At 42.3% G+C, this 42,821-nt stretch carries 31 protein-coding genes, 1 other RNA gene and 1 pseudogene; 9 read left to right on the top strand and 24 right to left on the bottom strand.

From position 1 onward, the window contains the following. Window positions 1-363: pseudogene (locus Q1W14_RS02130) on the bottom strand (anti-sigma factor); the annotation flags it as partial. 310 nt (window positions 364-673) lie between these two features. Between Q1W14_RS02130 and ndk the strand changes: the two are divergent. After that, complete coding sequence (gene ndk / locus Q1W14_RS02125; RefSeq protein WP_300698831.1) at window positions 674-1,135, top strand: nucleoside-diphosphate kinase; 462 nt, start codon at window positions 674-676, stop codon at window positions 1,133-1,135. A 62-nt stretch (window positions 1,136-1,197) separates the two neighbouring features. Here ndk and Q1W14_RS02120 read toward each other — a convergent pair whose 3' ends face one another. The 3 genes from Q1W14_RS02120 to ssrA form a co-directional block, all read right to left on the bottom strand. Beyond that, complete coding sequence (locus Q1W14_RS02120; RefSeq protein ID WP_300698829.1) at window positions 1,198-1,758, bottom strand: RNA polymerase sigma-70 factor; 561 nt, start codon at window positions 1,756-1,758, stop codon at window positions 1,198-1,200. A 116-nt stretch (window positions 1,759-1,874) separates the two neighbouring features. Next, on the bottom strand, window positions 1,875-2,297 hold the full coding sequence (locus tag Q1W14_RS02115) for a GNAT family N-acetyltransferase (RefSeq protein WP_300698826.1): 423 nt from the start codon (window positions 2,295-2,297) through the stop codon (window positions 1,875-1,877). A 652-nt stretch (window positions 2,298-2,949) separates the two neighbouring features. Next, window positions 2,950-3,347, bottom strand: a transfer-messenger RNA (tmRNA) gene (gene ssrA, locus Q1W14_RS02110). Between the two features lie 295 nt (window positions 3,348-3,642). On the opposite strand from ssrA, the gene Q1W14_RS02105 reads away from it, so the two are divergent. From Q1W14_RS02105 to Q1W14_RS02090, 4 genes are all read left to right on the top strand, one after another. Further along, a complete protein-coding gene (locus tag Q1W14_RS02105) occupies window positions 3,643-3,765 on the top strand; it encodes a hypothetical protein (protein ID WP_300698824.1) in 123 nt (40 codons plus the stop codon). A 396-nt stretch (window positions 3,766-4,161) separates the two neighbouring features. After that, on the top strand, window positions 4,162-6,990 hold the full coding sequence (locus Q1W14_RS02100; RefSeq protein ID WP_300698821.1) for a beta-glucosidase: 2,829 nt from the start codon (window positions 4,162-4,164) through the stop codon (window positions 6,988-6,990). Between the two features lie 53 nt (window positions 6,991-7,043). After that, window positions 7,044-8,150 carry a lactonase family protein gene (locus Q1W14_RS02095; RefSeq protein WP_300698818.1) on the top strand — a complete coding sequence of 369 codons (1,107 nt, stop codon included), beginning with the start codon at window positions 7,044-7,046 and terminating at the stop codon, window positions 8,148-8,150. A gap of 99 nt (window positions 8,151-8,249) precedes the next feature. Then, window positions 8,250-9,305: a DUF4831 family protein gene (locus Q1W14_RS02090; protein ID WP_300698815.1), complete on the top strand. Its 1,056-nt coding sequence runs from the start codon at window positions 8,250-8,252 to the stop codon at window positions 9,303-9,305. A 1-nt stretch (window position 9,306) separates the two neighbouring features. On the opposite strand, the gene Q1W14_RS02085 is transcribed toward Q1W14_RS02090, so the two are convergent. From Q1W14_RS02085 to Q1W14_RS02015, 15 genes are all read right to left on the bottom strand, one after another. Continuing rightward, window positions 9,307-9,657 (bottom strand): PqqD family protein, encoded by a 351-nt coding sequence (locus Q1W14_RS02085; protein WP_300698812.1) that lies wholly within the window; start codon window positions 9,655-9,657, stop codon window positions 9,307-9,309. Between the two features lie 26 nt (window positions 9,658-9,683). After that, a complete protein-coding gene (locus Q1W14_RS02080; protein WP_300698809.1) occupies window positions 9,684-11,075 on the bottom strand; it encodes an MFS transporter in 1,392 nt (463 codons plus the stop codon). A gap of 141 nt (window positions 11,076-11,216) precedes the next feature. Further along, complete coding sequence (secG, locus tag Q1W14_RS02075) at window positions 11,217-11,600, bottom strand: preprotein translocase subunit SecG (protein ID WP_300698806.1); 384 nt, start codon at window positions 11,598-11,600, stop codon at window positions 11,217-11,219. A 4-nt stretch (window positions 11,601-11,604) separates the two neighbouring features. Further along, the gene (locus Q1W14_RS02070) at window positions 11,605-12,381 is read right to left on the bottom strand and encodes a tetratricopeptide repeat protein (protein WP_300698803.1); all 777 of its coding nucleotides are present in this window, start codon (window positions 12,379-12,381) and stop codon (window positions 11,605-11,607) included. A 7-nt stretch (window positions 12,382-12,388) separates the two neighbouring features. After that, window positions 12,389-12,916, bottom strand: a complete 528-nt coding sequence (locus tag Q1W14_RS02065) for an LptE family protein (RefSeq protein WP_300698800.1) — start codon at window positions 12,914-12,916, stop codon at window positions 12,389-12,391. Continuing rightward, window positions 12,903-14,159 (bottom strand): sigma-54 dependent transcriptional regulator, encoded by a 1,257-nt coding sequence (locus Q1W14_RS02060; RefSeq protein WP_300698797.1) that lies wholly within the window; start codon window positions 14,157-14,159, stop codon window positions 12,903-12,905. Before Q1W14_RS02060 ends, Q1W14_RS02065 begins: the two co-directional genes overlap by 14 nt. A 1-nt stretch (window position 14,160) precedes the next feature. Beyond that, complete coding sequence (pdxA, locus tag Q1W14_RS02055) at window positions 14,161-15,258, bottom strand: 4-hydroxythreonine-4-phosphate dehydrogenase PdxA (RefSeq protein WP_300698795.1); 1,098 nt, start codon at window positions 15,256-15,258, stop codon at window positions 14,161-14,163. A 4-nt stretch (window positions 15,259-15,262) separates the two neighbouring features. Next, a complete protein-coding gene (locus Q1W14_RS02050) occupies window positions 15,263-16,315 on the bottom strand; it encodes a DUF4837 family protein (RefSeq protein WP_300698794.1) in 1,053 nt (350 codons plus the stop codon). A 69-nt stretch (window positions 16,316-16,384) separates the two neighbouring features. Then, window positions 16,385-17,425 (bottom strand): 23S rRNA (adenine(2503)-C(2))-methyltransferase RlmN, encoded by a 1,041-nt coding sequence (gene rlmN, locus Q1W14_RS02045; RefSeq protein ID WP_300698792.1) that lies wholly within the window; start codon window positions 17,423-17,425, stop codon window positions 16,385-16,387. Window positions 17,426-17,707: 282 nt separating this feature from the next. Beyond that, a complete protein-coding gene (locus Q1W14_RS02040; protein WP_300698790.1) occupies window positions 17,708-19,846 on the bottom strand; it encodes a SurA N-terminal domain-containing protein in 2,139 nt (712 codons plus the stop codon). A gap of 123 nt (window positions 19,847-19,969) precedes the next feature. Continuing rightward, entirely contained in the window at window positions 19,970-21,226 is a 1,257-nt protein-coding gene (locus Q1W14_RS02035; RefSeq protein ID WP_300698787.1) for a hemolysin family protein, read from the bottom strand. 4 nt (window positions 21,227-21,230) lie between these two features. Continuing rightward, window positions 21,231-21,857: an LPS export ABC transporter periplasmic protein LptC gene (gene lptC / locus Q1W14_RS02030; protein ID WP_300698785.1), complete on the bottom strand. Its 627-nt coding sequence runs from the start codon at window positions 21,855-21,857 to the stop codon at window positions 21,231-21,233. A 4-nt stretch (window positions 21,858-21,861) separates the two neighbouring features. After that, the gene (locus tag Q1W14_RS02025) at window positions 21,862-23,187 is read right to left on the bottom strand and encodes a lipopolysaccharide assembly protein LapB (protein WP_300698782.1); all 1,326 of its coding nucleotides are present in this window, start codon (window positions 23,185-23,187) and stop codon (window positions 21,862-21,864) included. 44 nt (window positions 23,188-23,231) lie between these two features. Next, window positions 23,232-24,494: a hypothetical protein gene (locus Q1W14_RS02020; RefSeq protein WP_300698780.1), complete on the bottom strand. Its 1,263-nt coding sequence runs from the start codon at window positions 24,492-24,494 to the stop codon at window positions 23,232-23,234. Then, window positions 24,481-25,212 carry a type III pantothenate kinase gene (locus Q1W14_RS02015; RefSeq protein ID WP_300698778.1) on the bottom strand — a complete coding sequence of 244 codons (732 nt, stop codon included), beginning with the start codon at window positions 25,210-25,212 and terminating at the stop codon, window positions 24,481-24,483. Before Q1W14_RS02015 ends, Q1W14_RS02020 begins: the two co-directional genes overlap by 14 nt. 242 nt (window positions 25,213-25,454) lie before the next feature. Between Q1W14_RS02015 and Q1W14_RS02010 the strand changes: the two genes are divergently transcribed. From Q1W14_RS02010 to secA, 3 genes are all read left to right on the top strand, one after another. Then, complete coding sequence (locus Q1W14_RS02010) at window positions 25,455-26,672, top strand: DUF4105 domain-containing protein (RefSeq protein WP_300698776.1); 1,218 nt, start codon at window positions 25,455-25,457, stop codon at window positions 26,670-26,672. Then, window positions 26,672-28,240 carry an alkaline phosphatase family protein gene (locus tag Q1W14_RS02005; RefSeq protein WP_300698774.1) on the top strand — a complete coding sequence of 523 codons (1,569 nt, stop codon included), beginning with the start codon at window positions 26,672-26,674 and terminating at the stop codon, window positions 28,238-28,240. The genes Q1W14_RS02010 and Q1W14_RS02005 overlap by 1 nt, the downstream gene beginning before the upstream one ends. A gap of 135 nt (window positions 28,241-28,375) precedes the next feature. Further along, on the top strand, window positions 28,376-31,672 hold the full coding sequence (gene secA, locus Q1W14_RS02000; RefSeq protein WP_300698772.1) for a preprotein translocase subunit SecA: 3,297 nt from the start codon (window positions 28,376-28,378) through the stop codon (window positions 31,670-31,672). Between the two features lie 299 nt (window positions 31,673-31,971). Here secA and Q1W14_RS01995 read toward each other — a convergent pair whose 3' ends face one another. Both Q1W14_RS01995 and Q1W14_RS01990 read right to left on the bottom strand, forming a co-directional pair. Continuing rightward, window positions 31,972-33,504, bottom strand: a complete 1,533-nt coding sequence (locus Q1W14_RS01995) for a glycoside hydrolase 43 family protein (protein WP_300698834.1) — start codon at window positions 33,502-33,504, stop codon at window positions 31,972-31,974. A gap of 14 nt (window positions 33,505-33,518) precedes the next feature. Continuing rightward, a complete protein-coding gene (locus Q1W14_RS01990; RefSeq protein WP_300698770.1) occupies window positions 33,519-35,675 on the bottom strand; it encodes an alpha-galactosidase in 2,157 nt (718 codons plus the stop codon). 185 nt (window positions 35,676-35,860) lie between these two features. Between Q1W14_RS01990 and Q1W14_RS01985 the strand changes: the two genes are divergently transcribed. Continuing rightward, window positions 35,861-36,754, top strand: a complete 894-nt coding sequence (locus Q1W14_RS01985; protein WP_300698768.1) for an AraC family transcriptional regulator — start codon at window positions 35,861-35,863, stop codon at window positions 36,752-36,754. 5 nt (window positions 36,755-36,759) lie between these two features. Here Q1W14_RS01985 and Q1W14_RS01980 read toward each other — a convergent pair whose 3' ends face one another. The 3 genes from Q1W14_RS01980 to Q1W14_RS01970 all read right to left on the bottom strand — a co-directional run. Further along, a complete protein-coding gene (locus Q1W14_RS01980) occupies window positions 36,760-39,030 on the bottom strand; it encodes a glycoside hydrolase family 3 N-terminal domain-containing protein (protein ID WP_300698766.1) in 2,271 nt (756 codons plus the stop codon). A gap of 7 nt (window positions 39,031-39,037) precedes the next feature. Next, complete coding sequence (locus tag Q1W14_RS01975) at window positions 39,038-41,971, bottom strand: discoidin domain-containing protein (protein WP_300698764.1); 2,934 nt, start codon at window positions 41,969-41,971, stop codon at window positions 39,038-39,040. Between the two features lie 4 nt (window positions 41,972-41,975). Then, window positions 41,976-42,821 (bottom strand): aldose epimerase family protein (locus Q1W14_RS01970; protein ID WP_300698761.1); only part of this gene is annotated, 846 nt, incomplete at its 5' end.

Below are 42,821 nucleotides of genomic sequence, written 5' to 3'. Positions count from 1 at the left end.
ACCATCGGGTAAATCGAGGTTCACACGCTGACCTGCCGGAACAGTAATGGTCTGCATTGCTATATTTACATTGTCTTTATCTTCGCCTATTGAAAACAAAGCAGCCGTTACACCTACCGTTATTATTACCACAGAAGCTATCTTCAGAAATTCCCGAATGAAATAGTTCTTCTTCTTGATCTCTTTCTTGGCTATACCAGACGCTTTCGAATGTCCCACAAGAATCATCGCATTGAATAGCTTTCGCTCCCGACGGAAGAGTTTATTATTCTCTTCGGAAGCTTCAGCCCATTCTTTCACCGATTTCATCTCGTCTACAGTGGCATGTCCTTCGAAAAAGCGGTATAGTATATCTTTATCCATGTACATTCTTTTTTTGCGTATCTACAATAATAGCGAACGGGAAGAAACATTCCCTAGTGAAATATGAGATTTTTTTTTAGAGAAGGGAGTTGAGTAGAGAAATCCATCCAAATCAAAAGAAATCCGATTTTAAAAGAAGCTCACAAAAGGAATATCATTCGAGACAATATTTAAAGCGTGTTAAACATATGCAGTTCCGTGGGGCATTTAAGCATTTATTAACTTATTAATAGTAAATTGCAGACTCCATGTGGTATGCCACATAGTATAATACAATAAATGCTTTTTTAATCTTAATAACACAATTCTAATGGAAAAAACTTTAGTTATTTTGAAACCTTGTACTGTTCAGCGAGGTCTGATCGGTGAAATTATTTCCCGCTTTGAAAAAAAAGGGCTTCGCTTGGCCGGAATGAAAATGGTTTGGTTAAGCGATGAGATCTTAAGCGAACACTATGCCCACCTTAGTGAAAGATCATTCTTCCAACGGGTAAAAGACGCAATGAATGTATGCCCGGTGATTGTTTGTTGCTGGGAAGGCGTTGACGCAATACATGTTGTGAGAACCTTGGCTGGAGTCACGAATGGAAGAAATGCTGCTCCCGGCACCATACGAGGAGACTATAGTATGAGTGTGCAAGAAAATATCGTGCATGCGTCCGACTCTCTGGAGACTGCCGAAATCGAGTTGAAGCGTTTCTTCAAAGAAGGCGAGATATTTGACTATGACTTGAAAAATCTGCTGAGCTTATATGCCAATGATGAATTTTGAGTTTGGCATATACCACTAAAAAGGCATGCAAAAGAAAGTTACAGAATTGGAACAACATGCCGCTAATTCAGATAAAAGAGAAGAACCGAAGCAGGCAGATAATCTTTTAAAGCGATGCGCAATGCCTTAGTTGCTTTAGAAATATGAAACTCTACTCCTTTAGTAGTCATCGCCAATAGTTCGGCTATTTCTTTATGGGGTTTGTTCTCGTAGCGGCTCATCATGAAGATACGGCGGGTTTGTTCGGGCAGAGTTTCCAAAGTCCTGTCTACAATCTCTTGTATCTCTTTCGTAAAAATCTCATTAGGTTCAAAATCTCCCAAAGTGAGTACGCGACTCGATAGTTCCCAAGCATAGATGCGAGAGATTTCATCGGATGCGTCTTGATGTATCTGCTGGCTACGCAGATAGTCAATACAACGATGCTTGATAGCTGTGAGTACGTATGCCGGAACATTAGTGTCAGCAGGCAGACGATCCCGGTTTTCCCAATAATACATCATGGATTCAATGACGAAATCTTCGGCAATGGCTTCGTCATGCACATACGTATCGGCAAAGTGTACAAAACGTTGCTGATAGTCTATAAAGAAATGATTGAATTCAGTTAGATTAAAGGTCATTACGCATCACTGGTAATTGGTTTGAGTGGCAAATATACACTTTTATTTAAAAAAGAAGCAAGAAAGAGAAGAGAAAACAAAAAGCAATATATGATTGCCTATAAACTACAAACAAACTATAACCGCATGTGCAATATGGGATACTCCTTACCCTCTCCATCCAATTCCGATCTGCTAAATAGGTTGAAGCCTATGGATTTGTAAAAGCCAATAGCTTGTGCATTTTGTTCATTCACATCGACTTTGGTTACTTTTAAATTAGCTATCGCATATTCAACTAATTTTTTCCCTATTCCTGTGCCACGGCAATTATTATCGACAAATAGCATTTCAAGATTTCCTTCTGCAACTCCCATGAAACCAACTAAGACACCATCTCGCTCAAATCCTAATAGGATGACATATTGAAAATAGACCGGAAGCTGTTTCTTATAATATAAAAAATCCTCCTCTTTTAGAAAATCATGCGTATTCAGCACTGCACTTTCCCATATCTCTATTAAACGTGGATAATCCGTTACTTCTACTTTTCTGATCATAATTTTAATGTTAATAAGTAGTGCATCATAATTATTGGATACACTACATACGGCAAAGATCGGAACTTATACGTAAAAACACAACATAGAATATAATAATAACATAATGACACTAAAAATAGCGTTACGCAAACAATGCCATCTATGCAAATACAGAAAAGCAGAGATTGATTGCATAACTACTGGAATACTTATTCCGTTATTTTGCATAATATTCTTCTTTTATACAGATTGTAGCTATAAAAAGTTAACTTCGTGTCTGCTGTAAGTTAACTTCCAGCAGACACGAAGTTAATATCCCACCGACAAGTTATATATTCCCCACCGATGAACACTTAATTTCCCACCGAGAAATAAGCAAAAAGCGAATTTTATCCATTTAAAGAGGCACTTTCTAATTTATTAGAGAGTGGTCTTTTCACCTATACATCTAGTTATTTGATATTTATAAAAATCCGTTTTCATATTTATCTTCATCTGGGAAGGTGTACAGAAATAGCGCATTCTCCGATGATAGAAAATACAAAATGACAAAATGGAATTGCAGTAAAAGTGAAATATATATGGTTAATTTCTATCCTAATAGAAAAAGGGACTAAACTCGGATTACTCCTTATTTAGTCCCTATAATTCATACAGGTTGTAATACCTACTGTGGACCTGGAGGGAATCGAACCCTCGTCCAAACGAGGAAATCATAAGCTTTCTACATGCTTATCTTTGCCTAATTTTTCGTGCAATGACAGAACCAAAGCCATCAATCATTGCCTTATCCTCTTTAGTTTCATCTACGTCGCAAGGCCGACGCCGACTATCTCCGATGTAACTGCACCACTGAACCGGAATGCTTCGAAGCCACAGCTTCCGAGTGATGTCCCGTCCCAGCACCTAGTGCCGGGATTAAGCTCGATCTACTATGATTCGATTAAGCAGCAAGAGCGTAATTAGTTTCGCCAGATAAAATTTTGAGGACTGAGATTTAAGTGCAAATCAACGACGCACTGCATGCTTACTTACCATTTCTGCCCGCTGTCAAATCCAGTCAAGCCCATTACTTTACAACCAAATGGTTATAAAAAGAATTATAGTAATATTCTAAATATCCAATAACAAAAAGTACATAAATAAAGAACGATTACTACTTTCTTCGGTGCAAAGATAGAAAATATATTCTGCATTACATTAATCTTATCTGAATTTATCTATTTGAGGTAATTGTTATTTAACTTCTTTTCTCTATCTTTGCCTGTGAATGCAAAAGCATTCGCTTTATAAATATTTCAGTTTGGCACATCCAAAAACGGCAAATTTTTAAATGTGCGAACCAAACTGAACGGTACTCGTTATGTCGTCATTTTACGATAGGCGTGCCCGTTCGGTGTATCGGTTTGCACAGGTTCTTTGCCGTACCTTGGATGTTCTGAATACATTGGATTGGGCACGTTTTTTTGTGCCTATCCTTACTTAAAACCAAAGGATATGAAGGCAATAGAAAATTTCATGTATGAGTTGACATTATTACCAATGCGAACCCTAAACAAAATCATTCTTATATTTTGTGCAATGTTGACTGCTATAGCATTATTACTCTGCCTAGCTTTCTACCTGTATTCAGTTAATCAGCTCCAACAAGGATATATAGACCTCGTAGATACCTACACAGAGCAAAAGTCTATAGATATTACGTCTCGCTAACAGTTACAGGAAATATAGTTATACATAAGGGGGAATAGTGTTACAGATAAGAAGTAGCACTACTCCGGACAATAGATACCCGTACTTTGGACTATTTTATGATGTCTTACCTATTAATAAGCCGTATCTTTGGTACCTGTAAAGAATAAAAATAAAACATAGTATAGCCATGAAGAAACTAATTGTAGCCACTTTACTGTTAGGTAGCGGCACATTGCTGTCGGCACAGAAAACGATGAAAGTACCGGCAATATATAAACCGGTAAAGAGTGAGATGTATCACAAAGGTTGGATAGACTTCAACAAAAATGGAGTGAAGGATGTGTACGAAGATCCCACCGCCACCCTCGACGCACGTATAGAAGACCTGCTGAAACAGATGACTTTGGAAGAGAAAACTTGCCAAATGGTTACCCTGTACGGCTACAAACGAGTATTGAAAGATGCCCTCCCTACTCCCGAGTGGAAACAAATGCTATGGAAAGATGGCGTTGGCGCAATAGACGAACATCTCAACGGCTTCCAGCAATGGGGGCTTCCGCCATCGGATAACGAGAACGTATGGCCTGCATCCCGCCATGCCTGGGCATTGAACGAAGTACAACGTTTCTTCATAGAAGATACACGCCTCGGCATTCCCGTAGATTTCACGAACGAAGGTATACGGGGAGTAGAGAGTTACAAAGCAACCAACTTCCCCACTCAATTGGGCTTAGGACACACCTGGAACCGTGAACTCATTCATAAAGTAGGATTAATCACCGGACGCGAAGCGCGTATGTTAGGCTATACCAACGTCTACGCTCCTATTCTTGACGTGGGTAGGGATCAGCGCTGGGGACGTTACGAGGAAGTGTACGGAGAGTCTCCTTATCTTGTTGCCGAACTGGGCATTGAAATGGTACGTGGTCTACAACATAACCATCAGGTAGCTGCTACAGGTAAACACTTCGCTGCATACAGCAATAACAAAGGGGCACGCGAAGGCATGGCGCGCGTCGATCCACAAATGTCGCCCCGTGAAGTAGAAAACATTCATATTTATCCTTTCAAAAGAGTGATTCAGGAGGCAGGCATGCTGGGTGTGATGAGCTCGTACAACGATTACGACGGGATTCCCATCCAAGGAAGCTATTACTGGTTGATGACGCGTTTACGCCATGAAATGGGTTTCCGTGGTTATGTGGTATCGGATAGCGATGCCGTAGAGTATCTTTATACCAAGCATGGCACCGCCAAAGATATGAAGGAAGCTGTTCGTCAAAGCGTAGAAGCTGGGTTGAATGTGCGATGTACATTCCGTTCGCCCGACTCCTTCGTACTTCCGCTTCGCGAACTGGTGAAAGAAGGCGGATTAAGCGAAGAAACAATTAATGATCGGGTACGTGATATACTCCGGGTAAAATTCCTCGTTGGATTGTTTGATGCTCCATACCAAACTGATCTTGCAGGAGCCGATAAAGAAGTAGAAAAGGAAGAAAACGAAGCTGTTGCCCTGCAAGCATCCCGTGAATCCATTGTATTGTTGAAGAATGCAAATAACACATTGCCACTGGACATCAATGCTATAAAGAAAATAGCTGTATGTGGTCCTAATGCCAATGAAGAAGGGTATGCCCTGACACATTACGGTCCGCTTGCTGTAGAAGTAACCACCGTATTGCAAGGAATCCAAGACAAAGTAAAAGGCAAAGCCGAAGTACTCTACACTAAAGGTTGCGACCTGGTAGACGCCAACTGGCCCGAAAGTGAAATCATAGACTACCCGATGACTGGTGAAGAACAAACCGTAATAGACAAAGCTGTAGCCGATGCCCGTCAAGCCGATGTAGCCGTTGTAGTACTTGGTGGCGGACAACGTACCTGTGGCGAAAACAAATCACGCAGCAGTCTGGATCTCCCCGGACGTCAATTGCAACTGCTACAGGCTATACAAGCTACGGGCAAACCGGTGGTACTCATACTTATCAACGGCAGACCGCTCTCTGTGAACTGGGCGGACAAATTCGTACCTGCCATTCTCGAAGCATGGTATCCGGGCTCTAAGGGAGGAATCGCACTTGCCGACGTTCTTTTTGGAGATTACAACCCTGGCGGAAAGTTAACCGTTACCTTTCCAAAGACCGTCGGACAAATTCCCTTCAACTTCCCTTGCAAGCCCTCCTCTCAGATTGATGGCGGCAAGAATCCGGGACCTGACGGCAATCAGTCAAGAATCAACGGTGCTCTCTATCCTTTCGGATATGGATTAAGCTATACCACCTTCGAATATTCCGATTTAGAGATTACCCCTAAAGTAATCACTCCGAACGAAAAAGCGACCGTACGCCTCAAAGTAACCAATACCGGGAAACGTGCCGGAGATGAAGTGGTTCAACTCTATAGTCGTGATGTATTAAGCAGCATCACCACCTACGAGAAGAATCTTGCAGGCTTCGAACGTGTTCATCTGCAACCGGGCGAAACCAAAGAAGTAGTCTTCACTATCGACCGCAAGCACCTTGAGCTGCTGGATGCTCACATGAAATGGGTAGTAGAACCTGGTGATTTCGTCCTTATGGCAGGCGCTTCTTCCGAAGATATCCGCCTGAACGGTGTGTTGACCGTAGAAGATTACCAGACCCGTGCCAAAACCATTGAAGCCCAAAAGCCAGCCAGCCGGGTAAGTGCCAGCACCAATCCGGAGGATGCAGAGAATGTGCTCGATGGAAAAATCAACACCGCATGGCAAGGAAATAAAGGAGATTATATTACCTTTGCCCTAAAGAACGGAGCCAAAGTAGATAAAGTATCCATCGCCTTTACACGCGACAACAATCTGCCGGCTAATTTTGAAATCCAGCTTTCGGGTGGTGGCGGTCAGTTCCTGACTGTATATTCGGGAACCGTCAGCGAATATGGCAAACTAATTTCATTTCCGTTCAAAGGAACAACCGCCAGTGACCTGCGCATTGTGCTGAATGATGACCGGGTAGGGGTGGCAGAAGTTGTCCTATAAGCAAAACTATTCTCCGCCCCCTTCAGGGGGACGGGGATATAATATAAAACCTAATGAAAACACTTCTCTACTGTATGATCGGATTAAGCCTCACCGCTTGTTCGTCTCAAAAGACTGCAAGCAATCAGGACGAACTCGCCATGTTGGTGGGTACTTACACCAACGGAACAAGCAAAGGTATCTATACCTTCCGCTTTAATCAGGAAACCGGAGTAACCACCCCGCTCAGTTCTGTAGAACTTCCTAACCCCTCCTACCTCACTCCTTCGGAAGATGGCAAATTCGTCTATGCCGTTAGTGAAATGAATGATAGTACGGCCGCTCTCAGTGCCCTTGCTTTCGATAAAGAGACTGGAAACCTACGCTTACTGAACACTGAACGGACCCTTGGTGCCGATCCTTGCTACGTAGCCACCAACGGCAATGAAGTGTTGACTGCCAACTATAGTGGAGGATCGATGTCTGTTTTTCCCATAAACAATGATGGTACACTCCAACCCGTAGATACTCTTTTTGAAGGAACAGCCAATGGTCCTGATACAATACGCCAAATTGTTCCGCACATCCATTGTACAATATTCTCACCGGATGGAAAATACATCTTCGCCACCGATTTCAGCGCCGATCGTATTCTGCGTTTCGTGCTGCATCCTAAAGATATCATTCCTCATCCATCTTTAGAGACCGTCAATATAGAGGCGGATTCGGGTCCCCGCCATCTCACATTCAGTCCCGATGGCAAGCACGCTTACCTTATTTCCGAATTATCCGGCAAAGTGACCGCCTTCAATTACAACGATGGCAAACTGGTACAAATACAATCCATCACTGCCGATACCCTGGCAGCTCGTGGTAGTGGAGATATCCACCTCAGTCCCGACGGAAAATATCTCTACGCCAGTAATCGGTTGAAAGGTGATGGCATCGCTATCTTCGCTGTAAATCCCGAAAATGGCACACTTGCTAAAGTGGCTTATCAGCTTACCGGTATCCATCCGCGCCATTTCAACATTACCCCTAATGGCAAATATCTACTCGCTGCTTGCCGCGACAGTAATGTAATTCAGGTATACGAACGTGATTTTATCACCGGACTACTTAACGATACTCATCAGGACATCGTCGTAGACAAGCCTGTTTGTGTACAATTCGTTGAATAAGTAAGAGTAGTTCGTTAATAATTTTAAAATCGTCCCCGGACAGCAATAACTTGATTAACTTTGTCCCTCAACTTAATTAAGTCTAAACCAATAGATCGTATGAAAAAGAATATATTGATATTTTCAACTTTACTCCTGGCTACTACCGCCGCTGCCCAAACAGAAGTTACTGTAGGTGTAATGAACGGCAAAGACTACGGTGTAACGTATGTATTACCCAAAACAGAAATTGAATTTGTACTTCAAACCACCAAACATACCTACACCCCGGGAGAGTTTTCCAAATATGCCGACCGCTATTTGCGCCTTAACAACGTGTCCGCCGAACCTGAAGTGTACTGGACATTGGACAAGATACAAACCCGTGTGGCTGGTGTACCGGATAAAGACAATGTCTATTTCGTCAAACTGAAAGATAAAACCGTAGCCCCTCTGATGGAACTGACGCAAGACGGTATTGTGCGTTCCATCAACATGCCTTTCAGTGGTCAGCAAGACAATCAAAGCGCCAAACCTACTACAGCAGCGGAAACAAGCATTGACCCACGGAGCTTCCTTACCGAAGAAATCTTAATGACCGGCTCCAGTGCTAAAATGGCCGAATTAATTGCAAAAGAAATCTACAGCATTCGCGAGAGCAAAAATGCCCTTCTGCGTGGTGAAGCCGACAATATGCCCAAAGATGGCGCACAGCTTAAATTGATGCTCGACAATCTGAATCAACAGGAACGTGCCATGGCCGAAATGTTCTCCGGCACTATAAAAGATGAACCCAAAACCGTTATTATTCGCTTAACTCCCAAAGAGATGAAGAACGAAGTAGCCTTCCGCTTCTCCAAGAAACTGGGTGTAGTTGCCAAAGATGATCTTGCCGGTGACCCATATTATATCAGTGTAACCAACCTAAACACTCCTGACCTCTCCAACGTAGCAGAGAACAAAAAGAAATTAGAAGGTGTAGCTTACAATGTTCCGGGTAGAGCACAAGTCGTTCTGACTCAAAATAACAAGAAATTGTTCGATGAAGAACTACCGATCACACAATTCGGTACAATAGAATACCTCGCTCCTGTATTGTTTAACAAGAGTTCGACTGTAAAAGTGTTGTTTGATACAGCAACAGGAGGATTAATAAAAGTAGATAGAGGAGAGTAGTTTACTTTCTAACTCTTAATTGAATAAATCCGTCTTTCCGAAGTTGCATTATAAAAGTAGTTATTCGTGAAGCATAATTGGCTTCTCCCTCAAAATGTTCGGCAAGTAAAGATACTATTTCTTGTACTGTACGTTGGCCATCAATTAGATTCCATACAGCAGTACCATGCTCTTCGAGCGTCACACAAATATCAGGTGACATTCCCTTCGGCAACAAGAAACGACGCATCCAGTCATATTTAAAGCGAGGATAGGTGAGTACAATTGACTCACCTTTCCATTCGCTTGTAATATGTCCACAACGAACCGGAACAGCATCCAACAAACTGACTTTTCCTTCATTAGCTTCCATCTTTTCCGCTCGTTTTTTAGTTTATCTTATTTTTGAATATTGGCTTTCTGCAAACCATAACCCTTTTTCTTATCTTCAGCTTTCAGTAAGATAGCAAACACAATGGCCAATACACCAAAGCAAGTAAAGATAATCATCGGAATAGTATAATCATAGATAGGTTTTCCTGCATCGGTATGTCCGGTGATGCAATAATTGTCGAGCACCTTACCAATCAGCAAAGGAACACCCATAAGTCCCCAGTTTTGTACCCAGAAGATCAACGAGTAAGCTGTTCCCAATTTATTTTCAGGAATAATCTTAGGAACAGAAGGCCACATAGCAGAAGGCACCAAGGAGAAAGCTATTCCCAATAATATAATAAGTACCAGAGCGATCAACCAATTATCCAAGAAAGGAAGAGAGAAAGTAAAATGAATGATAACCAGCATAATAGATCCAAGTAACATGATAGTAGCTCCCTTACCTTTACGGTCGTATAGATTACCAAAGAGTGGAGTCAACAATATGTTTCCGAAGGGCAGCAAAGAAGGAATGATACCCGATAATGATGCTTCAATATGGAACTTATTTATCATCAGGCTCGGAGCAAACTTCAAGAATGGGAATACCGCAGAATAGAACAATACGCACAACAACGCAATATACCAGAAACCCTTCAATTTGATAATCTCAAAGATATCACTGACACGGAATGGTTCTTCTACCTCTGCCGTTGCATCCAAAGCATCTTGTTCATCACGGCGTTTATCCATAACCACAAACACCAGGAATGAAAGTGTACCAATGCAAAGGAGTATCAAACCTATCAATATAGGCATACTGATAACATTATTGAAAGCTCTGCAAAGCAACGGAGTTAATCCGATAGCAAGTCCTGTACCAATACGCGCCGTAGCCATCTCAAGTCCCATCGCCAAGGCCATTTCCTTACCTTTGAACCATTTTACGATGATCTTGGAAACCGTAATACCTGCAATCTCTATACCGACTCCGAATAAGGCATAACCCAAAGAGGCAACCAATAAAGGATATCCCCAAGCGCTACCGAAGATAGAAACTGTTTCACCTCCGAAATCATGGGAAACACCGTACCATTTGATTGCTACACCAATCAACATAATGCAGGTAGCCATCAATCCTGTAAAACGCACTCCCATCTTATCCAAAATCATACCACCGAAAATCAACATCAGGAAGAAGACATTGAACCAACCGTAAGCACTGGTGAATGTTCCATAGTCATCGCCCGTCCATCCTAATCCTCCACCACCAACGGGACTTTGCAGCAGATCTTGTAGAGGAGCCATCATATCCGTTATGAAATACCCGCAAAGCATTGTAAATGCTACCAGAGACAAGACTACCCAGCGTGCAGTTTTCGACTCGCTTAATTTTCTTTGAATGTGTTCTTTCATTTTAGTTTTTAATTTATCTCATTTATTATATGTTTTCCATTATATACACAAAGGTACAAAAAATAAGCGAAATCACTTATTCTTTCTCAGAATTCATGATTTCGCTTATCTTTTATTGCTTTAACCGTATGCCGTCTATCTTTATTCAGCAGGTTGTTCTGTAGCAGGTGCTGTAGTTGCCGGTGCTGTAGCAGCAGGAGCTTCAGTCTGCGGAGCAGCTGTACCTACAGGCATGTTATAAGGATTAGTTTTTTCTTCTTGCTGTGCTTGTTCCATAATCACTTCACCATTCTTATGAGAAGTTGAAGGAACTGTATAAGCAGAGGCAATGCTGAAAACGACTAAAACTGCTGCCAGGGTCCATGTTGCTTTTTCCAGGAAATCGGTAGTTTTGCGTACACCCATGATTTGGTTGGATGATGAAAATCCTGATGACAGACCGCCTCCTTTGGAATTTTGAATCAGTACAATGAAGCACATCAGCACAGATGCAATCACCATTAAGATAACTAATAATAAGTACATTTTGTTATTTTGATTTAGCGTTAATAATCAATTTCTCTAAAAATCTGATTTGGTCTGCAAAGTAAGCATTTTTTTTTGGATAATTCAAACTTAATTTTTTAATAATTTCAAGTGCTTTGTCATATCGGCGCTGTTTGATATAGATTTTCGCCAAAGTTTCTGTAAAACAGCTATCATCCAACTCATCATTAGGAGTCGAAACTGAGGATTCATTCTCTTCTTCTTCCTTCGGAAGTTCAGCTTCTATTTCAGGCATACTGACAGATTCACTTTTTAGAATAAAGTCGTCAATCAGTTCATGCCCGCGAAGCTTCTGTGACTCGACTTTGGTTTCTGCCTGAGTCCTTTCCGACGATTCGGTTTCCTCTTCATCTTGCGTCAGATAGGAAGTATAATCCATGGCATAATCCAGTTCCATACTGGATGAGTTTTCCTCGGGAACGGTAGCTAGGAAGGCATCTATCAAGGATAAAGTACGATCTACACTAAGTTCTTCATTCGTTTCTTTGAAAGAGAGAAGCGAGGATTTTTGTGTTTGCAGTACATAACGGTCACCTTCTATCAAATAGAACAAAACGCGACGGTCTGCCACATACAATACAGCCTTGCGCAATTCAGCACCAAAGTTTATATCGTGGAGCAGATAGAGATTTTTGAGGTAAAGCAAACGTAACGATTGGAAATAAGGATAGCGCGCCACCAAGGTGCGAAGTTCGTACAAGGTGTCTCTATCCAGCGTCTCGGGATGCTGAATCCATTGTTGCAAATGGGCAGAAGTCATTCTTATATTACCAGTTAGCTACAGTTGCATTAAATATTTGTTCTGTAATATCTTTCACCATCAAAGTAATAAGCTGGTCTTGCACCGCCGTCAGCAACTGTGAAGAATCATACAATTGGAAGGCGGAGAACTGCTGGTCTGTGAAGTCGTCTTTATGATCTGTGTTATTTACATAAGTCACCTTGACAGTTAATGTCAGCTTCACTTTAGAAGAATAACCACTAGCATCCACCGACTCATTATATTGATTATAACCGGTTATTTCGCCGCTAATTTCAAGATCACCTCCACTATTCACCAGGCGCAGACGTGTTTGTTGTATAAACATGTCCTTCAACTTCTGATTAAACTCTGTAGCCAAAGGAGCATATACGTATTCCGCACGGTTCTGGAATTCACCGATAGAAACAGTCTTCACCTTCGAGTAATCAATAGAACTAATCGGGGCAAGCCCCAAAGAGATGCGGCAGGAATATACCACGAGCACCAAACCAACCAAAGCTGTGATTAGTGCTATTTTTTTAATCCAATCCATATTCTTTTATCTTTCTGTATAAGGTGCGCTCGGATATATTCAAGTCCTGCGCTGCACTTTTACGCTTACCATGATGCTTTTCAAGCGCTTTGCGTATCATTTCTTTCTCTACTTCGTCTAAGGAGAGAGATTCTTCCACATATTCTTCCGTATCCTGAATATCATCATCCACGGTTGGAGCCGATTTTATTGAAGGATGAATAATAGTAGGTACACCAGAGGTTACCGGAGGTACCACGGCCGGAGGTGTCGGCGTAAAATAGGTAGAGGGTGCTACTGCCTGTGAAGACACGGTTCCCCTGCCCTGCTCAGTCATGATTTCATGTACCAACTTCTTCAACTCCGTCACATCATGGCGCATGTCGAAAAGCACTTGATAGAGAATTTCCCTCTCACTCTCGAAGCTTTTACTTTCTTTTACACCAAACAATGCCGGAAGGCGTTGCATAGTATTTTGCTCAGGCAAATACACCTTTAAGATAGATGAATTGATTTCACGATTCGTCTCTATAATGGATATTTGCTCTGTGATATTCTTCAACTGACGCACATTGCCCGGCCATGAATATGATAATAACATCTGTCTGGCATCTTCAGTCAATTGGATGGCTGGCATACGATATTTCTCAGCAAAGTCCGATGCAAACTTACGGAATAACAGAACTACATCCTCACCACGCTCACGTAAAGGCGGTATCTGAATGGGAACTGTATTCAAACGGTAGTACAAATCTTCACGGAAACGACCGTTCGCGATGGCTTGTGTCAGGTTCACATTGGTGGCTGCAACAATACGCACATCGGTTTTCTCTACTTTAGAAGAACCTACCTTCATGAATTCACCACTTTCGAGTACACGAAGCAAACGTGCCTGAGTTGGTAATGGTAATTCACCTACCTCGTCAAGAAAAATAGTTCCGCCATTTGCCTCACCAAAGTAACCTTTCCGTTCACCGATAGCTCCCGTAAAAGCTCCCTTCTCATGCCCGAACAACTCGGAATCGATGGTACCTTCCGGAATGGCACCACAGTTCACGGCAATGTATTGTCCATGCTTACGACGGCTGTATTGGTGGATAATCTGCGGAAAGCTCTCCTTTCCTACTCCACTCTCTCCGGTAATCAGCACAGACAAATCGGTAGGCGCCACCTGAATGGCAATATCGATTGCTCGCATCAGTGTTTCATTGTTTCCAATGATGCCAAAACGTAATTTTACTTGTTGTATCTCCGCTTTCGTCATACTATAAATCTTCTTCTGCGCTATCGAGCTTCAATTTATCGCTGTCGTCACGTTTTTCGTAATATTGTTTGCGTAAAGGATTAGCGTGTGCCACTTTCTCACGTTCACGGTTACGGAACACGTCAATGGCTACATAGACTGCCTGACGGAAGGAGTCTTCCGAAGCCAGTCCTTTTCCTGCAATATCATACGCCGTGCCATGAGCGGGTGAAGTACGTACAACGGGAAGTCCTGCCGTATAATTCACACCTTCGTCCATAGCTAAAGCTTTGAATGGGGCCAAACCCTGATCGTGATACATAGCCAGTACACCGTCAAAGTGGGTAAAGTTGCCCGAACCCATAAATCCGTCTGCCGGATAAGGTCCATAACAAAGCATACCTTTTGCTGCCATCTCCTGAATGGCCGGAATAATAATCTCTTGCTCTTCTGTCCCTAGGAGACCTTCGTCACCTGCATGTGGATTCAAAGACAACACTGCAATACGAGGTGCATCAATACCGAAATCCTGTTTAAGGGAACGATTAAAAATCACCAACTTCTCTTGTATCAGTTCTTTGGTTATGGTCGATGCTATCTGGCTAACAGGGATATGTCCGGTTACCAGTGCCACTCGGAAATCATCTTTCATCAAGATCATTAAGGCTTTTCCGCCATCTCCCAATCTTTCTTCAATATATTCCGTATGTCCGGGGAAAGCAAAATCCTCCGACTGGATGGTATGTTTGTTGATGGGAGCTGTTACTATAACATCTATCCATCCCTCCTTGAACTCTTCAATAGCTCTTTCCAATGCACCGAGTGCTGCCTTTCCGGCTTCGGGATCGGGCTTTGAAAACTCTACTTTCACTTCATCATCTGTACAGTTAACAACGCTCAAACGGTTGTCTGCCGCTTCCGAAGCAGAATTAACGATGCTGAAGTTCGTAGGCAAATCGAGGGATTTGCGATGATAAGCTGCAACCTTTGGCGAACCATAAATAACAGGCGTACATAATTCCAGCATCACAGGATCTGAGAATGTTTTTAGAATTACTTCATAGCCTACGCCATTTATGTCGCCTTGCGTAATGCCGATTCTTATTTTGTTGTCTTCCATTTTATTACTTATTATTAATAGTGTCTTTTGCGGCCGAGTTCACCGGAATCTCCATACCTTCTTGCTTACTGTTAGGCAATTTCAAAGTATATAGGGAAGCTTCCATTTGGCGAACCAAGTTGCGTTTCAATTTATCAGGTGAGTAAACAAAGACTTCCGATACGATAACACGTTTGTTCGCTTTGTCCAAACGGGCATGTGATACGAATGGGCCACCCATAAAGTCACCCTTTACACGCCACAAGCCACGAGCTTCCAAAGCATACTCACCTTGTACCGAAATAGGACGCACATCGGTCATCAGTGTATCGGTTGACATATACATACCTTCTTTGGCACCCGGAATATTTGCTTTCATTACGGAGTCGCGCTTATGCACGAAATATTCTTTGGTAAATGTATCTTTATCAGTATAAGGATAAGAATAGATAACGAAGTTCTGGTCACCTGTAGCAGCATTTGTTCCTGCCCAGAAGAAGTCTTCACCTTGCTTAGTAGAAACCAATTCGCCCGGCACCCATACATCAGAGTCGAACATGCTCTTTACTTTTGTAGAAACATAGTCACTATGCTTATTTTTCAATACGGAAATCTGACGGTTCATTTCGGCATGTGTAAAGAAGTCTATGATGACTTGCTTATTCTCCTCTACAAACTTAGCAAACGAAGCTTCATCAGGTGCCTGGATAGTCAGAATGGATTGTGGAGCAGCATATACATCTTTAGCATACTTGAACTTAGGCTGAGTATAAAGATCTTTATTAATTTCCACTATGATAATATTGCGAATCAACTTCAAAGTAGCATCATAATTGGCCGGAGAAGTGAACATGATACGGAACGAACGTTCAGATTGAGGAAGTCCCGGCACATCTGAATCAAGTACATCAAACAGAGCTCTACCTGCCGGACGTTCCCATACTCCCGGATCTACTACTACCAAGATTTCATAGGCACGACCACTGGAAGTCGGAGTAAACACACCTTTTTTACCGCTGCACGCAGAAAATAGGGTCAAAACAAGAGCCATACTCAAATAAAACAGATGCTTTTTCATATCTCTACAGTTTTAGTTTTCACAAAGCTACGAAGAATGCGTAACATCCTCCTCACTTAAGTTAATAATTTATATTAATTCTTGTTTATTCTCCTCTTGCTTAGCTGTAGAAAGCATGCCACAAGCTGCAAAAATATCTTCACCACGAGAGGAACGTATGGTAGTAAACAGTCCGTGCGAAGTGAGATAATCGCGTAGGGTAGCCATCGTTTCCATATCGGCACCTTCCAAATCCACTCCCGGTATAGCATGGAAACGAATAAGATTTATCCGGCAATCCACGCCTCGCAGTAGTTTCAAAAGTTCCTTGGCATAAAGCAGAGAATCATTCACGCCTTTAAAAACAATATATTCGAAAGATAGTCTGCGCTGTTTACTAAAATCATAGTTTCTTAACAATTCTACAATTTCCGTTATAGAAAATGCTTTCTCTGCGGGCATCAATTCACGACGCTGCAAGGGTACCGGAGTATGCAAACTAATAGCAAGATGGCAATCAGACTCTTCGATAAAGCGTTGTAAACCCTTTTTTAGCCCTACTGTAGAAAGGGTAATACGCTTAGGACTCCAAGTAAAACCGTATGATGCGGTCATTACTTCCAGAGCTTTCAAAACTTCGTCCAGGTTATCGAGTGGTTCGCCCATCCCCATCATCACAACATTAGTCAGTTTATCCCGTTCGGGTAAAGATATGATTTGATTGATAATTTCGTTAGCAGACAGATTGGCTGTATAGCCTTGTTTACCGGTCATGCAAAACTTGCAATTCATTTTGCAGCCCACTTGAGAAGATACACAAAGAGTAGCACGATCCTCATCGGGAATGTAGACCGCTTCAACAAAGTGACCGCCATCTGTCCGATACAAGTATTTCACCGTACCGTCTACTGAGCGCATTTCGTCAATAGGGCCTGCGGCACCTACTTCATAAGATTCATTCAACAACTCGCGATGTTTCAATGACAGATTCGTCATTTCGTCAATGGATGTTACCTTCTTGTCGTACAACCAAGATGCAATCTGTTTGGCAGCAAAACCGGGCATACCCAGATTCTTTACCACCGATTGCAATTCGGAGAGTGTCAAGCCCAAAAGAAGTCGTTTCTGCATATATTCTTGTTTTCTTGTAGAGAATCATTTGTTTCATTGAAGGAAACCTGTTGTTTCCTCAGGGGAAACTATCTGTTTCATGCGTTGAAACTGTTGGTTTCATTAGACGAAACAGGTAGTTTCAAAGCAGGAAACAATAATTAGTCCCCTTTATTAGAATGCAAAGGTAGGAATAAAGTTGCACAACGACAACGGAGCGAATAGAAAATGAAATATATAGATAATTAAAAAGCCGCCCGGCATAACCGAGCGGCTTCTCATTTATCTATTCACCTATGCTTCTTAGAAGAACAAGTAGCGCTTATCTTTTACTTCACCTTTCAGATACAAGTCATTGATGAACTGAGATGCCATACGAGCATGCATTGTTTCCAATGTAGCTTCTTCAATATCCTGATTGTATGTTTCGTTCAGTTTTTCTTTTGCGTATGGTTGAAGAACAAATACACCGCCATTACCTTTAAGCGGAGCACTCAACTTGTTCAGCTCAGCTACAGAAGCGTATGCACTTACCATAGGTTCGCTGCTACGCAAAACTGGAACGTATGCAGATGCTGCGAAAGTAACGTGTTTTACAGAATCGCTAACTGCGGCAGCCATGTTCTTGTATTGATCAAAAGTAGTAGCATTAGCAGCCTTCATGTCGGCCATAATCTTCTCAGCTTTCTTGTCACGAAGAATTTCATATCTCAATTGATCTTTTACCAAAGCCAACGGACGATAACCTTCCGGAACAATATTTACTACACTAACAACCAACATACGATCGCTTTCACCACATTCGTACAAACCGGAAACTTCACCGGCTTTTGCTTCGAAAGCCCATTTCAATGCATCTTTTGTACCTCTTACACCACCAATTCCGTGTTCAGAGCTATACAAATCTGCTTTATCCAAAAGTCTGTAACCAGCATCTTCAGCATTAGCAGTCATTTTATCCAATGTATTGTTAGCAGCGATAAACTGGCTGAAATCATTATATGCCTTACTATAAGTTTCCTTACTGAAATCGACCGAACGCTTGATAACGGCAACTTTATATTTATCCTTTACACCCTTCTTGTTGGTAACTTGCAAGATAACGTTTGCTTGTCCTAAAGGCAGGTTAGTCAACTCATTCTGTCCCAAAGTAGTTACAGCAGTAATATACTTCAAGTTGTCACCGTCTACTTGAGCCCCTTCGTAATTAGCAGAAGAAATCCAAGTAGGCTCACCTGTTTGACCATACTTCTTAGCGATTTCTGCGAAATCAGCACCACCCTTAATTGCATTGTAAATACTGTCAGCTAAAGTTTTAGTCTTCGCAGCATCCTCAGCAGCAACCTGGATTTGACGGAACTCGATAGAGTCAGCAGCAGCTACAGAAGCCAACTTTTTGAAAGAGTTGATTGTATTATCAGTTACATTATAATAAGGTCCATAAACACCACCTACAGCTACTGAATCCAAGCGAGCTGCAACATCAGCAGGCAAAGTTTTAGTTGTGTAGAACAGATCTACATACGGAGTAATAGAACCGGTAGAACGGATGAAAGTAGTATAATCAGCAGGGTTACCGGCAAGTTGCTCAGTAGCTTCTTCTACTTCTTTCTGAATAGCAGCTCTATCTTCAGGGCTTGCTGTTACCTGTACATCGATATACTTGATAGTACGGGTTTCTACATACTGTTTGAACTGTTCTTTCTTCTTATCATAGGCAGCTTTCAACTCCGATTCGCTGATGGTAATTGTAGAGTCTACGATAGAAGTATAAGGGATAGCAGCCAATAACAAGTCAGTCTGGTTCACTCTGGCATCAAAAGCATCTTGTGCTTCAACCGGATTAGAGAACAGAGACTTGGTAATCAGAGCCTGATATTTTTCTTGCAAACGAGCCTGTACAAGTGACTTTTCAATGAAAGACCAGAACTTATACATAGAATCGTAGTATTCGGCATATTGAGCAGGCATTTGCGCCTTGTTCATCTTAGAATAATCTACCAAGAACTTCTTCAACATATCCTTGTCGAATGCACCAGTTGCCTGATTACGGAATGGAGTCTGTTGCAACATCGGATGTACACCGGCGTCGATGATTGCTTGAATTTCAGCTTTAGATACGGTCAAACCAAGCTTCTTAGCTTCTTTTTCAATCAATTTATTGTTTACGTATGTTTGCCATACCTGATCTTTAATTTGGTTGGTTTGCTCATCGCTCAATGCATTCATGCCACTAGAGAACTTCACAACTTCTGTATATTCCTCTACCAATGCTTGATAATCTTGAGCGGAAATAGTCTCCCCGTTCACTTCACCTACGTCTTGTGACTGGTGTGGCTGAAGCACTTTCCACGCGTCACCTGCGATGAAAGCAAACAGCGCCAAACCAATAACAATCACCAATAAGGGTCCTTTAGACCGGATGTTTTGTAATGTTGCCATTTTTGTTAATATGATTTATTTATTTATTATTATTTTCTCGTTAATGTTCATTTTAGCGCACGAAGATACAAAAAATGCTAATACGCATCTATTTATTCCCTAAAAAATTACGCCTAAATATAATTATTCAATGACTTTCAAGCGTACTAACTCAATTTTGGTAGCCGTTACCTTGATAATTTTGAATTGGTAATCGTCTATGGAAATCACTTCGTGCAATTTCGGGAAACTCTGATAACGATTCAGGATCAGTCCGCCCACTGTCAGATAATCATCTGATTCCGGCAAATCCAGTCCGAAAGTCTCGTTCACCTTTTCTATCTCCAAGCGTGCCGAAAGCACATATTCATGTTCGTCAATCTGCTTGCATATATAAGAGGTGTTATCATGTTCATCTTCTATATCTCCAAAAATTTCTTCAACCAGGTCTTCCAAAGAAACAATGCCTGATGTCCCGCCAAATTCATCCACCACTACAGCAATGGTTTTCTTTTGTTGCATAAACAACTTCATCAGTTTATGTGCAGCCATCGTTTCAGGAACGATAGGAACTTCCTTCACATTATTCCGCCAGTCAGCCGGATTACGGAACATCTCAGATGAGTGGATATACCCCACAACATTATCTATATTACCATCGTATACGATGATTTTGGAAATACCGGATTCTACAAATAAACTCTTCAGATCTTCAAGAGAAGTGGTTACATCCACAGCAACAACTTCTGTACGTGGTACGATACAATCGCGTATCTTTATATTCGAAAAGTCGAGGGCATTCTGGAATATCTTTACTTCCGCATCCAGTTCTTCCCTACTATCAGCATTCTCAATACTAGATTGAATAAAGTAGTCGAGATCCACCTTGCCAAAGGCTTTGTCGGAAGCATCTTTATTAATCTTCATGCCAAAGACACGAAGGAACAGATACGATAACCCTGAAGCCAATTTCGAAATTGGAAACAAGATGATATAACAGATAAACAAAGGAACAGCACATACCCTCAACATCAAGTTCGGATTGATTTTGAACAAAGTTTTTGGTAAGAACTCTCCTGTTACTAAAATAATAAGCGTAGAAATGATAGTCTGCACCAATACCATCACAAAATGATTGGAAATCACGCCGGCAAGTAAATTCACCTCTATGATTTGCGCCATTAAAATACCGTAAATAACAAGTGCAATATTATTCCCCACCAACATGGTAGAGATAAAATTATTGGGGTTGCGGAAGAAATAGCCTAAAATATTGGAAACCACACCAGGTCTCCGTTCCATTTCAAAGCGCAACTTATCTACGGAAACGAAAGCAATCTCCATGCCCGAAAAAAAGGCAGAGAAGAGCATAGTTATCAATAAATATACAACGGTATCCATAATATCAGTTAACAGAATCTGTTTTCAAGCTATCAGCAACAACCGGCTCATCATCCATGTAAAAAACACCTTCGGGCTTATGTATGGTATAAACGGTCATTTGCTGGTTGGACTCAAAACCACGTCCGGTAATTATACGGTCTGGCTGCTCTATTCGGATAAACTTATCCGAGTACACTTTTTGCTTATTCTGATCCCAGTACAGCAGTTGGGTATCAAACTTTTCTCCCTTGAGGTTTTGTATATGTACATTTCCCATCAACTTCCATAAGCCTTCCTTATTAAAGAAGTATGCTGTATCTGACTTGATGCTTGCTTCGACCTGAAACAAGGAGTCGAAATTCTCTAGATATACTCCCTTTTCAAATGCCCAGTGAGGAGGATTTTTACGGTCAAACATCAGCCATTCTTCCGTAACGATACGATAACGTGTAATACCAGAGTCCGAAATCAGGGTCGTAACTCCCCGAGTATCCAACACCGGCAATGAATCACGTTCGGTAATAGCTTTCCCTAGTTCCTTTTTACGTCCCGAACAGGCAGAAAATAAAAGAAACATAACCATTACCCCAAGGGCAATGGTTATGTTTGTATTTCTATGACAAGCAACTTTATTAAGCCGTAGAAGCATAGTTTTATCTAATCGTTGTTGATTCACCGATCCAACCGCCGATAGTAACACGGTCACCAGCTTTGTAACCCAACATAAACAGGTCTTTAGCTTGCGGAGTATGACGGGCATAAGTTGAAATCAACTCATTTGCTTTTTCTGCTACAGAAGGATCTACAGCTTTAGCTCTCTGCAATTTGTCAATTACCAAGAAGTAAGTACACTTATTCAAAGCAGCTTCATCACTCCAGTTAGGACTTGAACCATACATCTGAGCAATCAAAATATAAGGATCACCAAAGTTTTCGTTATAGCTGATAGCCTTCTGAGCATAACTTCTGGCTTGAGACAATTTCTTCACCTGCAATAATCCGGCAGCAGTAGCATAAGCAATTTCGGCCTTCTTCTTGTTATCAGTTTCTTTGTTCAAAGCTTCATCGAAGTACTTTATAGCATTATCAAAATCTGCTTTCTTATAATACATATACGCAACGCCTATAGCTGCATCAGCAGTGGGATTGATGCGATACATATATTCAGAAGCCTTAAAATAAGCTTCGCTCTCGTTACACTTCATCATCTTCAAGATAGCGATGGTTTTTTTCAAGAAAGCAGAGTCAGCCTTATGCTCTTCTACCTTCGGACCATAGATATTCTGCAAAGATTCGCAGTCGGCAACGCCACTATTGATGAACATAGCTACCAAATTATCTTTAATAAGCTGCAAGTTCTTCTTCTTTGCTTCATTGTTTTCAGCATTAATAGCATCGTCTGCATATTGAGAAGCATTAAGATAATCTTGGAAGAAGTCATCTGTATGGTTAGTGTCAGCTTTAACTTTCTGCATGGATATATCCAAAAAATAGTGCAGAACAGCAGGTTTAGAGCCACCCTTTTCTGAGTTTACAGACTCTTTCAACCAATTATAAGCAGTATTAAGATCCGGAGCGGGAGCATATTGGAGATAATCCACAGCCTTAGCACCCAAAGCATCTGCTATACTGGGCACACCTTTCATTCCTTTCTGAACAAATTCAGGAATATACTTCATTCTCAAATCATATACATTCATCAACTCATCAAAATACTTCTTGTAATCGGCAGAATTTCTATCCTTGATTTTACTCAAGAAACCTACCAGAATCTTCTGAGCATCCGTAAAAGTGTAATATCTCAATGTAGGACAGTCTTTCAGTACAGCCATACATGGAGCATAAGCATCTTTAAAATTACCGGCTCTTACCGCCTCATGCGAGATGCTACTGTTTTTATTACAATCATCATTCTGTGCAAAAGCGCTGGTTACTCCACCCGAAAGAAGCAAAACAGCTACAAGCGTCTTAAATTTCATTGTATTTAAATTTTAGTTGTTATATTTACGTCTATTCAAATTCATTAATCCACTTTACGTTTGAAGAACCAACGTTCGTTGAAGGTTACACCTACACAAATGCGCAAAGTATTCTCATTCAAGAAAGCAGCATTGGTACCTTGCATCCTCACATATTGAGCAGAAATACTCAACAAAGAACGAGTTCGTGGAATGGGCAAGCCAAAACCAGCAGTTAACCCATACTCATTGGCAGCACGTACACCGTCAATTTTATAATAAGGCTTAGAATAATAGGCTCCCAAACGATATTTCACATGAGAAAAATAACTTCTTCCCATAGGGTTCGGAAGATATTCCGCACCAAATGCTATTTTTTCACGCTTACAAAATGCATTTTTATCATTCATATAAGACGTCTTATTCCAATCTTGAAGCATGACATCCACTCCTAGTGTCAAACGATTATCGTATACATAGGTTACACCAACACCAAATGTCGTTGGAATGCCGAAAGTAGCAACTGTATCTCTTGTACTGACGGTAGCCCCCGTACTGGAATTTCCCAGTTGGTCCTGCACGTATGAATCATTACTCAAATCATGGCCCGGAGAGAACACAACACCCAAAGTCGCTTCATGTTTCTTACTGAATTGATGGGTATATTGTGCACCGAAATCCAGTTTGTAACTTTTTACTGCTACATTGAATACCCGTGTAAAAGGCATAATAGCCGAATTAGAAGGGAAACTCTGATTCGCAGTACGAGTTATATCTCCCCAAAGATACGAAATATTCGCACCCACTGAAAGATTTTTAATTATTTTAAAACCTGCACCTAAGTACAATTGATGCAATCCACCTTCACCGGAATAAGTTGTAGCACTGGAGTTATTAGGGTAAACCTTATCCTCATTGTATTTTCCCATGCTATAACCTACATTTGAGTAAGGCAATAATCCCAAGCTGACTGCTGCCCATTTGCTGGCACGAAACTGCATGACTATGTAATCAAAGCTTGAATTTTTAGCATTTTGCTTTATGTTACCATCACTAAGATTGGTATTCTGCAAAGAGAGCCCTCCATCAAATATAAAAGTAAGCGAATCTACTGCCGTATAGGACGCCGGATTCAGAAAGTTGGTTTGGTACTTGTCCCTCAATCCATAGCCAATGCCACCCATAGCCCTGCTATTACCTGAACCTTGGTCTGACAATTGTCCATATCCATATCTCGTATAAGGAGAATTCGTATTATTTTGAGCGACTGCCACTCCTGATAACATCGTGAGCAAGAGCACCAAAAGTGTTTGTCTATATCCTATCATTATTATAGTTTAAAATTCGGTTTAATCCTTTCAACACTAAAAATTTGTCTGCAAAGATGATACTTTTTAAGTTTGTATCAAAAGAAAAATCATCACCGCCCGTTAAAAAAACCAAAAGTTGGGAATATTTATACTTCATGGCGGTAATATACCCTGAGATTTCATATTCCATTCCTTTCAGCACTCCGGCTCGGATGGCGGTTTCCGTATCTTTACCCAATTCCGGGCAACGCCCTTCAGATGCCACCAAAGGAAGCTTTCCGGTAAACTGATGTAGCGCCTTAAAGCGCATCTGCATACCGGGAGAGATATTCCCACCATGATATCGTCCGGCTGCATCAATAAATTCGTAAGTGATGCATGTACCGGCATCAATTACGAGCAAATCTTTGTCCGGGAATTGTTCATTAGCACCTACCACTGCTGCCATACGATCGTACCCCAAAGTCTGAGGAGTTTCGTAAAGGTTTTCCACCGGAAGAGGTATCTTTTCGTTCAACCAAAGAAGCGGCATGGGTAAAAGCGCCAATTGGTCTGTCACCCGTTCACTCAAATCGATAACCGTAGCAACAATCGCCTTTTCGCATGGATATCTAGAGTAAATATCAGACAGATGCTCCAATGTTAGATTGGAGTCATACATCACTTCTACAATGACAGAGCCATCAAATACCGCTATTTTTGCGATCGTATTTCCTATATCAATAATGAGATTCACTAGGTTGCTTATTGTTTAGCGGTGCAAAGATACGATTTTAATAAGAAATAACTCGGCTTGCTGAGAATAATTTACTGTCTTACTCTAGATTTGACTGACTCTTATAAGTATCATCTAAATCTAGAGTAAGACATTTAGAATATCACCAACAAACACAAATAATAACTTTATCTTAATTTTCAAATTTAGAATTTAGTTCTTCCTTTGTATCATAATCAAGATTTTTATGTAAGTTTGCAGCCATGAAACGGAACATACTCATTACTATATATGTCATCCTATTTTTCCTTTGTGCACACAAGGCCATTGCCCAAACACAAACGCAGCAAGGAAATACTTCCGACTCCATACGTATCAGCCTGCTGACGTGCGCTTCGGGCGGAGAAATATATTCACTCTTCGGTCATACTGCCATACGCTACCAAAACTTCACACAAGGTATTGATGCTGTATTTAATTATGGTATGTTCAACTTCAATACCCCTAATTTCATCTTCCGCTTTGCTTTAGGAGAAACAGATTATCAACTGGGCGTATCAGACTATGAACACTTTGCTGCCGAATACGACTATTCCGGTCGTGACGTCTGGCAACAGACATTGAATCTCAATCAAGAAGAAAAGGTCCAACTCGTAAACCTTCTGCAAGAAAACTATCGCCCAGAAAACCGAGTATATCGCTATAATTTCTTTTACGACAACTGCGCCACTCGTCCGCGTGATCTCATAGAAAAAGCTATCAACGGCAATTTGGAATATGCTGACAATATGACCGACACGCACACCGGAATAACCTTCCGTGATTTACTACATAAATATAGTGAAGGGCATCTCTGGTCACGTTTTGGTATAGACCTCTGCATTGGTAGTCAGGCTGACAAACCCATCAACCGAAGACTGATGATGTTCATCCCTTTCTACGTGCAAGAATTCTTCAATAAAGCTCAAATAGCAGACACCGCCGGACAAGTACGTCCTCTGGTAACTACTGACGAGAAAGTAGTAATCACCGGTAAAACAGCTGCCGACCATCAATCGGGTGGTATTACACCTATGCAAGCATCTTTACTATTATTTATTATAGTAACAGTCGCCACCATTTATGGCATCCGCAATGGAAAAACATTATGGGGAATCGACCTCATACTATTCCTTGCAGCCGGACTTGCCGGATGTATCCTTGCATTTCTGGTACTTTTCTCACAACACCCGGCAGTCAGCCCCAACTATCTGCTGTTTGTCTTCCATCCATTGCACTTACTTTGCCTGCCATGTATGCTAAATAGAGTGCGAAAAAAGAAATTAAGCCGCTATATGTTGGCCAATTTTACAGTTTTAACACTTTTTATAGGGTTTTGGGCGATAATTCCACAAAAAATCGACTTAGCTGTATTACCTTTGGCACTGTGTTTGTTGATACGTTCGGCAAGCAACCTTATTCTCTCCTACAAACGAAAATAATGAAAAAAGGACTGATAACTTCCATACTCGCGCTGACTTTCAGCGGCCTGCAAGCCCAACCACTGCCTGCTACCCCAAAATTGGTAGTAGCATTGACAATTGATCAGTTGCGCACGGATTACATGGAAGCATTTTCATCTTTGTACGGAGAAAAAGGTTTCAAACGACTATTACGTGACGGCAAAGTATTCCACCAAGCAGAATTCCCATTCAACGGAACAGACCGTGCTTCTGCTATTGCAGCCATTTATACAGGAAGTACCCCTTCTATAAACGGCATCATTGCAGAAAATTGGTTGGATGCCGGTACGCTACGTCCTGTAAATTGTGTAGACGATCCCAACTTCATGGGTAACTACACCGATGAAAGTACCTCTCCTTCACAATTACTGACTTCTACGTTTGCCGACGAGCTGAAAATAGCTACGCGCAATAAAGGTTTAGTATATGCCATCGCCCCATTCCGAGATGCCGCCATCTTTGGCGCCGGACATGCCGGAAACGGTGCCTTTTGGCTCAATGAAAATACAGGAAAATGGTGCAGCACTACCTACTATAGCGAGTTTCCATGGTGGGTAAGCCAATACAACGAACGGAAATCACCTGACTTCCGTATCAAAGATATGGTGTGGACGCCAGTGCATCCCTTCACTAGCTATACTTTTCTACCGGAATGGCGCAACCAGCCATTTAAATATAAATTGGACGGTGAACGAATCAACAAATACCGTCGGATGATTACCAGTCCTTTTGTCAACGACGAAGTCAATTTACTGACCGAAGAGTTGTTGAACAAGAGTACTATCGGTCAGGATAATGTACCCGATTTATTGTCACTTACCTACTATGCAGGTAATTATAATCACCAAAGCACACAAGATTGTGCTATGGAAGTGCAAGATGCATACGTCCGTCTGGACCGTAGCATCGCCAACTTGCTGGATATCATAGAACGTAAAGTAGGACTTCATAACGTGCTTTTCTGCATCACCTCCACCGGATATACTGATCCTGAAGTTGCCGATGCCAGTATTTACCGTATACCGGGGGGAGAATTTTACTTGAACCGTTGTGCTACCCTCTTGAATATGTATCTTATGGCTACTTATGGAGAGGGACAATATGTAGAAGCTTATTACAACCAACAAATCTATCTCAATCACAAACTCATTGAAAACAAACAATTGAATTTGGCTGAGATACAAGATAAATCTGCCGAATTTCTGGTGCAGTTCAGTGGTGTAAACGAAGTTTATTCCGCCCACAGACTACTCTTAGGCTCATGGTCGCCACAAATAGAACTGGTACGTAATAGTTTTCACCGTAAACGTTCTGGCGATTTATTGATAAATATACTACCTGGCTGGACCATCATGCAGGAAAATAATTCCGATAACCGCGTAGTACGTAGTGCCAATATCCCCGCTCCTCTTATTCTGATAGGTGCTGGTATCAAAGCCGAAACAATTCGCATACCCATCAGCGTTGACCGCATAGCTCCCACTCTATCGAGTGTGATGCGCATTCGTGCTCCGAATGCAAGTACTGCAAGTCCTCTCGATTTGTAAAAAACCTCCCGTAAATCACTGGAAAATCAGCATTTTAGTGTAACTTTGTACCCAAAATGCCAGCAATTGCAATTAAAACGTTTGTAATTGCGCTCTTCAATCAATTTAGTAAATAATAATAAAAACAGATATATAATGGGATTTAATGAAATTTTAAGCTCGATTTTCGGCAACAAATCCACACGCGACATGAAAGAAATACAGCCGTGGGTGGAAAAGATCAAAGCCGCTTACCCGAAAGTAGAAAAGCTCGACAACGACGCACTGCGTGCCAAGACAGAAGAACTGAAAGAATACATCAAGAACTCTGCCACCGAACAACGTGCCCAAGTAGACGAACTGAAAGCCAGCGTTGAAAGCACCGAACTGGAAAAACGTGAAGAAATCTTCAACCAGATTGACAAAATTGAAAAAGAGATATTGGACATCTACGAGAAAGCACTCGAAGAAGTTCTGCCTACCGCTTTCTCTATCGTAAAAGAAACAGCCAAGCGCTTCACCGAAAATGAAGAAATAGTAGTTACTGCCACCGACTTCGACCGCCTGCTGGCAACCACTAAAGACTTCGTACGCATTGAAGATGACAAAGCCATCTATCAGAACCATTGGGTAGCCGGTGGAAATGATACCGTATGGAATATGATCCACTACGATGTTCAGCTCTTTGGTGGTGTAGTACTGCATAAAGGTAAAATTGCCGAAATGGCAACAGGTGAAGGTAAGACCCTTGTAGCTACCCTGCCTGTATTCCTCAATGCATTGACCGGCAATGGTGTACACGTGGTTACCGTGAACGACTACCTCTCCAAGCGTGACTCCGAGTGGATGGGCCCGCTATACATGTTCCACGGATTGAGTGTAGATTGTATCGACCGCCATCAGCCTAACTCCGACGCACGTCGCAAAGCTTATCTGGCAGATATCACCTTTGGTACAAACAACGAATTCGGTTTCGACTACCTGCGTGATAATATGGCAATCAGCCCCAAAGACCTTGTACAACGCCAGCATAACTATGCTATCGTCGATGAGGTAGACTCCGTATTGATTGATGACGCCCGTACTCCGTTGATTATCTCAGGTCCGGTACCTAAAGGCGACGACCAACTTTTCGAAGAACTTCGCCCGCTGGTAGAACGTCTGGTTGAAGCTCAGAAGAAGCTAGCTACCCAATATCTGGCTGATGCCAAGCGCCTGATTGCTTCCAGCGACAAGAAGGAAGTAGAAGAAGGCTTCCTCGCCTTGTTTCGTAGCCATAAGTGCTTACCCAAGAACAAGGCATTGATTAAATTCCTCAGTGAGCAAGGCATCAAAGCCGGTATGCTCAAGACCGAGGAAATATACATGGAGCAGAACAATAAGCGCATGCCCGAAGTAACTGAACCCTTGTATTTCGTTATCGAAGAAAAGTTGAACAGCGTAGACTTGACAGATAAAGGTGTAGACCTTATCAGCGGTCACTCTGAAGACCCTACCTTCTTCGTATTGCCCGATATCACCGCCCAACTCTCAGCTCTTGAGAATGAAGCAGAACTCTCAGACGATCAACGTCTTGAAAAGAAAGATGCTTTGATGACTAACTATGCCATCAAGTCAGAACGTGTGCATACTATCAACCAATTGTTGAAGGCTTACACTATGTTCGAAAAAGACGATGAATACGTAGTGATTGACGGACAGGTTAAGATTGTAGACGAGCAGACCGGTCGTATCATGGAAGGTCGCCGTTACTCCGACGGTCTACACCAAGCCATCGAAGCCAAGGAAGGTGTAAAAGTAGAAGCTGCTACCCAGACTTTCGCTACAATTACTTTGCAGAATTATTTCCGTATGTACCACAAACTTTCGGGTATGACCGGTACAGCCGAAACAGAAGCAGGTGAGTTGTGGGACATCTATAAACTGGATGTTGTGGTTATCCCTACCAACCGCCGTATTTCACGTAACGATATGAACGACCGCGTTTACAAAACAAAACGCGAAAAATATAAAGCCGTTATCGAAGAAATCGAAGCAATGGTAGCAGCCGGACGTCCTGTTCTGGTAGGTACCACTTCAGTAGAAATCTCCGAAATGCTGAGCAAGATGTTGACTATGCGCAAAATTGAGCACAGCGTATTGAATGCGAAGTTGCACCAAAGAGAAGCAGACATCGTAGCTACCGCAGGTTTGAAGTGTGCTGTAACCATTGCTACCAACATGGCAGGTCGTGGTACCGATATCAAGTTGAGTCCGGAAGTAAAAGCTGCCGGCGGTCTTGCCATTATCGGTACAGAACGTCATGAGTCACGCCGTGTAGACCGTCAGTTACGTGGTCGTGCCGGACGTCAGGGTGACCCGGGTTCATCTGTATTCTTCGTTTCATTGGAAGACGATTTGATGCGTCTGTTCTCTTCCGACCGTATTGCCGGTGTAATGGATAAACTGGGTTTCAAGGAAGGTGAAATGATTGAACACAGTATGATCTCCAAGTCTATTGAACGTGCTCAGAAGAAGGTAGAAGAAAACAACTTCGGTATTCGTAAGCGTTTGCTGGAATATGATGACGTAATGAACAAGCAACGTACGGTAGTCTACACCAAACGTCGTCACGCTTTGATGGGTGAACGTATCGGTATGGATATCGTAAACATGATTTGGGACCGTTGCGCCGCTGCCATAGAAGCTCCTGACTACGAAAACTGTAAGATGGATTTGTTGCAGACGCTCGCTATGGAAACTCCGTTTACCGAAGAAGAATTCAAGAACGAAAAGAAAGAAAAGTTGGCAGACAAAACTTTCGATGCCGCTATGGAACTCTTCAAACGTAAGACTGAACGCATGGCACAGATTGCCTTCCCGGTTATCAAACAAGTATATGAAACCCAAGGTCACATGTACGAGAACATCCTTATTCCTATCACAGACGGTAAGCGCATGTACAACATTTCTTGTAACTTGAAAAGCGCTTACGAAAGCCAATGTAAGGAAGTGGTAAAATCATTCGAGAAGTCTATCCTGCTACATGTTATCGATGAGTCTTGGAAAGAGAACTTGCGTGAATTGGATGAGTTGAAACACTCTGTACAAAATGCTAGCTACGAACAAAAGGATCCGTTATTGATTTATAAACTAGAGTCTGTTAACCTGTTCGATACAATGGTTGACAAGATCAATAATCAGACAATCTCTATCTTGATGCGTGGACAAATTCCGGTACAAGAACCTCAAGAAGTTCGTCAAGCAGCTCCCGAAGAACGTCAGGACCTGAGCAAATATCGTGAACAGAAGCAAGACCTGAGTGATCCGAATCAACAGGCAGCCGCTGCCCAAGATACCCGTGAACAACCCAAACGTGAACCTATCCGTGCGGAGAAGACTGTAGGTCGTAATGATCCTTGTCCTTGCGGTAGTGGCAAGAAGTTCAAGAATTGCCACGGAGCTAATGCATAAAAGAGATTAGTTGATAATGGTCTGTACTATTACAGACCATTTCACTAACAACATCCAGGCTAATAAAAAAGAGAGTGCATATCACACAATTTGTAGATATGCACTCTCTTTTTTGTTTGTTTAGTTATTCGGATTACATCTATTAAATGTCGGCTCTATAATTTACTTTATCTGCATAATGCATCTCAGTACTGCACCTACTCCGCTACACCTCCGCTCTTCCTCCGCTTAGAGTACCCTCAAAGCGAAGCATAAGCGGAGGTGTAGCGGAGCGAGTATAGCTTTAAGACTTCATTATATCAATTAAAGTCGTAATCAAATCCATTGAAATAAGCAGTTCCTTGGTTGTCATTGACAGTATAGGAGAAAATCCCTACTCTCGCTCCCTTCCAATCACCAAACCTCAAAGAATAAGATTTACCACAGGAAGTAAACCGCTTATTATCCGTACTAAAGGATAATTGATGCTGATTGGCTTTTGCATCCAAAGTAGCACGAAGATATACTTTTCGGCCGGTAATAACTTTGATTTTCTCTACCTGACCATTCGACTCCAGATACAAATAATTCTTGCCAGCTTCCTTTAAAACACCAATAGCATTATAGAGATTTCCTACACAGAATAATCCGGCTCTTTGTCCTTCGACCAGTTCTGAGAAATCGAGTTCGGTAGTAGCTACACTCTCGTATCCCATACATTTCTGAGTGAGCATATTACGGGAAGCACGCAAACAGTCGGCTTTTGAAGCCGTAAGAGCAAAGTAACCTTTACGTTTGGACAAACTCCAGTTCTGATTCACAGGATTGTGGTTGAATTGCCACTGTAAACCTAAAGTTTCAGAATTAAAATCATCCGAAGCCAATGGATAATAGGGAAAAACAGTTTTACCAACTTTGGGTTTTGTCCACACTTTTACGGGTTCACCTATTCCATTCATATCGATGTCTACACCAATGACCGGCCATTCATCTTTCCAATGAGCAGGTTGCAGATGCACTACCCGTCCAAGTGGTTCAGTCAGTTGGAAATGATAGAACCACCACTCCCCCTCGGGTGTATCAACCAATGCTCCCTGATGAGGACCATTCACATCGGTACTTCCTTTTTCCAGGACCACCTTTTTTTCGTAAGGACCATAGATATTCTTGGAACGTAAGATGGTTTGCCATCCTTCACCTACTCCACCTTCGGGAATGCTGAGGTAATAGTAACCATTGGCTTTAAAGAACTTGGTTCCTTCAGCTACAGGACCGGTATAAATTACATGACCATCATCCAGCAGAGTTTTACCATCCGCACTCATTTTGTGCAGAATAATAGGTCCTGCTCCCAACTGGCTACGACCAATATAAGCTTGCCCGTCATCGTCCCAAAGGGGACAAGGGTCTTCCCATCCCCCTATGTTCTTCACACAATGAAGTGGAGCCCACGGACCATGAGGATCAGTAGCAGTAGTCATCATCAGACCTTCGCGCGGAGTACAGAAGAAAATCCAGAAGCGCCCGTCATGATATCGAATGGAAGGTGCCCATGAGCCTCCTCCATAATTGCCATTCTCATCCCAACCGGGAAAATCCAAACGACTGTATACCTGACTGATCGTTTTCCAATTTACCATATCATCCGACTCCAATACCGGCATGCCCATATAATGGAACTCGGAACAGACCATATAATATTTATTTCCCACCCGAATAACATCGGGGTCAGAATAATCGGCATTCAAGATAGGATTGATATAGGTTCCATTCCCTTGATCGCCCCAGGTCACTTTAGACGTTTGTGCGTTGGTTGCCTGCAAACAACAGGCAACCAACGCTAAACATAACATATATTTCTTCATTCTTATTCTGCTACAATTTCCACCACACGACTATTCAACTGTGAAGTAGTGAAAAGGGGCAAACCTACGTTCATCAAATACTCACCGGAGTACAGTTGCCCGTTTCCTTGCAAAGAAGAGTTCGTGCCCGGCATACCGTTGATTTCCTTCACACGGTACATTTTGTTAGTATCCAAACCCTCGAGGCGTACCGGTAATGTTTTTTCGGCATAACGTGGATGGATATCGAAAGCAAAGACCACTGCTTTTTTCTTATTCTTATCCACAAACATGGTAGAGGTATGGTTACCGCTATAAGGGGATACCAAACGATATTGATCTCCCTCAAGAATAGCTGGTTTCAGGGCATTGTAGTTCTTCACCGCACTACGACAATAAGCTTCTTCGGTTTCATTCAACTCTTCCAACTTAATATCGAAACCTAACTTACACATCATGGCTACATCTGTACGGAACTTGATACTTGCATTCTTGTTCCACGTAGTGACATGTGCACACATCGTTTTCGCCGGGAATATCTGTGAGTAACCCCACTGAATAAACAGACGTTCTATAGGGTCGGTATTGTCACTTGGCCAAAATTCAGTGAAATATTTCAGAGCTTCATAGTCTGAACGGCCACCACCACCCGAGCAAAGCATCATAGGCAATTTGGGATATTTGGCTTTCACTCGTTCCAATACATTATATAATCCACGTACGTAGTCAATGTAAAGATGGGACTGTTTGTTTTTCAAATAAGCCGAATAGATATTGGTGATAGGGCTATTACAATCCCATTTGAAAAAAGCGATATCGGGATTCTTTGTCATCAGGTTATCGACTACGCCGAATACAAAGTCTTGTACTTGCGGGTTGCTGAGGTCCAGTACCATTTGGTTACGGAAATAATATTCATCACGGTTAGGCAAATGAATCACCCAGTCTTTATGCTTTTCGTAAAGTTCACTCTTCGGATTCACCATTTCGGGTTCTATCCACAAACCGAACTTCACACCTTTTTCTTTGGCTACTTCGGTAAGATGAGAAACTCCATTAGGCAGTTTATCGGCAGTTTCGTCCCAGTCTCCCAAACCTTGATGGTCACCGCTACGGGGATATTTGTTGGCAAACCAACCATCGTCCAGCAAGAACATATCTACTCCCAGTTCTACGGCATCACCCATCAGTTCTTCCAGTTTCTTCTCATCGAAATTGAAGTAAGTAGCTTCCCAGTTATTGAGCAGCGTCATGCGATCTTTATCTCCATCTTTCACCTGGTACTTACGTGCCCAATCATGGAAGTTACGGCTTGCTTGTCCCTTCCCATTGAAACTATAAGTGAAGTAGAAGTCGGGAGTGCGAAAGATTTCATTCGGTTTCAGGCTGTATTCTGAAGCATAGGGGTTGATACCTGATATGACACGAAGTTCATTCTTGTTGTCAACTTCGAATACGAATTGAAAATTACCCGTCCAGCCCAAGGAACCTACAATGACTTCACCGCTATTCTCATCGGCTTTGCCATCCAATGCGAGTTGGAAGAAAGGAGGAGTAAACATACTGGCACGACTACCCAACTTGGTATCCAACGTTTTCTTTCCAAATTCCAAAGGCACATCCTTCATATGTGCTTCAGTTGCCCAGTCACCGGCAAATTCAGTCAACAGATAGTTGTCACGATTGAAATGCAACATGGAGGAAGCATACTTATGCAATACCACCGGTTTCTTTTCTTTATGGCTGATTTCAGTATAGGTCTTGATAAGGTCCTCTTTCTGATAAGCCACAAAATGCATGATGACAGTTACGGGGTATTTGTCGTCCTGCAAGGTAATCACCGTTTCCTCTACTCCCGGAGATACCTGGTTTACCGAATGAGAGAAGTACTTCAAGAGTAAAGATGGATTGCCGTCGTTATGCAATACATGGATGGCGGGTTCAAAATAATCCTCCATACCATTGGTAAGATACGCTTCAGTTCCCATCGGCAAGAAAGCGATGTCCGAAGCATGATTCAAACTCTTACCTAAATAGCTTTGATATAATCGCCCATTGTCGGCAACCTTATAAATGAGGTTTACACGGTCCGTACCAATTTTAATCACCGGCTTATCCGCCGCTTTCAATATACACGATATGCATAAGAAGCATATCAATAAAAACAGTTTTCCTTTCATGGTATCATTCATTAAATTAATAGATATTGTTGTATTTCATTTCCTGATATCGCTTGGCAAATGTAGCCGAATTAAACCTAAACTAATAGCGCAAATGGAGCAAGAATTAAGAAATTTGAAGCAAATCACTTCCTTTTCGCCGAACTATCCTTATCTTCGCTTCCTAATTTAATACTTCACACACTATGCCACGAATTAGAGAAGGGTTCAAGGGAGAACGTGCAGTGATTCTACCTACTTTCCTGATAGAAGAATTGAAACAAGATATTCTTGGACGGGAACTTTACATTACAGACATAGGCTATTATCCTCAAGCCAGTTTTCATTACCGTAAGCGAAGCAGCGAAGAAGTAGGAGAGTTTGTACTGATTTACTGTGTAGAGGGTGAAGGATGGTTTGAATTAGACAATCGCCGGCATACAGTGACAGCTAATCAATTCTTTATTCTGCCCGAACATCAGGCACATACTTATGGAAGTAAAGCCGAGAACCCGTGGACCATCTATTGGATGCACTTCAATGGCATAAAAGCAGCTTTCTTTAGCAGTGGTTTCGACAGGCCTTGCAATATCACTCCTCAAGAGCACTCCCGTATCAAAGAGCGTTTGGGATTGTTCGAAGAGATTTATTCATCTATCAGCTCAGGATATAGCAAGAATTACATGTTGTATGCCACCACCAGCTTGTTCCACTTTTTGGGTTCGATGAAGTTTATTGGTGAATATCGTGATTGCGGTTCAATGGATAGGAATACAAGCAAGGATATAACACAACTTGCCATCCACTTCATGAAAGAGAATCTGAACAAAAAGATAAGTCTGGCTGACATTGCCCGTGAAGTAAAGCTGTCCGTATCTTATTTCTCCAATTTGTTTGAAGAAAAGACAGGCTCCTCGCCCCTACGATATTTAATCTATCTGCGGATACAAGAAGCCTGCCATTATCTAGACTTTACCAACTTAAAGATTAATCAGATCAGTCCGTTGGTTGGATATGATGATTCTCTCTATTTTTCCCGACTATTCAATAAGACGATGGGGATGTCTCCTTCGGAATACAAGGCTAGAAAGAAAGGATAACCGCCCTATCGGACTTCGATTGTTTTCAAAAGTTTGATATCATCGGATGCACTACCGATTTGGATTTCAAAATTACCAGGTTCTACGACCTCTTGCATACGGGCATTGTACAGACTCAGTTCCTTTATAGGCAATTGCAAACATACTTTCGTAACTTCGCCGACCTTTAGCAATACTTTACTGAAGGCTTTCAACTGTTGAATGGGAGTAGATACGGAACTCACTTTGTCACGAATATAGAGCTGAATTACCTCTTTTCCTTCTCTCTTACCACTGTTAGATACTTCGACCATTACCGTCAAAGTATCTTTGGGAGTAAAGATGGAATCGTTCAGTGTACAACTTTTATAGTCGAACGAAGTATAACTCTTTCCATGACCGAAATTCCAAAGAGGCTCCGGCTTATCGAAGATATAATGTCCTTTAGGTTCTTCGGGAGTACCCGGTTGATCGAAAGGTTCTTCACGGTCGGTCACAAAGTGATTGTAAAAACAAGGTGTATTACCCGTACTGCGTGGAAACGAGACATTTAACTTTCCTGAAGGATTCACCTTTCCTAACAGAATATCAGCCAGTGAGCGACCTTGCTGTTCACCACCATACCACTGCACCAATACGGCATCGGCATGCTCCTTCACCCACGGCATAGCCAGTGGCTTTCCGGCAATGAACACTACAATCATTGGTTTGCCAGTCTTTTGCAATTCTTTCAATAGTTCCAATTGTACGCCTGGAAGCTCCAACGAAGAGAGGTCAAAGCCTTCACCACTGGTGGAATATTTAGGTGCACGCCCCAAGTAAGTGCTCCGTGTACCGATAGCAACAATAGCAATATCACTTTTCTTTACAGCTTCTACCGCTTCCGGTATGTGTTGCATATCCCGGCTCCACCAATCGCAACCTTCAACAGCATGTATAACCGTACTATTGTCCACGGCCTCTTTCAAGCCTTGCAGCAGAGTAACACCTTCTTTGGTATCAGGTCCTGTCCATGAGTAGTCTCCCATAATCGTCTGGTTACTATTAGGACCTACTACAGCAATGGTACGGTATTTGTTTAAGTCCAAAGGCAGAATATCATTCTTATTTTCCAGCAATACAACACTTTCATCGGCTACTTCTTTAGCCAAAGCGACCTTTGCTTTATTCCTTACGACCTTATTCACCGCCTCAGGTTCGGCGTAAGAGGCATCAAACAACCCCAGCGCAAACTTCACAGTCAAGACACGACGAACAGCCAAATCAATATATTTCACGTCAAGCCGTCCTTCATTAACCAACTGTTCCAGCGTTTCATAGGCTGAATCAATGTTCACATCTATTCCTGCCTGAAGAGCCTGTATGGCAGCCTCCTCCCGATTCTTTACAGCATGATGGAAAGTCATTAAGCGTTCTACCGATCCCCAATCGGAATAGACATATCCTTTGAAGCCGAGTTCTCCGCGCAGAATGTCTGTCATATAATAGGATGAGCCCGTAGTAGGTACTCCGTCATAGGCGCTGTAGCAACTCATCACTGCCCACGGGTATGTTTCGGCAATTACCCGTCGGAAGGGGTATAGGTACAGGCTGCGCAAATCACGCTCTCCTCCACTGACGCTTGCACAATTCAGTCCGCCCGAAGGAGTGCCATGAGCCACAAAGTGCTTAGGCATACAAGTAATGGCATATTTCTGATAGCCACGTATAAATGCAATACCCATTTCAGCTATCAGAAAAGGGTCCTCACCAAAGGTCTCTTCAATACGCCCCCAACGGAGTTCACGAGCAATGTCAAGCACCGGAGACAAAATCTGATGGATGCCGATGGCTTTTGCCTCTTCACCAGCAGCCTCTGTCATGCGCTGTATCAGGGCAGGGTTGAACGTACTGCCCTGTGCCAAGGCATGTGGAAAGATGGTACAATCGTTCTGAATAATGCCTTCAATACCTTCGGCCGAAGTCAAAACAGGAATGCCGAGGCGAGTTTTAGTAAGCATATAGCGTTGCAATTCTTTATACATCACCGAACAGTCATATGCCGACATACCCATTTCGTGCACAGTACCGTAACTCTCACCACCGAATATACGTTCGATATCCTGAATCTTACCTGCTCCACGGTTTTGCAACTGCAAGACTTTTTCGTGTAAAGTCATTCTATTCATCAAGTCGTTCACCCGTTGTTCAATAGGGGCGGACTTATCTTTATATACTGGTTTATCGGAACCGGCATAAGCCGGTCCAGACAAACTGATACATAGTAAGCAATGAATGATTACCAAAAGTTTTTTCATCTTCAATCTATTTATTATAAGGCGTAACCAAGAGTTTATAACTTCCCCCATTCAGCAAAGCCTCATCGAAGTTTATCGTTACAGACTTGCTTTCACCCGGCATTAGTGTGAAATAGTTATCGCTCATAATAGCCGGTAACAGACGCTCGCCATCAGATGTGCGTACAGCCTGTACATGTACGGCAAATGCTACACTCTTGGCTGATTTAGGATTGGTAACGACTGCCTGTATCTCAGCTTTTCCTTCGGATTTCACTAACTTGGAAGAGGTTTTGAGTTCGGCTTTCGATAACTTATTGAGTGCAGTAAAATCCAACCGGTCGTTACCACGCCAGTAGTTGTTTTCAGAGATTACACGGCCACTCTTGTCTTTCAGTTTCAGACGAATGAAATGAACATCAGATAAGCCTTCGCTGGCCTGTGTACCCCCTAAGACATCGAAACTCCACAACGAATAACCGAACCACCAGCCACGTTCAATACCAAACATACGCACGTAACGGGCATCAACCTCGGGGAAAGTAATCAGTTCGACGCCTGCCACACCTTCGTTTGTCTTATATACCTCGCGCCAATTCTTAGCATCATCGGATACTTGAATCTTATAGGCTTTTCCAAAGGAGGCTTCCCAATCCAAACGCACACCACCTACCGGTTGCACACTACCTAAATCAACATAAATCCACTCATTATCGGCCACAACTGCCGCCCAACGTGTATCGCTCTTACCATCTGTCACCAAGTCAGCTTCGCCATGAGTAGTAGATGATGCGTATGCAGGCTTGTTCAGAGAAAGGTTCTTACGTTCTTTATTGAAGCCGATAGTGAAACACTCTACAGTAGTACTGGAAGGAGAATTGACTGTTACCGACTGGTTGTAGGAAGTTACTGGTTTACCATCTGTATTGTAGATAGTTACCTCGGCATGCAAATCTTTCAAATCTTCGGCAGTAGTATTGGCTATCTTTACCACATCGGTTACAGGATTCCAAAGGATATGCACCGGTTCGCAAGCGGACTTCGTTCCCCAATACGCACCGGTGAGATCGTAATAGTAGTCATACGTCTGCCATACCATGGACGGATAAGCAGATTGCCCCATCCAGGTCATAATACCCGATGCATCTTCCCACATTCGGTCCAGCCAACCTTCGTACATGGCTTTATTGGATTCGATGTTGATAAGCTGGGCTTTACGGCAATAATCCTCAATACCTGCAGGTGCACCGAAACCTTTAGTTATGGAAGCGTCGTAACGGTCGGGAGCCGCATTAAAGGCTGACTGACCGAAGTAATGGAGGTTCCACATTTCATCACACGGCCACCAGTTCTCTTTAGGCATGAACTTCTTGAAACTTTCGAAATTGGGAACCACTGCCGTACCAATCTCTGTACGGAAACCCCAACCACGAGCGGGATCTCCTTCCAGTCCATCGGGATACTTAGTGAAATAGTGACGAGGCTCGAATGCACCCCAAGGTCCACTACCGGTCAATCCGTCGGCATGAGAGTTGGCTTGGAAGTAACGGTCGCCACCATCAAAGGTTTTGATATTCTCAGCCATCCAGCCTTCCAACGGAGGTTGTGGATTGGACTCGTTATCACCACACCAAACGGCAATAGAGGGATGGTTGCGTACACGCTTGATTTTCTCTATCATATTGTTGTTGAAAACATTCAAATCGTATGGCAGATTTGGATTAGAGTTGATCCAAAAATCATCCCACACCATCAGTCCGTACTTATCACAAGCTTCGTAGAACTCATCATCAGTAGTAGAACCCAGCCAGTTGCGAATCATATTGAGGTTCATTTCTTTATGCAGACGGATTTTAGTGTCGTATTCTGCACCCCGACAGCGAAGCATATACTCGGACATACCCCAGTTGGTACCTTTCACGAAGATAGGTATGCCATTTATATAGATATGAAATGTGTTGCCGTTCTTGTCATAAGTATATTTCTTAATACCGAAAGTCACGTCACGTTCTTCGGACACTTGACCATTAACCGTAACTTCGAACTTACAGGTGTATAAGTTAGGTTCGCCATAGCCATTGGGCCACCACAGTTTGGGGCTATTGATGGATAATTGCGGGAAAAATCGTTTATCGAATTTCACTAATGTAGAAGTCTTCGGATCGAGATTTACTTCTTTAGTAAAAGTGATATTGCCCGGCATGATAGTACCCTTCACCAGCGCTTTCTCGGATTTAGAAGCATTATTCTTCACTTCGAGTTGTACCGAAACATCGGCACGGGCATTGCTGGGTAGCTCTGCACGTATCCATGGATCGATAAGTGTAGCTACACCGGTATTACTGAGGTAGACTTTATCGGTAATACCACTATTCAATCCCGGTACGTATGGCATCCAATCCCATCCTCCACTGGACAGATACGTGGGACTTCCTTGATTGGCAAGAGGTGTTTGGGGCATGTGTACAAGCACCGCCAAGACATTGGAAACATTCTTGCGAACCAGACCGGTAACATTGAAACGTCCACGGTGCATGAATCCGTCCAGTGTGCCCAACATCTGACCATTCAGATAAATATCTGCCTTGCGATTCACACCATTGAAGTTCAACCATATCAGTTCTTTATTGAAATCGGCAGGAAGGATGAATTCGGTACGATACCAAAAGCTACGGTCATATTTACTACGATCCACCTGATGGATGTTATTGCCAAAGTTAGGGTCTTTCTCCAATCCCGCCACTACATAGGAGTTGAAAGCTGTACCCGGTACCACTGCATCTACCCAATCGGCGGCATCATAACCGTTTTTCAACAGTGCTGCCTGGTCTACTTCGACCTGTGGTTTGAGCTTCCACTTCAATTGCGGATTGTCACTGTGCAAATAGACAGGATTGGCTTGCAGTAGTTGGAAGCATCCCGCCAGAACAAGTCCTGTTATTAGTTTTTTAATACTTTTCATGTTGTTAGTATAAGAGTGTTTCAAATTTATAAATCGTCTGTTGGTTGTATTCTTCTCCCGGATTTAACAAGCAAGAAGGAAAACCAGCATGCGAAGGTGTATCGGGGAAATATTGCGTCTCCAGGCAGATGGCCGTATCAGGATGTTCCAGATAGCCACCTGTGTAAATCAAGATACCCGGCAAATCTGTTTCCACAGCAAGACATCTACCGGTTTCGGGATCATGTAATTGTGCTGCCGGCATTATTTCTACAGACGAAGTCTTCTTCAATACGTAGCAATGATTGTATCCCCGGTTCCAGCTTAGTTGTTGATGATTGGCATAGATTCCTTTTCCAATCTCGGTAGGAGTAATGAAATCGAAAGGGGTACCTGTTACTTCCACTTCACGTCCTGTAGGAATGAATTCTGAAGTTGTATCCAACATCCATTGTGAAGGAATCGTCAACCGATGGTGGGTTATCTTCTCTCTTCTCCCACTCAGATTAAAGTAAGCGTGATTGGTCATATTCAGATAAGTAGGTTTATCCGTCAGCCCACGGTAGCGGATGGAAAGTTCGTTCTGTTCGTTCCATCGGTATTCTACCTTTATGTCCACATTACCCGGAAAACCACCTTCATCATCAGGTGAATGAAGCAAGAAACAAACCCCATCAGACAGAAGCTCCCATTGCCACAGCTTCTGATGAAAACCAGAAGTTCCACCGTGGTTGGTATTCCGACCATCGTTGGTTTCTAGTTGATAAGTAACTTCGTCGATATTGAAAGAAGCACCGCCTATTCGATTGGCAAACCGTCCAATGATAGCTCCCATATAATAAGTATCTGTAAGATAGTCATCTAGTTTTTC

This window comes from Bacteroides sp. (assembly GCF_030151085.1).
GTDB lineage: Bacteria > Bacteroidota > Bacteroidia > Bacteroidales > Bacteroidaceae > Bacteroides.
This window is presented reverse-complemented; position numbering and strand designations above follow the sequence as displayed.

Bases quoted from the DNA above. Each gene is read 5' to 3' on its own strand.
- Q1W14_RS02035 (WP_300698787.1), bottom strand. From the start codon at position 21,226: ATGGATACCGTTGTATATTTATTGATAACTATGCTCTTCTCTGCCTTT.
- Q1W14_RS02065 (WP_300698800.1), bottom strand. From the start codon at position 12,916: ATGGATTGGATTAAAAAAATAGCACTAATCACAGCTTTGGTTGGTTTG.
- ndk (WP_300698831.1), top strand. From the start codon at position 674: ATGGAAAAAACTTTAGTTATTTTGAAACCTTGTACTGTTCAGCGAGGT.
- Q1W14_RS02050 (WP_300698794.1), bottom strand. From the start codon at position 16,315: ATGAAAAAGCATCTGTTTTATTTGAGTATGGCTCTTGTTTTGACCCTA.
- Q1W14_RS02020 (WP_300698780.1), bottom strand. From the start codon at position 24,494: ATGATAGGATATAGACAAACACTTTTGGTGCTCTTGCTCACGATGTTA.
- secG (WP_300698806.1), bottom strand. From the start codon at position 11,600: ATGTACTTATTATTAGTTATCTTAATGGTGATTGCATCTGTGCTGATG.
- Q1W14_RS02005 (WP_300698774.1), top strand. From the start codon at position 26,672: ATGAAAAAAGGACTGATAACTTCCATACTCGCGCTGACTTTCAGCGGC.
- Q1W14_RS02105 (WP_300698824.1), top strand. From the start codon at position 3,643: ATGTCGTCATTTTACGATAGGCGTGCCCGTTCGGTGTATCGGTTTGCA.
- Q1W14_RS02025 (WP_300698782.1), bottom strand. From the start codon at position 23,187: ATGAAATTTAAGACGCTTGTAGCTGTTTTGCTTCTTTCGGGTGGAGTA.
- Q1W14_RS01975 (WP_300698764.1), bottom strand. From the start codon at position 41,971: ATGAAAAGTATTAAAAAACTAATAACAGGACTTGTTCTGGCGGGATGC.
- Q1W14_RS02010 (WP_300698776.1), top strand. From the start codon at position 25,455: ATGAAACGGAACATACTCATTACTATATATGTCATCCTATTTTTCCTT.
- Q1W14_RS02080 (WP_300698809.1), bottom strand. From the start codon at position 11,075: ATGAAAGAACACATTCAAAGAAAATTAAGCGAGTCGAAAACTGCACGC.
- Q1W14_RS02085 (WP_300698812.1), bottom strand. From the start codon at position 9,657: ATGGAAGCTAATGAAGGAAAAGTCAGTTTGTTGGATGCTGTTCCGGTT.
- Q1W14_RS02060 (WP_300698797.1), bottom strand. From the start codon at position 14,159: ATGACGAAAGCGGAGATACAACAAGTAAAATTACGTTTTGGCATCATT.
- lptC (WP_300698785.1), bottom strand. From the start codon at position 21,857: ATGCTTCTACGGCTTAATAAAGTTGCTTGTCATAGAAATACAAACATA.
- Q1W14_RS01990 (WP_300698770.1), bottom strand. From the start codon at position 35,675: ATGAAAGGAAAACTGTTTTTATTGATATGCTTCTTATGCATATCGTGT.
- Q1W14_RS01980 (WP_300698766.1), bottom strand. From the start codon at position 39,030: ATGAAAAAACTTTTGGTAATCATTCATTGCTTACTATGTATCAGTTTG.
- rlmN (WP_300698792.1), bottom strand. From the start codon at position 17,425: ATGCAGAAACGACTTCTTTTGGGCTTGACACTCTCCGAATTGCAATCG.
- Q1W14_RS02100 (WP_300698821.1), top strand. From the start codon at position 4,162: ATGAAGAAACTAATTGTAGCCACTTTACTGTTAGGTAGCGGCACATTG.
- Q1W14_RS02120 (WP_300698829.1), bottom strand. From the start codon at position 1,758: ATGACCTTTAATCTAACTGAATTCAATCATTTCTTTATAGACTATCAG.
- Q1W14_RS02070 (WP_300698803.1), bottom strand. From the start codon at position 12,381: ATGACTTCTGCCCATTTGCAACAATGGATTCAGCATCCCGAGACGCTG.
- Q1W14_RS01985 (WP_300698768.1), top strand. From the start codon at position 35,861: ATGCCACGAATTAGAGAAGGGTTCAAGGGAGAACGTGCAGTGATTCTA.
- Q1W14_RS02090 (WP_300698815.1), top strand. From the start codon at position 8,250: ATGAAAAAGAATATATTGATATTTTCAACTTTACTCCTGGCTACTACC.
- pdxA (WP_300698795.1), bottom strand. From the start codon at position 15,258: ATGGAAGACAACAAAATAAGAATCGGCATTACGCAAGGCGACATAAAT.
- Q1W14_RS02095 (WP_300698818.1), top strand. From the start codon at position 7,044: ATGAAAACACTTCTCTACTGTATGATCGGATTAAGCCTCACCGCTTGT.
- secA (WP_300698772.1), top strand. From the start codon at position 28,376: ATGGGATTTAATGAAATTTTAAGCTCGATTTTCGGCAACAAATCCACA.
- Q1W14_RS02115 (WP_300698826.1), bottom strand. From the start codon at position 2,297: ATGATCAGAAAAGTAGAAGTAACGGATTATCCACGTTTAATAGAGATA.
- Q1W14_RS02040 (WP_300698790.1), bottom strand. From the start codon at position 19,846: ATGGCAACATTACAAAACATCCGGTCTAAAGGACCCTTATTGGTGATT.
- Q1W14_RS01995 (WP_300698834.1), bottom strand. From the start codon at position 33,504: ATGTTATGTTTAGCGTTGGTTGCCTGTTGTTTGCAGGCAACCAACGCA.